This is a genomic window from Amnibacterium setariae (assembly GCF_003581425.1).
Classification (GTDB): Bacteria; Actinomycetota; Actinomycetes; order Actinomycetales; family Microbacteriaceae; genus Amnibacterium; species Amnibacterium setariae.
Genome location: NZ_QXTG01000002.1, coordinates 790,170 through 845,485 on the forward strand (window position 1 = coordinate 790,170; position 55,316 = coordinate 845,485).

Consider the following 55,316-nt stretch of genomic DNA (forward strand, 5'->3'; position numbering starts at 1 on the left):
CTGGGCGAGCGTCACCGTGGGCGAGGACACCGTGGTCGACGTGCGCACCTTCGCCATGACGGGCAAGCGCTGGCAGGACGTGCGCACCTCGATCAATCGGGCCCACCGGAACGGCGTCTCGACGTTCTGGACGACCTGGGAGGGCTGCTCCGCGGCGCAGCGCGCGCAGATCACGTCGATCTCGGAGGACTGGGTCGCCGACCGCGGGCTGCCGGAGCTCGGCTTCACGCTGGGCGGCCTCGACGAGCTGCAGGACCCGGACGTCGCGCTGATGCTCGCGCTCGACGAGCAGGGCCGCGTGCTGGCCGCGACGAGCTGGCTGCCGACGTGGCGCGACGGCGAGCTCGTCGGCTGGACGCTCGACTTCATGCGCCGCAGCGCGGACACGATGAACGGGCTGATGGAGTTCGTCATCGCGACGGTGCTGCAGCTCGCCCAGGAGCGCGGCCTCGAGTGGGTCAGCCTCTCCGCCTCCCCCCTGTCGATCCCGGAGGAGCAGGCGGACGACGGCGCCCTCGAGCGGCTGCTCGGCGTGCTCGCGCGCGTGCTCGAGCCGGCGTACGGGTTCTCGTCGCTTGCGGCGTTCAAGAACAAGTTCCAGCCCGCGCTCGCCCCGATCGTGCTCGCCTACCCGGACTCCCTCGCGCTGCCGGCGACGGGCGTCGCGCTGACCCGGGCCTACCTGCCGCACCTCACGCCGCGCGCCGCGCTGCGCCTCGTCTCCGCCTTCCGCTGACGTGCACCGGGGATGACCGCCGCCGCTGACGACCGGGCGGGTCGCACGGTCCCGGTCTGACACTGAGCCGGTGCGGTTCCGAGGGATGACGCGGCGCGGGGCGCTGCTGGCCGGTGCGACGTCGATCGCGGCGATCGGCGGCGCGGGCGTCGTGAGCCGCGAGCTGTTCGTGCTCGGCGACTCATGGGCCGCGGGCCTGTACGCGGACCCTGCCGCGGCACTCGGGCAGATCGCCTCCGCGCGGCTCGGCTGGGACGCCGCGGTGGACGCGGTGTCGGGCACGGGCTACGTCAACGGGGCGGCGACGAAGGCGGCCTACCCCGACCGGGCCCGCGCGCTGCCGCTCGACGTGCGGGCGACGATCGCGGTCGTGCAGGGCGGCAGCAACGACAAGGCCTCCACCGCCCGGGACGTCGCCGACGGCGCGCACGAGACGCTCGCCGTGCTCCGGGAGCGGCTGCCCGCGGCGCGGCTCGTCCTGCTCGGGCCGGGGCCGGACCCGCTGCCCGTCACGGCGGACCAGCGCGCCGTCGACCGGGTGCTGCACCGCGTCGCCGGCCAGGAGGGCGTGCCGTACGTCTCGATCCTGCGGCAGCGGTGGATCGCGCCCGAGCGCGCCGACCTCCTCCTCGACCCGGGCACCCACCACCCGACCGTCGTCGGCCAGGCCTATCTCGGCCACCGGCTCGCGGCCGCGCTCCGCCGGCTGTACCCGCGGCTGACCGCCTGACGCGGGGTCAGCGCAGCCGGCGCGCGCGGGCGAGCGCCGCGCCGAAGACCGCGTGCGCGACCGCCATCGTGATCGCCCGGCCCCGGAGGTCGCGGTGCGCGGGCGGCAGCACGCCCGCCGCGGGTACCCAGCCCTCGTAGCTCAGGACCCAGACGAGCAGGCCGAACGGGACGCCGCGGGTCAGCGCCCGGCTCGCCCGGCGGCGCACGAGCACGGCGAAGACCGCGCCCGCGCCGGCGCCGTAGGCCGCGTGCGCGACGAGGGCGACCCGGTCGGCCGCGGCGTCGTCGAGCGAGGGCAGCGCCCGATCGACGAGCATCCGCGGCGGCTGCCCCTGCATGATCCCCGCCCGCTCGGCCGCGACCAGCACGCCGGTCATCGCCGCGGTGCCGGCGAGTCCGGCCGCAGCCCCGACCAGTGCGCGCGCGAGCATGCCGCCATCCTGCGCCGAGCGGTTGCGAGCGCCCCGCGCGGACGGTCCCGGTCCGCGCGCCCCGATCGTCCCTACCGCCGCACGGTCGAGTCGAGCACGCGCAGCAGCGGCGCGACGGCCGGCAGCACCTCGGCCACCCGCCCGTCCCCGGGGCGGACCTCGAGCGCGCCGCCGTCGGTGACGGCCCACAGCACGGGCGAGCCGGCGGCGTCGTCGACGCGGTAGACCCGCGCGCCCGCCACGTCGTCGAGGCGACGGGCGCCGGCGTCCGCGAGCGCGGCCTCGACCGCCGCTTCCGCGCCCCGGAAGGCGTGGACCTCGACCTCGAAGGGGGTCTCGGAGTCGGTGTCCGCCTCGCCGATGCAGTTCGCCGCGGTGATCCGCCGGATCGCCGCGCCCTGGCCGGGCGTGACCATGTCGCCGTTGCCGTCCGAGATCGTGAGGCCCGGGCGCCCGAGCGCGTCGGCGAGGTCGGCGCTGCGGGCCAGCGCGGCGCACGGGACCGGCGCCCACCAGCCGGCGGCGTCGAGCGGCGTGCTCGCCTCCGCGGCGGGGAGGGCGCGCAGGACCGTGATCAGGCGCGTCCTCGCGGCGCGGCTCTGCGTCTCGGTGCCGCCGGTCCGGCCGGTGACCGTGCCCGTGATCCAGCGGCCGCCGCTGCGGGTGTCGACGGTGCAGGTGTGCTGGAGGTCCGCGCCGTCGTTCTCGCCGTAGCAGCGGTCGTCGGCCTTCGAGGGCTCCGGCCGCTGCGCGACCGGCAGGACGGTCAGCACGACGCCGACGGCGTCGACGCCGGAGCGGTCGCCGCTCCAGGCGCAGTGCAGACCGCCGACCGCCGGCACCGCGAGCGCCTCGGCGGAGTCGAGCGGCGACGGCGCGGGCCGGAGGGAGAGCGGCGCCCCGACGATCCCGGTCGCCTGCCGGGAGGTCAGGATCGCGGCGCAGTCGCCGCCGAACGGGAGGACGGCGGGCGCGCTGCTGCGGGTCTGCGAGGCGACGCCGAGACCGATCGCGATCGCGACGATCGTGACGGCGGCGACCCCGAAGGCGAGCACCGGCTGCCACACCGGGCGTCGACGGGGCCGGGTCCGCGGGTCGGCGGCGGGCGACGCCGCGTCGCCGCGGACCTCGCCGAGGAGGGCCGTGCGGAGCGCCTCGCTGAAGCGGGGCCCGAGCCGGTCGTCCATCAGCGACCTCCTTCGTTCTCGATGTGCGCGCGCACACGGCGGCGGATGCGGGTGAGGCGGGTCCGCGCCGCCTCGTGCCGGATGCCGATCGCCTCCGCCGCCCGCGCGGTCGTCCAGCCCTCGACCGCGGTCAGGACCAGCAGGGCGGCGTCGTCGCCGGACAGCCCGGCGATGGCGCGGTGCAGCCGGGCCGACTCCGCGTCGCGGTCGATCCGGTCGCCGGCGGTCGCGGCGGGGTCGACGCCGACGTCGTCGCGCGGGAACCCGGCGAGCATCGCCCGGTAGCGCCGCGTGCCCCGCCGCGCGTTCCGGCAGAGGTTCGTCGCCGTGACGAGCAGCCAGGGCAGCACGGAGCCGTCGACCACCCGGACCGCGTCGCGTCGGCGCCAGAGCTCGAAGAACGCGGCCGCCGTGACGTCCTCCGCCTCCGACCGGTGCTCCACGAGGCGCAGCGCGTGCCGGAAGACCCGGTCGCGGTGCCGGTCGAACAGCGCGCCGAAGGCCCGTTCGTCGTGGGAGCACGCGGCGGACCACAGCGCGGTCTCGTCATCGGTCACAGGCAGCACGATCGGACATGTCCGGTCGGCCGGATGTGTGACAGGGCCGCGGCGACCCGGACGCGTCGCCGCCCTCCCTTCCCGGGGCCGCCAGCGCGACACGCCGTGCGGATCGACATACTGGCTGCATGATCCCCGGTTTCGGTACCGCCCTCGTCGTCGTCGCGGTCGTCGTGGTGGTGCTGCTGATCCTCCTGATCACCCTGCTGCGCGGCATCAAGGTCGCGAAGCCGGACGAGGCGATCATCGTGACCTCGCGGCAGCGCGGCGCCCGGACGGGCTCGGAGGAGGACGAGAACGCCGGCCAGCGGGTCGTCTTCGGCTCGCGGGTGTTCGTGAAGCCGATCGTCGAGGCCTACTTCAAGCTGAGCCTCCGCAGCCGGCAGCTCAACGTGCAGGCCACCGCGCAGACGCGGGACGCCATCACGATCCGGGTGAACGCGGTCGCGGTGGTCAAGGTCGGCGGCTCCGAGCAGATGGTCCGGGCCGCCGCGCAGCGCTTCCTGAATCAGCAGGACCAGATCGAGTCCTCCACCGAGGAGGTGCTGTCCGGCTCCGTCCGCTCCATCGTCGGCCAGCTGACGGTCACGGAGATCATCACGAACCGGCAGGCGCTGCAGGGCCAGGTGCTCGAGGCGGTGCGGGAGTCCCTCGACGTCCAGGGCCTGCAGATCGACACCCTGCAGATCAAGGAGATCGACGACGACAACGGCTACATCCGCGACCTCGGCCGCGCCGAGGCCGCGCGCGTGAAGCAGGTCGCGGAGATCGCCGAGTCGGTGGCGCGGCAGGCCTCCGAGGAGGCGCGCATCGGCGCGGACCAGGCCGTCGCGGAGCAGCAGCGGAAGCTCGACCTCCGCCGCGCGGAGATCCGCAAGGAGACCGACCGGGCCGGTGCGGAGGCCGCGGCGGCCGCGCCGCTCGCCGAGGCGATCGCGCAGCAGGAGGTCGTCGCCCAGCAGGAGCTGACCGCCGGCAAGCGCGTCGGCCTGCGCAAGCAGGAGCTCGAGGCGGAGGTCCGCGCGGTCGCGGACGCCGACGCGTACGCGGTGTCGACCCGCGCGCAGGCGGAGGCGAAGGCCGAGCGGGACCGCCGCATCGCGGCCGCCGAGGCCGTCCGCGCGGAGGGCGAGGCGGAGGCCGAGCGCATCCGGGCGACCGGTGCGGCGCAGGCGGAGTCGAGCCGCGCGCAGGCCGAGGCGCTGCAGGAGCGCGCCGCGGCGCTGCTGCAGCAGCAGCTGATCGAGCAGCTGCCCGCGATCGTGCGCGCGGCGGCCGAGCCGCTGTCCGGCATCGGGGCCATGACGATCATCGCCTCCGACGGCGACCCGACGGGGCCGCTCGGCCAGAGCGTCGCCGGTCAGCTCGCGACGTCCACGAAGCTCATCAAGGACCTCGTCGGCATCGACATCGCCGAGATCGTGAACGGCCGGGCCGCGGGCGCCGCAGCCGGCGAGGCCGCGGGCGCCCAGCTCGCGAAGCGCCGCTCCCCCGCCGCCGAGACCGACGGCGTCGGCCTCTAGCGGCGGACGACGCCGGCCGGGCCGCGGGGCGCCGAGCGGGGCGGCGGACCGCCGCGCCCATACCATTGCCGCGGAATGGCTTCGTGGACGGCGTTCGTCGCGCGACGAGGGGCGCGGCAGCACCGGTCCCTCGTCCTGCTCGTGCTGCTCGTCCAGATCGCGGCGGTCGCGCTCGCGGCCGCCTTCCCCGCCCTGCTCGCCGAGGCGGAGCAGAGCGGGGTGCGGCGCAGCCTGACGACGACCGACGGCACCGCCGTCACGATCATCGCCGACCGCCCGACCGGCTCGGTCCAGCGGACCGTCCGCGGTGCGGTGCGGGCCGTCGACCGGCTGCTCGGCGACGCGGCGCGCTCGAGCGCCCCCGCGGTGTCGAGCTCATCCGTGCTCGGCGAGGGCGCCGGACCGCGTGCGCGGGTTCACCCGTACCTGGGCGAGGTCCCCGCGGGGTCGATCAGGATCACCTCCGGCGCCTGGCCCGCCGCCCCCTCCGACGACGACGCCGTCCCCGTCGCCGTCCCGCGGGCGGGAGCCGCGGCCCTCGGCGCCTCGATCGGCTCCACGATCCCGCTCGAGCTGCAGGGCGTGACCGTCCGGGCGCGGGTCGCGGCGCTCTACGACGCCGTCGACCGCGACGGCACGACGTGGTCCGCCGACCTGCTGAGCGGCGCCGGCGAGGACCCGGCGCACGTCGATCCGAGGAAGCCCTACGGGGCCCTGATCGACGTGGTCGGCCCGCTCGTCGCCGCGCCCGGCGCCCTCGACCGGACCGGGGTGCGACCGAGCCGCGTGACCTCCTCGTTCACGCCCGACTTCGCCCGCACCACGGTGCCCGGGCTCGAGTCGCTCGCCGAGCGGATGCGCTCGATCGACCAGATCGTCGCCGTCGACGCCGGCAGCGCGGCCGAGAGCGCCACCGCGCAGACGCGGGTGGACGACGCGGTCGCCGGCGTGCTCGCCCAGCTGCGCATCACCCGCACCGTCGCCGCGGTCGCCGGGCTGCTCCTCGTCGTGCTGGCCGTGGCGGTGCTGGCGCAGGCCGCGCTGCTGCTGGACGCCGCGCGCACCGACGAGCGCGCGCTGCTCGCGGCGCGCGGCGCGACCCGTGCGCAGCTCGTCGGGCTCGCCGCCTGGGAGGCCGTGGCCGGAGCGGTCGTCGCGCTCGTGCTCGGCGTCCCGCTCGGCGCGCTGCTCGCGTGCGCGGTGCGCGGGGCGCCGGCCCTGCCGGTCGCCGGCTCGTGGACCGCCGGGGCCGCGATCGCGCTCGTGGCCGTCACCGTGCGGCTGCTGCCGCGGCTGCGCCCCGCGGAGCGCGCACCGGGGCGGCGTCCTCGCGCCTCCGGTCTCCTGCGGACGGGCGCGGACCTCGTGCTCGTCGTGCTCGCCGCCGTGCTCGGCTGGCAGCTGGTCGTGCGGCGGGTCGATCCGACGGCCGGGGTCGACCCGGTCGTCGTCGCCGCCCCCGCTGCGCTCGTGCTCGCCGGCGCCCTCGTCGCCCTCCGGCTGATCCCGCTCGCCGGCCGCCTCGGCGAGCTCCTCGCGGCTCGGGCGCGCGGGGCGGCGACCGGCCTGGCGGGCTGGGAGGTGAGCAGGCGGTCCGCCCGCGCCGCCGCCGCGGTGCTGCTCGTCGTGCTGGCGGTCTCGAGCGCCGCGTTCGGCGCGATCAGCGAGGCGACCTGGGTCCGCTCGCAGACCGACCAGGCCGCGCTCGCCGTCGGCGCCCCGGTCCGGGTGCCCGCCGACCCGGCGGCCGCCGCCGCGCAGGGCGCGCTGCTCGCCGCCGACGGGTCCGGGCCGCCGCAGCCGTCGCTCCGCCGCCCCGCGGACGTCGCGGCCGCCGGCCAGACCGGGGCCGACGCCACCGAGCCGCTCACGGACGCGACCGTGCTGGGCCTCACCCCCGCAGCGCGCGCGATGCTCGACCGGGGACGCCTCCGCGAGGCCGGCGGCGCGGCGATCGCGCGGCTGCGCGACCGCGGCGCCGCGACGACGGGCGTCGCGCTGCCGGCGCGTGCGGGCACGCTGCGCGCCGTCGTCCGCGCGGGCGACGCCGCCTCGCCGATCCCGGGAGCGGTCGTCGAGGTCCGAGCCGTGCTCGACGGCCCGGACGACCTCCTCACGACCGCGCCGCTCGGCACCGTGCCCGTGGACGGCCGGGACCACGCGCTCCGCGGGCGCACGCCGGCGGCCGGGCTCCGCCTCGTCGGGCTGCAGCTCCACCTGCTCGTCGCGGACCCGACCCGGTACCGCGGCAACGACCCCGGTCTCCTCCGCCTCCGCGTGCTGCGGGTCGACGCCGGCGGCGCGGTGCTGCGCATCCCCTCCGGCTGGACCGCGATCACGGCGACGGGCGACGCGGACCGGGGCTACGACCTCCCCCTCGACGCCGATCTGCTGCAGAACCCGGTGACCGCGGCCGTCGTCGGCTGGAAGCCGGTGCAGGGCGTCCGCAGCGTGTGGACGCGGAGCCTCGCCGCCCCGACGCAGGCGACCCCGGGCGGGCGCTACGCGCTGGTGCTCGCCGGCGTGCTCGTGCCCTGCGAGGTCGTCGGCGTCGTCCCCCGCGCGGCCGGCAGCGGCGCCGCCCCCGCGAGCGCCCCGGACGCGTCCGTCGCGGTCGTCGACCAGCGGACCCTGACGCAGTTCCTGGTCCAGTCCGGCGACGCGGAGCCGCTGACCGACCAGTGGTGGGTGGACGTCCCGCCCGCGCAGGCGTCCGCCTACCTCGCGGCGCACCGCCGGTCCGGCGGCGCCGGCGCGGACGGAGCCGTTCCGCTGGCGGAGCGGCTCACGGAGGGGCCGCTCCGGGTGGCGACGACGCAGGCGCTGCACCTGCTGCTGCTCGGCGCCGCCGCGCTCGGCCTGGTGGGCCTCGGCGTGGACGTCGTCGCCTCGCTCGCCGCCCGGCGGCGCGAGATGGCGCAGCTGCGCGCGATCGGGCTGCGACGGAGCGCGCTCGAGCGCCTCCTCGCCCTGGAGACGACGACCCGCGTCGCGTTCGGCGCGCTGCTCGGGACCGCGCTCGGCGTCCTGCTCGGTTCGCTCGCCGCTCCCGCACTGGTGGTCGGACCCGACGGGGGCCGCCCGGTGCCGTCCCCGGTCGTCGTCGTGCCGGTCCTCGCGCTCGCGGGCTCGGCCGCGGGCGCGGTCGTCGCCGCGGCGCTCATCGCGCTCGCCGTCGTCCGGACGTACCGCGGCCTCGACCCGGCCCGCATCCTGCGGGAGGGCGACGGATGACGGCGCCCCGGTTCGCGCTGCTCCTGCAGCGGCGGCTGTCGCGACGCGACACCCCGCTGCTGCTCGTCCTCGCGCTGCTCACGGCGCTCGCCCTGGTCGCCGCGCTCGCCGGACCGCGCCTCCTCGCCGACGAGCTCGATCGCGCCGTCCGCCACGCCGTCGCGGCCGAGGGCGAGGACGCCGACCTGGTCGTCCGCACCGCGGTCGGCGTGACCACCCCGGGCGGTCCGGCCCTCGTGTCGCCGGAGCGGGTCGACCAGCGGGAGGAGGCGCTGCGGCGCCTGCTGCCGCCGGCGCTGCGGCGGGTGACCGCCGCGCCCGTCACGGCGGTGGTCGGCCCCGACCTGCGCCTCACCCCCGGCGACACCGTCCCGGCGCTGCGGAACGGACCCGTCGGCGTGCGGATCGCCCTGCTCCCCCGCGCCGACGCGATCCGTCTCCGCTCCGGTGCGCTCCCCGACGACCGCGCGGGGTCGCGGACCGTCGACGTCGTGCTCTCGCAGGCGGCCGCCGACGCGACCTCCCTCCGGACCGGCAGCGTCGTGGACGTGCCGCCCTCGAGCGACGGCGCCGCCCTGCGGCTGCGGGTGACCGGGATCGTCGACCGGGCCGCCGGAACCGGGCCGTCGCCGTGGACCGACTTCGGCCCGCTCTGGACGCCGCGGAAGAACCGCAACGGCACCGCCGCACCGCTGCAGATCACGGTGCTCACCGACGCGGACGGGATCGGCCGGGCGACGGAGGCGCTGGGGCCGTTCCCCGCCCTCCTGCGCTCCCGGCTCCTGCCGGACCGGTTGACCGCCGCGGTCGCGCAGCAGGCGGCCCGCTCCGTCACGGGCCTGCAGGCCCGCCCGGACGTGCTGCAGGTCGACGGCGGCGAGCAGCTCGCCGTCCGGTCGTCCCTGCCCGACGTCGTCGCGCAGGCCGGGCGCGAGGCCGGGTCGGCGCGGGCGCAGTTCCTGCTGCTCTCCGCCGGGGTGCTGGGGACCGCGGCCGTCGCGCTCGTGCTGCTCGGCGGCCTCGTCGCCGCCCGCCGCCGCGGCGCCGTCGAGCTGCAGCGCGCCCGGGGCGCCACCGCTGCGGCGATCGCCGTGCCCGCCCTCGCGGAGTCCGCGGCGGTCGTCCTCGCGGCGGCCGTCGCCGCCGCGCTCGTGGCCGGGCCGGCGGCCCCGCCCGGCGCGGTCGCGATCGCCCTGGTCGCCCTGCTCGCGACGCCCCTCCAGCTGGCGCTCGCCGCCCGACGGGGCGCGGTGCGTCGCGTGCCCGCGAACCGCTCCGACCGGGCGCGGCTGGTGCGCCTGCGCCGGAGCCGGCGGCTGGCGGCGGAGGCGGGCCTCGTCGCGCTGGCCGTCGTGGCGCTGGCGGTGCTCGACGCCGGCGGCGGGCTGAGCGGTGCCCGGGCGAACCCGCTCCTGCTCGTCGCGCCGCTGGTCGTCGCGGCCGCCGCGACCGTGCTCGTGCTCCGCCTCGTCCCCGTCGCGACCCGCGGCCCGGCGCGGCTCACGCGGCGGTCCCGCGGCCTCGCCGGGGTCCTCGTCGCGGCCCGCGCAGGCCGCGCCGGCGCGCTGCTCCCGGTGCTCGCGCTCAGCATCGCCACGGGTCTCGCGCTGAACGACGGCCTGCTCGCCGCGTCGGTCGCCTCCGGCCAGGAGGCGGCCGCCTGGGACCGGGTCGGGGCCGACGCCCGCGTCCGCGGCGCCGTGGACGTCGCGCCGGTGCGGGCGAGCGCGGGCGTGCGGGCCGCCTCCGCCGTCGCCGAGCTGCGCGGGACGAGCGTCGACCTCGCCACGACGAGCACGATCGTGACGCTGCTCGCGGTCGACGCCGACTACCCCGCGGTCGCCGCGGCACCGCCCGGCGCCCCGGCGGGACCGGCCCGGACGCTGCGGCGCCTGACCGAGCGCGGCGGCGCCCTCCCGGTCGTCGTCGACGAGACGGTCGCGCGGAGCATGGTGGGCCGCACCCTGCGGCTGCAGCTGGACTCCGGCGAGGTGGAGGCGCGCGCCGTCGGCACCGTGCCGGACGGACCGAGCGGGTGGTCGCGCGGGCCGTACGTCTTCGTGGACCTCGACGCCCTCCGCGCCCGCGCCCCGGCGATCCGGACCACCGCAGCGCTCGTGGACGGACCGGGCGCGGCCGCGGCGCTGCAGCGCGCCGGGGCGCCCGCACGGGACGTCCTCACCCGCACGGCATGGCTGCAGGCCCGGCGCGACGCGCCGCTGGTGGCCGGCACCCGGACGGCGACCGTCCTGGCCGCCGCGCTGCTCGCGCTGCTCGCCGCCTTCGCCTCGGCGGCCGCGGTGCTGGCGGGCGCACCCGACCGGCGGCGGACGCTCGGCCTGCTCCGGACCCTCGGGACGCGGCGGACGGCCGGCTGGTGGCTGCTGCTCGCCGACCTGCTGCCGCTGGTGGTCGGCGGCATCGCCGGCGGCGCGGTGGTCGGGATCGTCTGCGCCGCCGTCGTCGACCCGGCGCTGGCGCTCGCCGCGCTGACCGGTGGACGGGCGGACCCGCCGATCGTGCTCTCGGGCCCGGTCCTCGCGACCGTGCTCGCCGGCCTCGTCGCCGTCCTGGCGGTCGCGGTCGGGACGGAGGCCGTGTCCTGGCGGCGCGACCGGTTCACCGAGGTGCTCAGAGTGGGAGGACGCGGATGACCGCGCCGGAGTACGGCGCCGAGGCGCTGATCGTGTGCGACAGCCTGGTGCGGATCTACCAGACCGACGACGTCGAGGTGCAGGCGCTGCAGGGCCTCGACCTGCTCGTCGACGAGGGCGAGCTGGTCGCGATCGTCGGTGCGTCCGGGTCCGGCAAGTCGACGCTGCTCGGCGTCCTGTCCGGGCTCGACGCGCCGACCGCCGGGCGGGCCCGCGTGGCCGACTGGGACCTGCTCGCGATGACGCCGAAGCAGCGGCTGCGCTACCGCCGCAGCACGGTCGGGTTCGTGTGGCAGCAGACCGCGCGCAACCTGCTGCCCTTCCTCACCGCGGTCGAGAACGTCGAGCTGCCGATGGCCTTCGTCGGCGCGCGTCGGAGCGACCGGAGGCGGCGGGCGCTGGAGCTGCTCGACTCCCTCGGGCTCGCTGACCGCGCCGATCGGCGGCCCGCCGAGCTGTCCGGCGGCGAGCAGCAGCGGGTGGCGATCGCGACCGCGCTGGCGAACGGCCCGAAGGTGCTGTTCGCCGACGAGCCGACCGGCGAGCTCGACCGGGCGACCGGCGACGAGGTGTTCGCCGCGCTCCGCGAGGCGAACACGGCCCTCGGCACGACGGTCGTGATCGTCACGCACGACGCCGGCGTCTCCTCGCAGGTCCGCCGGACGGTGTCGATCCGTGACGGCCGCACGTCGACCGAGGTCCTGCGCCGCGACGCCGGCGGGCCCGCGCAGGAGTTCGCGCTGATCGACCGCGTCGGCCGCATGCAGGTGCCCGCGGCCTACCGGCGGGCGCTCGGCCTGCACGAGCGCGTCCGGCTGGAGCTCGAGGCGGACCACCTCGGCGTCTGGCCGGACGACCACGGCGCCGACGACGACCACGAGGAGGAGCGGCGATGAGCGTGATCGAGGCGGCCGGTGTGAGCCGCACCTTCCGCTCGCCGTCCGGCGAGGTGCACGCGCTGCGGGACGTCGGATTCGAGATCCGGGCCGGGGAGTTCGTCGCCCTGATCGGGCGGTCCGGCTCGGGCAAGACCACCCTCCTGAACTGCCTCGGCGGGCTCGACCGGCCGACCGCCGGGCGGATCGTCATCGCGGGCCGGGACCTCGCGGGGCTGGACGACGACGGGCGGACCGACCTCCGCCGCGACACCGTCGCCTTCGTGTTCCAGACGTTCGGGCTCGTGCCCGTGCTCTCCGCGGAGGAGAACGTCGAGCTGCCCCTCCGGCTGCGCCGCACGCCCGCGCCGCAGCGCCGCGCACGGGTCGCGGAGATGCTCGAGCTGGTCGGGCTCGCCGGCCACGGCCGGCAGCGGCCGGGCGAGCTCTCCGGCGGCCAGCAGCAGCGCGTCGCGATCGCCCGCGCGCTCGCCGGCGCGCCCGCGGTGCTGATCGCGGACGAGCCGACCGGGCAGCTCGACGCGGAGACCGGCGCGCAGATCCTCGGCCTCCTCCGCGACCTGTCGCGGTCGACCGGGATGACGATGCTCGTCTCCACGCACGACCCGAGCGTCCGCGACCGGGCGGACCGGGTGCTCGTGCTGCAGGACGGACGCCTGCTGCCCGAGGGGTGAGCCCGCGGCCCGAGGACCGCGGGCTCGCGCTCAGAAGACGGGCATCCCGCCGGCGACCGCGATCGTCGAGCCGGTCTGGTAGCTCGACTCGGGGCTCACGAGGTGCACGTAGGCCGCGGCCAGCTCGGCGGGCTGACCGGGGCGCCCCATCGGCGAGTCCTCGCCGAACGACGAGACCGTCTCGGCGTCGTCCGACCCGGGCTGCAGCGGCGTCCACACGGGGCCCGGCGCGACCGAGTTCACCCGGATGCCCTTCGGGGCCAGCTGCTGGGCGACGGCCTGGGTGAAGAGCTTGATGGCGCCCTTGGAGACCGCGTAGTCGATCTTGTCGGGCGACGGCGACGACGCCTGCGTCGACCCCGTCGTGACGATGGTCGATCCCGGCTCCAGGTGCGGCACCGCGGCCTTCGTCAGCCAGAAGAGCGAGTAGATGTTCGTCTTGAACGTCGAGTCGATCGCCGCGGTCTCGAGGGTCAGGATGTCGTCGTTGCTGTCCATCCGGCCGGCGACCATGACGAGGGTGTCGAGGCCGCCGAGCTCGTCGACCGCCTTCTGCACGAGGTCCTTGCAGTACTGCTCGTCGCTGATGTCGCCGGGGAAGAGCACCGCGCGGCGCCCCTCGCCCTCGAGTAGGTCGCGCACCGCCTCCGCGTCCTCCTGCTCGTCGGGGAGGTAGGAGAGCACCAGGTCGGCGCCCTCGCGGGACAGGCCGATCGCGGCGGCGCGGCCGATGCCGGAGTCGGCGCCGGTGACGATGCCGCGGTAGCCCTTCAGCCGCTCCGTGCCGACGTAGCTCTGCTCGCCGTGGTCCGGGCGGGGGTCCATCTTCCAGGCGGCGCCCGGCAGGGACTGCTCCTGCTTCGGGAACGGCGGCGCCGGGTAGAGCGACCTCGGGTCGTGCTTGTCGTACTGGCTCATGCGCCGATCCTGCTCCCCGCCGTCTGAGCGCCCGCGGCCGGGCGCCCGTCCGCAACCGGTCGCTTCCGGCAGGCCTCGCGGGTTCCCGCAGCCGTTCCGGCCCGATACGGGCTGCCGGAACCGACCGGGTGCTGCCGGAACCGACGGACCGACCGACCCGAGCGCTCGGTGCGATCCGTACGCCGCGGATCGGCTCGGACCCCGCCCGTAGGGTGAGGCGATGGTGAGCGTGAGTCACGAGACCCCCGACGAGACCCGGACCCGGCTGCGGGGCGTGCTCGGCCTCGCCGAGATGGTCGTGCTCCCGGGCACCTGGTCGTTCTTCGAGTCGCCGAGGGATCGGCCGCCGGTCCTCGACGAGGACCTCCTCGCCGTCGTCCGCGACGAGACCAGCTGGAGCGTGCTCCGGCCCGCCGACGAGGACGGCGAGGACGGGCGCGAGCGCTTCGGCGTCTTCTCGTTCCACTTCCCCGACGGGGTCGACAACAGCGGCTTCGTCGGCTGGCTCGCGAGTGCGCTCAAGGAGGAGCTCGGCACCGGGGTCTTCGTCGTCTGCGGCAGCAACGGCGACCGGGGCGGCGTGTACGACTACTGGGGCTGCCCGCGCGAGCTGCTCGACGACGCGGTGAGCGCCGTGCACCGGCTCGCGATCGCCTGACGACGGAGGCGCGTCCTCCCCGGGTCCCCGGTCAGCGGCCCACGAGCGTCCGGGGCCGGCCGGCCGGGTCGCTGACGGCGACCAGGTGCCGCTGCGTCGAGGTCGCGACGACCAGCTTCCCGAACGCCGTCACCGGCTCCTGGAACCGCGAGTAGCGGCGCGTCGAGACGGTCAGCCTCCCGGAGGTCGTCCGCTGCTCCAGGCGACCGGGTCGGCACCCGTGCGTGCTCGTGACGTCGACCCAGGCGATCGCGGAGGTGCGGACGGCCGGGCGGATCGCGCACGCGTCCTTCGAGACGGTCGACCCGGAGCCGCCGAGCGGGATCACCCGGGCGACGGCGTCCTCGTCCATGCCGGTGATGCAGTGCACCAGGGTGCGCGAGCTGCTGCCGCAGCCGATCGGGGCGCCGATCGTCGGCGCCGTGCCCTTCGCCGGGTACACCCGCTCGAAGACGCCGGGCTCGGACCACCGCATGAGCTGCAGCGTCCCCGCGGCCGCGGTGTCGCCGCCGTCGGTCGGGTCGGAGATCAGCAGCCCGGACGGGGAGGCGCCCGCGGTGAAGGTCTCGCCGTCGGGTCGCGGGACGCCGAGGTCGACCGTCCGGCCGTCGGTCGTGACGCGCCGCAGCGCGTACGCCTGGCGCCCGTCGGTGCCGCCCTCGACCGCCGTCTCGATGATCCAGCCGTTCGGCGCCGGCGCGATGATCGAGGAGCCCTCGGGCAGGCTCCATCGGCCCGAGGTGCCCCGCTCGGGTCGGATCCACAGCACGTCCGTGACGCCGTCCTGCGGCACGACGACCTCCTTGCGGAACAGCGGCTCGTCCCCGACGAGGCAGGCGTCGTACCCCTTCGGCACCGTGGTCCGGTGCTTCCGGGCGTCGAGGACGTACCGGCTGCCGGAGGAGCCGTCGAAGGCCTTCGCGGTCCGCTTCGCCGCGTCGAGCAGGTGCGAGCCCGACCCCTGGAGCGCGAAATACCTCGTGACCGTCTTCGGTGCGGCGCTCGGCGCCGCGACCGCCAACGCGCCCGCGCCCGCCGCGAGCGCGAGCGCAGCAGTCGTCGCCAGCAGCGCGATCCGAAGCCGTCGCACGACGATCCCCTCCCCCACCGACCCGCCGCACCGCGGATCGTGAGGGGGCGACGCCAGGTCGCTGCACCGCGCGGCACAAGGACGTGCCCCGGCCGCCCAGGGCACGCGGGCCGCGGTCCGACGAGGACGATCCGCCGCTGCGAGGCGCAGATGGACGAGGTCCGGGAGGAACGAGAACGGCCCGGTCGACCAGGGGTTCCCTGGCCGACCGGGCCCTCGGCTCCCCGACTTGGACTCGAACCAAGAACCTGCCGGTTAACAGCCGGCTGCTCTGCCAATTGAGCTATCGAGGATCAGCGGTGGCGACCACCGCGGCCCGTCGAGTGTAGCCCAACCGGCGGCCGCCGTTCGGACGTCGGCGCGCGGGCGGGGTGTCAGTTCAGGGCGCGCGTCCCCGGCGGCAGGACCCCGCCGCCCACGACGTCGGCCGCCGCGTCCTGCAGCGCGGTCAGCGCGACGCGCTGCGTGAAGGGGCCGGTCGAGACGCGGGCGACGCCGAGCGACTCGAGCTCGCGGGCGGGCAGCGCGACGCCCGGCGGGCTGATGACGGTCAGCCTCCGCTCGCCCAGCGCGGCGGCCACGCGGCGGATCTCGTCGCGGTCGACCAGGCCGGGCACGAAGACCACCGGGGCGCCGGCCTCGAGGAACGCCCGGCCCCGGCGGATCGCCTCGTCGAGCACCGCCGCGCGGTCGGCACCCTGCTCGGCGCGGAGCACGGCGTCGGTCCGCGCGTTCAGGACGAAGTCGATCCCCGCGCTGCGGCCGGCGTCGAGCACCGCGCGCACGGCGGCGACCGCGTCGTCGAGCGGGCGCATCGCGTCCTCCAGGTTGCCGCCGACGGCGCCGACCGCGATGGCCTTCGCCGCGGTCGCGCCGGGGTCCCCGTAGCCGGCCTCGAAGTCCATCGACACGGGCAGGTCCACGGCTTCGACGATCCTGCGGACCATGTCGAGGTGCAGCTCGAGCGGGATGTTCTCGCCGTCCGGGTAGCCGAAGGTCGCGGCGATCGAGTGGCTCGCGGTCGCGAGCGCCCGCACGCCGGGGACGGCGCTCACGACCCGCGCCGAGACGACGTCCCAGACGTTCGGCAGCACGAGGATCTCGGGGGCGGTGTGGAGGTCGAGCAGCGCGTCGGCGCGCTCCGCGAGGTCGGTCATGCGCAGCACGGTAGGGCGCGACCCGGTGGCGCCGCCTGGGATCGCGGACCTCAGCCGGTGCGCAGCCGCCCGGACTCGACATGGAGGACGACGTCCGCTCGCGCGGCGAGCGCCCGGTCGTGCGTGGCGACGACGAGCGCCGTGCCGCGCGCCGGCAGCGCGAACAGGAGGTCGGCGACGTGCTCGCGGTTCTCGGCGTCGAGCGCGGCGGTCGGCTCGTCCGCGAGCAGCAGGTCGGGCTCGGTGACGAGCGCGCGGGCCACGGCGACCCGCTGCTGCTGCCCGCCGGACAGCGCCTCGACGAGGTGGTCGGCGACGGCGTCGAGGCCGACCCCGGCGAGCGCCGCCGTCGCGCGTCGGCGCACCTCGGCGCGGGCGAGCCGCGGCCGCTCGGGCGCCTGCAGCGGGACCGCCGCGTTCTCCTCCGCGGTCAGCAGGCTGACGAGGCCGTGCCCCTGCAGCACGAGCCCGATCCGCTCCTCCGGCAGCTCGCGCACGACGCGGCCGCGGTCCGGGCGCGCGAGGCCGCCGAGCAGCTCGAGCAGCGTCGACTTGCCGGATCCGGAGGGCCCGACGAGCGCGACCGACCGGCCGGCCCCGATCGCGAGGTCGACGTCCTGCAGCACGTCGCGCCCCGCGCGGCGGACCGAGACGCCCTGGAGCTCGACCAGCGGCCCCGTCACGGTCGCACCACCCGTCCGCCCTCGAGCGTGACCACGCCGCCGATCCGGTCGGCGACGACCTGGTCGTGCGTGATCGCGATCAGCGTCGCACCGGACTCCGACGCCACCCGGTCGAGCAGGTCGAGCACGTCGTCGCGGGACCGGGCGTCGAGCGCGCTCGTCGGCTCGTCGACGAGCAGCACGGCCGGGTCGAGCGCGAGCCCGGCCGCGATCGCGACCCGCTGCCGCTCGCCGCCGGACAGCCGGTCGACGCGGTCGTGCGCGAGAGCGGCGAGGCCGAGGGCCGACAGCAGCTCGAGCGGATCGCGCAGCGCACCCCGACGACGGGCGCGACGGCCGGCCGGGCGCTGCGCGAAGCGGATGTTGTCGACGGGGGTGCCGTAGGGCAGCAGGTTGCGGCGCGGGTCCTGGACCACCACGGCGAGCGCCCGACGCCGGAGCGCCGCGACCTCCCGCTCCCGCATCGCGGTGAGGTCGGCCTCCCCCACGAGCACCCGACCGTGGGTCGGGCGCTGGAGGCCGGCGAGCACGGTCAGCACGGTGGACTTGCCGGAGCCGGACGGCCCGACGACCGTGCAGCGCGCGCCGGCGGCGACGTCGAACGAGACGTTTTCGAGCGCGCGGACCCGCTCGCCGTCGGCGTCGTAGTCGTGGGTGAGGTGGCGGACCTGCACCGGCAGCCCCGCGCTCACTCCTCCGCCTCCCGCAGCCGGGAGCTGGACGCCGCGCGGACGACGCGGGACGCGGAGACGAGGACCGTCGCCCCGACGAGCAGGACCAGCACCGCGGCGCAGAGCACGATCGGCGCGGGCGACGGCAGCAGCGCGAGCGGGACGGGCGACGCCTCGTTCGACTGCGGCACCGCCGGCAGGGCGAGCACCAGCGCGAGGATGCCGGCGGGCACCCCGACCACCACGGCGGACCCGAGCAGGAGCAGCTGCTCGACGAGCGCGGCGCCGTACAGCTGGCGGCGGCGGATGCCGACCGTGCCGAGCGCGGCCGCCTCGTAGGAGCGCCGCCGGACGGCGGCGCCGATGGAGACCGCGGTGCCGCCCATCGCGAGCAGCGCCCCGGCGACCGCGCACACCGCGAGCAGCAGGAGGGCGAGCGCCGGGCCCTCGCGCGACAGCTCGGCCCGGCGGTCGGCGAGCGTCGTGCCGCCGTCGAGCACGAGGCCGGCCCGCTGCAGCCGCTGCAGCGCGTCCGGCGGCGCGTGCGGACCGAGCCAGACGGACCAGACCGCGTCGAACCCGAAGCCCGGCAGCGCCGCGGAGAACGAGCGGAGGTCGACCAGGACGCCGTCGTCGAGGACCACGGGCAGCACCCCGGTGTCGGACTGGACTCGGAGCCGTGTCGTCGCGCCGTCGACGGACGCCACGGTCAGCGCGTCGCCGACGCCCGTCCGACGCGCGCCGTCCCCGGCCACCACGGCGGGCACCGGGTCGACCACGTCGCCCTGCGTGATGCCGCCGGTGCCGCCGTCGTCGGAGCGGAACCGGTCCTCGAGCCCGTCGGACGTCACCCGGAGCCGGTCCGACGCGGTGCCCTGCGGCACGGCGGCGTGCCAGCCGCGCCGGTCGCGGAACCCGGCGTCGACGGCGCGCCCGTCGACCTCGATCCCGTGCAGCACCGCGGTCCCCGCGACCACGCCCTCCGCGTAGACGCTGCGGCTCAGGCCGATCCCGGTCAGCGAGCAGCCGTCCGCGCACGGGATCGTCGCCCGGTAGTCGTGCGTGCCCGTGCGGAGGCTCGAGGAGGGCACCTCCACGGGTCGACCGCCCGGGGCGCGGACCTCCAGGACGACGTGCGGCAGCGGACCGCCGGTGGTCCCGGAGACCGTCGCCCGGAGCACGAGGGTCCGGCCGCGCACCACGAGGGGGTCCACCGTGCCGGTGCGGGTGAGCGCGGCGAGCCGCGCCGGCGGCACGACCCCGGCGGCGGGCGCCTCCGCCGCCGCCAGCCGGCGGGCGTCCACCGCGATCACCGTGCCCAGCACGTCCTGCCCGCCCGACGGCAGCCAGGTCGCGGCGGCGGCCGCCCAGCGCCCCGCCGGATCCGCGGCGGCGACCTTCCCGAGCACGTCCTCCCCCGGCGCGACCTGCAGCCGCTCGACGCGGGTCGCGCCGACCTCGGCCGCGGCGCGCGCCTGCCGGTTGTCCGCCGCGACCGCCTGCCCGCCGACGCCGAAGACGGCGAGCCCCGTCGCGACGGTGAGCAGGGCGACGAGCCGGAGCCCGGCCGGCCGGCGGACGACCTGGCGGACGGCGAGGAAGAGCGGGATCCGACGGGAGGCCACCGTGGCCGGGACGGCCGGGCGGAGCACGAGCGGCAGGAGGCGCGCGCCGGTGAAGCCCGCGGCGGCGACGAGCAGCCCGGGCCCGAGCAGCGTGAGCGGCCCCGCCGCGGGCCCGACCAGGCGGAGGACGACGAACGCGGCGACGGCGAGGACGGCGACGGCGGCGTCCGCGAGCAGGCCGGCCCGGGAGCCGCGCGGCGCGCTGCGCGTCCGGCGCCACTGCTCGAGCACGGGTCGGCGCAGCGCGGTCCACGCGCTCTGCACGACGGCGGCGACGCCGCCCGCGACGGCCGCGGCGAGCGCCAGCCACGCCTGCCAGGGGAACACGACCGGGGTGCCGGGGAGCAGCGCGGCCCGGGTCAGCGCCGTCGCGGCGGCGAACGCGACGGCCGCGCCGGCGGGCACGGCGAGCAGCAGCAGCGCGATCGGCTCCCCGAGCCCGAAGCGCACGAGCGCGCCCCGACCGAACCCGCGCAGCTTCGCGAGGGCGATGTCCGCGCTGCGCGCCTCCACCGCGTCGACGAGGACGCGGTGGAGCACGAGCCAGCCGAGCACGCAGAGCTGCAGGACGACGAGCGCGGTCGCGACGTCGATCCGCGCATGTACCGCGTCCGCGCGGCGCAGCACCCCGGCGAGCTCCGTGGAGGCGTTGAGCCCGACGTCGCGTGCCGCGGGTCGCAGGGCGGCGACCTGGGCGCGCAGCGCCGGGAGGTCGGCGAGGCGGACCGAGGCCGCGTCGAGCGGCAGGTCGACGGCCTGCTCGACGAGCGCGTCCTTCGGCAGCGACTCGAACACGGCCCGCGTGGTGAAGACGGCGTCGGTGAACGGCGTGCCGTACGAGTCGATGCCGCTCTGGAAGAAGATCTGGCCGGACCAGGCCGGCGACGCGGTGGAGATCGGCCGGTACACGCCGACGATGCGCACGACCGCCGCGGTGCCGTCGGTCGCCGTCATGGTCAGGCGGGCGCCCGGCTTCCACCCGACGTCGCGGTAGGAGGCGGCGCGCTCGCTGACCATCGCCTCGTCGGCCCCGGTCGGGCAGCGCCCGGCGACGAGCCGGACCTGCGCGCAGACGCCGTCCCGCCAGACCAGCCGGCTGTGCATCACCTGCGGGCCCGCGTCCCCGTTGGCGATCACGAGCAGGGAGCGGACCGCACGCGGCCGGTGCGCGAGCGGGAGCAGCCGGGCGGCCGCGTCGAACCGCTCGTCCGCCTCCGGCATCGTGACGCGGGTCGCCCCGCCCGTCTCCTGGCCCGTCGAGCCCATGAGCCGCACGCTCGTCGCGGCGCCGGCGTCTCGCAGCACGTCCTGCAGGCCGCTCTCCGCGGCGGCGAGGGCGAACACCGGTCCCAGCGCGGCGCCGGCGCAGACCACGACCGCGCAGACCCAGACGGTGACCGAGAGGGCGGCTCGCCAGCGCAGTCCGCGCAGGACGAGTCCGAGCACCGGCCGACCGCCCCTCCGGGCGAGCGCCCGGTCCGAGCCTATTGGTTCGCGGCGGTCCGGCTCAGCGCCCCGCGGGCACGCTGATCGCGCCCGTGCGGAGGAAGTAGTCGTCCCGGAGACCGCGCACGTAGGGGTGGATCGGGTCGGCGAGCACGGACTCCGCGGTGCCGGCCGCGATCATCACGCCGCGGTGCAGCACCACGACGCGATGCGTCGTGCGGTGCATGACGGCGGCGTCGTGGCTGACGATGACGGCGGAGAACACGCGCTCCGCGTGCAGCTCGAGCAGGGTGTCGAGCACCGGGCCGCGCGTCGCGACGTCGACGCTCGAGGTCGGCTCGTCCGCGATCCAGAGGTTCGGCCGCAGGACCAGCGAGCGGGCGATGGCGACCCGCTGCCGCTGCCCGGCGGAGAGCTCCCACGGGTAGCGGGACAGGATGCCGAGCGGCAGCTGCACCGCGTCGACGAGCTCCGCGGCGCGGGCGCCCGCCTCCCGCCGGTCGAAGCGGCGGTCGTGCTCGAACAGCGGCTGCGTGACGTTCTCCGCCACGGTGAGGCCGGGGGTCAGGGTGCGGCCGGCGTGCTGCGGGAGGTAGCCGACCTGCGTGCCGAGGACGCGGGACGCGGCGCGGCCCGGCCGCTCCGCCCTGAGCCCGAGCACCGAGACCGAGCCGCCGACGACGCGGGGCCCGCGCTCCCCCGCCTTCCGCGCGGCGCGTCCGGCGAGGACGCGCGCGAGGGTCGACTTGCCCGCGCCGGTCTCGCCGACGACGCCGACGAGCTCGCCGGGCCGGACGACGAGGTCGAGGCCGCGGACGGCGTCGAAGCGGACCGGGCCGGGATAGCCGACGGTGAGGTCCCGCGTGACGATCGCGGCGTCGCTGTCGAGCATGGTGGGACCCCCTCCGGTGGCTCGACGATAGGTCCGCGACGCGCCGGCGGACCGGCGACACCCCCGAACTGGGCGGACCCGGCGCGCCCGGATCCCCGCGGACTGGGGGCGCTCAGACCGCGCGGAGGGTGCGGCGGTCGGCCTCGACGACGACCAGCTGCTGCCGGAGCTCGCGGAAGCGGTCCGCGTCGGCGCCCTCCGTCCGCTGCAGCTGCCGCACGAGGTCCGCCTTCCGGCGCAGCAGGTGCCGGTCGACGAGCGCCGCCACGGTCGACTTCGCGGTGCGCGCGAGCTGCTCCTCCCCGCCCGTGCGCACCGGCAGCGGGAGGAACGCGAGCTCCTGCACGATCGGTGCGATCGGCTCCGGCACCTCCGCCGTCAGCCGCTCGAGCCAGCCGGCGCCGCCGAGCGCGCCGAGCTGCGACGCGATCGCGTCGCGCACGACGGCGAGCGTGCCGTTGTGGAACCCGGCCTCCGTCGAGCGCCGGATCAGGTCGCCGCCGACCAGGTGCGGCACCTGCACGATCATCATCAGCGCCTCGCGCTCGAGCCGCGTCGCCGGGTCGTCGGGCAGGGAGCGGAGGGAGGCGGGCGGCCGCTGCGGCTGCGCGGGTGCCTCGTCCTGCCGACCGGCGCGGCCGCGGTCCGACCCGCGCCGGTCGGCGTCGCGCGCAGCGCCCCGGCCGCGCTTGACCGCGCGGTCGACGTCGGCGAGGTCCATGCCGAGCCAGCGGGCGAGCTCGCGCACGTAGCCGGGTCGCACCGCCTGGTCGCGGATGTCGGCGACGATCGGCGCCGCCTCCCGCAGCGCCGCCGCCCGCCCCTCGACCGAGTCGAGGTCGTAGGAGTCGAGCACCCGGCGGATCATGTACTCGAACATCGGCCGCTTCGCCTCGAGCATCGCCCGGACGGCGCCGTCGCCGCGCTGCACGCGGAGGTCGTTCGGGTCGAGGCCGTCGGCACCCACGGCCACGAAGGTGCGCGCGGAGAAGCGCTGCTCCTCCGCGAAGGCGCGGACCGCCGCCTTCTGCCCGGCCGCGTCGGGGTCGAACGTGAAGACGACCTCGCCGTGCGCGCCCGTCTCGTCGCCGAGCACGCGGCGCAGCACCTTGATGTGGTCGACGCCGAACGCGGTGCCGCAGGTCGCGATCGCCGTGGGGACGCCCGCGAGGTGGCAGGCCATGACGTCGGTGTACCCCTCGACGATCACCGCGCGCCCGGTCTTCGAGATCTCCCGCTTCGCGAGGTCGAGCCCGTAGAGCACCTGCGACTTGTGGTAGATCGGCGTCTCGGGGGTGTTCAGGTACTTCGGGCCCTGGTCGTCCTCGAGCAGGCGCCGGGCGCCGAACCCGACGACCGCGCCGGTGAGGTCGCGGATCGGCCACACGAGCCGGCCCCGGAACCGGTCGTAGACGCCGCGGTCGCCGCTCGACACGAGCCCGGCGGCGGACAGCTCGGCGTCCTGGAAGCCCTTGCCCCGGAGGTGCTTCGTGAGCGCGTCCCACGACTTCGGCGCCCAGCCGACGCCGAAGTGCGCGGCTGCGGCCTGGTCGAACCCGCGCTCCGTGAGGAACTGCTGCCCGGGGGCGGCGGCCTGGGAGCCGAGCTCGCCGACGAAGAACTCGGCCGCGAGGCGGTTCGCCTCGAGCAGCCGCACCCGGTTCGCGGAGTCCTGCTGCGGCTGGCCGTCCTCGTAGGTGAGCGTGAAGTTCAGCCGGTTCGCGAGCGACTCGACGGCGTCCGTGAACGAGAGGTGGTCGAGCTCCATCAGGAAGCTGATCACGTCGCCGTCGACGCCGCAGCCGAAGCAGTGGTACCGGCCGACGGCGGGCCGGACGGTGAAGCTGGGGCTGCGCTCGTCGTGGAAGGGGCAGAGGCCCTTCAGCGAGCCGACGCCGGCGGGCTTGAGCGCCACCTGCTCGCCGACGACCGCCGCGATGTCGGTGCGGCTGCGGACCTCGTCGACATCGCTGCGACGGATCCGGCCTGGCACAGGTCGGATTCTAGGTTCGCCCGGCGACCGCCCCGGCCCGCCCTCCACACCCCGGGCGTCGTCACCCGCCGGTCGAGGTGCGAGCGGAGCGAGCCTCGACACCATCCGGGGCGCTCGTGATCTCGACGCGGGCCGGCGCTCGCACCTGATCGACGGGGTCGGCAGCCCAGCCGCCCGCGTCAGTCGGTGGAGTCGACGCCCTCGCGGAGCTGCGCGATCGCGTCGGCGCGGTCGAGGCCGCGCTCCGCCAGCAGCTCGAGCGCGCGGTGCAGGAGCAGCGCGCTCGGGCCGATCAGGTCGGAGACGTCCACGCTCACGCTGATCTCGTCGTCGGCCTCGTCCTCGGACTCGGCGATCTCGACGTCGACCCGGACGGCGTCGAGCTCGAGCAGCCGCTCGACGGCGAGGTTCGCGGTCTCGAAGTTCTGCTCGTCGCTCGCGTCGGCGTCCCAGGCGCTCGCGACGTCGAGCAGGACGTGACCGGCGGCGCGGCCCGCCTCGGGGATCGGCATGCGGCGATCGTAGGCCCGCGCGCCGTCGGCCGGCTCGGCGGGCGCTCAGCCCGCGGCGCGGCGAGCGACGGCGAGGATGCGGCGCGCGGGCAGCCGCCGCAGGCCGGGCGGCAGCAGCCGGACGAGCGGCGCGAGCCGGCGTGCGAGCGGCAGCAGGTCCGGCGTGCCCGGCGGAACGAGCGGCAGGAGCTCGGCCCGCAGCGCGGGCAGGGTGCCGAGCGTGGCGAGCAGGTAGGCGGGCATGATCCGGCGCAGCCACCACGGCGTGCCGCGCGCGGCGACCAGCGCGCGGACGACGGGCAGCGTCGCGCCGTCTAACCGCAGCACGGCCGCGTCCGCCGCGACGGCCCGGTCGAAGGCGTCCCGACCGACCGGCCACTCCCCCTCCGGCAGGCCGAGCGCGGTCGCGAGCCGCCCCATCCGCGCGAGCAGCTCGTCGGCGAGCGCGGGCGGCAGCGGGCCCCAGGTCGCGTCCGCGATCCGGAGCGCCGTGTCGGCGATGGTCGCCGCGACCCACCGCTGCAGCGCGGGGTCGCGGGCGTCGTAGCCGACCGCCGCGCCCGGACCGCTGACGACGGGGCGGTGGGCTCGGCCGACGGCGCGGGCGGACCGCCGGACCAGGTCCTCGTCCCCGGCGGCGACGACGTACACGTAGCGGAGCGTGCTCCACAGCCGACCGAGCGGGTCCGCCTCGAACGCGCTGTGCGCCGCGACGCCGTGCCCGACGGCCGGGTGCGCGAGCTGCAGGAGCAGCGCGCGGAGGCCGCCCGCGAGCAGCACGCCCTCGAGCTGCAGCTGCGGCGCGGGCGGGATGCGGCGGGCCCGCCGCGTCACCGCACGAGCCGCCCGTGCCAGGCGAGGGCGGACTGGTCGGTGAGGCTCGCGACCTGGTCGACGACCACGCGCTTGCGGGCGCGGTCGTCCTCCGCGGTCCGCCAGTCCGCGCCGAAGGCCGTGTCGAGGTGCTGCGGGGCGGCGTGCAGGGCGTCGGCGAGCTCCTGCAGCAGCTCGCGCTGCTGCACGTAGACCGGGCGGCGGTCGTCGTTGGCCATCACGAACGCGGCGACGATGCCCTTGAGGGCCGCGATCTCGGCCTGGATGCCGCGCGGCACGACGACGTCGGCGCGGAACCGGACGAGGTCGCCGCTCGGGTGCGCCCGCCGGGTCGCGGTGGTCGCGGCGCCGGCGAAGCGGCCGATCAGCTGGCTGGTCAGGTTCTTCAGCGCCGCGTGCGCGCGCCGGGACCCGTCCCACTCGACGATCCAGGCGTCGGTCGCCCGGAGGCGGTGCAGCGCCTCGACGAGCTCGTCCTGGTCGAACGCGCCGCCGATCCACGCGTGCATCGCGCCGACGACGTCGCGCTGCGCCGCGTTCGAGCGGAGCGCGGCGAGGTCGACGGAGCCGCCGACGACGGCGTCCTCGAAGTCGTGCACGGAGTACGCGATGTCGTCGGACAGGTCCATCACCTGCGCCTCGATGCACGGCCGGCGGTCCGGGGCGCCGTCGCGCAGCCAGGTGAACGCCGCCGCGTCCTCCGGGTAGTAGCCGAACTTGGCGCGGCCGCTGGGGTCGCCCACGGGCGCGTCGAGGCCCCAGGGGTACTTGACGGAGGCGTCGAGGCTCGCGCGGGTGAGGTTCAGCCCGTAGGGCCGGTCGTCCGGCCCGAACACCTTCGGCTCGAGCCGGGTGAGGAGGCGGAGCGACTGCGCGTTGCCCTCGAAGCCGCCGATGTCGGTGCTCCACTCGTTGAGCGCGCGCTCGCCGTTGTGCCCGAACGGCGGATGCCCGAGGTCGTGCGCGAGGCAGGCCGTGTCGACGACGTCGGGAGCCAGCCCGAGGCTGCCCGCGAGCTCCCGGCCGACCTGCGCGACCTCGAGCGAGTGCGTCAGGCGGGTCCGGGCGAAGTCGAGGCCGAGGGTCGGCGACAGCACCTGCGTCTTCGCGGCCAGGCGCCGGAGCGCGCCGGAGTGGAGCAGGCGGGCGCGGTCGCGGGCGAAGTCGCTGCGGCGGGAGGAGTGCTCCTCCGGCAGCCACCGGTCGCGGTCGGCCTCGCCGTAGCCGAGGTCGGCGTCCTTCGCGTCACCCACCGGAGGAGTCCAGCTCCGCGCCGGCGACGACGGCCCGGTCGGCCGCGTCGAGGGTGCGGGACTCGAGCCACCGGTCGGGCAGCGCGGGCGACTTCGGCGTGCCGGCGCGGCCGCGCTGGCCCTCCGCGGGCTCGCCCGGGTACGGCTGGTCGCGCTCGAGCCGCCCGAGCAGCTCGTCGAGGTGCGCCAGCGACTCGACCTGCGCCAGCTGCGCGCGCAGCTGGCCGCCGACGCCGTAGCCCTTGAAGTACCAGGCGACGTGCTTGCGGATGTCGCGGCAGCCGCGGTGCTCGCCGCCGTCCGCGTCGTCGCCGAAGAACTCGACGAGCAGCTCCGCGTGCCGCTTGAAGGCGTCGGCGACCTGGCCGAGGCTCGGCGGCTCGGGCGCGACGCCGCGGCCGAACGCGGCGGCGAGGTCGCCGAAGAGCCACGGCTTGCCGAGGCAGCCGCGCCCGACGACGACGCCGTCGCAGCCGGTCTCGGCCATCATCCGCAGCGCGTCGTCGGCGCTCCAGATGTCGCCGTTGCCGAGGACCGGCACGTCGGTGACCGTCTCCTTGAGCTTCGTGATCGCGGACCAGTCCGCGTGGCCCGAGTAGAACTCGGAGGCCGTGCGCGCGTGCAGGGCGATGGACGAGACGCCCGCGCCCTCCGCGATCCGGCCGGCCTCGAGGTACGTCAGGTGGTCGGCGTCGATGCCCTTGCGCATCTTCACCGTGAGCGGCAGCGGGCCCGCCGCGCGGACGGCGCGCTCGACGATGTCGCGGAACAGGTCGAGCTTCCACGGCAGCGCGGAGCCGCCGCCCTTGCGCGTCACCTTCGGCACCGGGCAGCCGAAGTTGAGGTCGACGTGGTCGGCCCGGTCCTCCTCGCGGAGCATCGTCACCGCGGCCTCCACGGTGGCCGGGTCGACGCCGTACAGCTGCACGGAGCGCGTCGTCTCGGACTCGTGGAAGCGGATGAGCCGCATGGACTCCTTGGTCCGCTCCACGAGCGCGCGGCTCGTGATCATCTCGCTGACGTAGAGCCCGGCGCCGTACTCGGCGCAGAGGCGCCGGTAGGCCGTGTTCGTGATCCCGGCCATCGGCGCGAGCACGACCGGCACGTCGAGGCCGAGCGGGCCGATGCGGAGCGCGGGCGAAGGCGCGAGTGCCGTGGTCACGCCCCCATTCTCGCCGACCCGGCCGACAGCGGCGGCCGCGTGCGCCTCGGCGCTCAGGAGTCGGCGGGCGCGGGCTCCGCGACGTCGACGGCCGGCAGGCAGTCGTCGCCCTCGCAGGCGGGCCCGGCGCCGGGCAGCATCGTGAAGGGGGTGATGGCGCTCATCGGGCCGCCGCCTGCTCGGCCGCGACCTGCGCGAGCGCCCCGGCGAAGACCTCCGGCGCCTGCGCGCCCGAGACGCCGTACCGCCCGTCGATCACGAAGAAGGGCACGCCGCGGATCCCGTACGCGACGGCCTGCGCGAGGTCCGCCTGCACGTCGCCGGCGAAGCGGTGGTCCTCGAGGGCGGCGCGCGCCTCGGCGCCGTCGAGCCCGACCGACTCGGCGAGCGCGACGAGGTCGTCGACGTGCCCGACGTGGCGGCCGTCGACGAAGTAGGCCTTGAACAGCGCCTCCGCGGTCTCGAGCTGCCGGCCCCGCGACTTCGCGAGGTGGAGCAGCTCGTGCGCGAGCAGCGTCTTCGTGTGGCGGATGTCGTCGTAGTGGTAGTCGAGCCCGACCTCGGCGGCGATCGCCGACACCTGGTCGGTCATCGCCTTCGCCTGCTCGACGGGGATGCCCTTGTGCCCGGACAGGAACTCGATCGCGCTGCCCTCGAAGTCGACGGGCGTGTCGGGCGAGAGCTCGAAGGAGTGGTACTCGACCTCGACGGGCACCCCGGACGCGGCGGCTCCGGCCTCGAACTTGCGCTTGCCGATGTAGCACCACGGGCACGCGACGTCCGACCAGACGTCGATCTTCACTGCGTCGGTCATACGGGCTGCGTCGGTCACACGGGGGCGAACCCGACCTCCCCGCGCCGCATTCCCGCCGGGTGCCGGAGCGGCCGGCGCGATCACACCGCGGGGGCCGGGGGCTCCGGGCGGATCGCCGCCTCCACCGCGCCGCTCCCCCGCGGCAGGCGGCGGACGGCGGGGACCGCGACCACCGCGAAGGCGACGAGCAGCCCCGCGGCGCCGAGCACGAGGATCGCCGCGCCCGGTCCCGCGAGGGCCGACAGGGCCCCGGCCGCCACGGAGCCGAGCGGGATCGCCCCGGTGCTCGTCAGGTAGTCGTAGCTCGCGACCCGGGAGAGCTCCGCGTCGGGGACGTGCTCCTGCAGGCTCGTCTCCCACAGGGAGAAGTAGACGGTCACGCAGACCCCGGCGAGCACCTCCAGGGCGGCGACCGGGAGCGTGCCGAGCCCGCTGCCGATGATCAGGCCCTGGCAGGACGCGCCGATGAGCGCGAGCGCCGACGCCCGCAGGGCGAACCGGGGTCGCCAGCGCAGCAGCAGGAGGTCGCCCGCGAGGGACCCGACGCCGAACGCGGCGGTGATGACCGCCCAGCCGGTGGCGCCGCCGAACCGCTCGCCGGAGAGCACCGGACCGAGCACGAAGATCGCGGGCAGCACGAGCACCGTGTAGGCGCTCCCGGCGGCGAGGAACGCGACCACCCACGGCCGCGACCGCACGCTCGCCGCTCCCGCCGCGAGGTCGGCGAAGAAGTGCTGCCGCTCGGCCGCCGGGGCGTCCTGCGCCGCCCGGGGCAGGCGGAGCAGCAGGAGGGTGACGGCCGAGACCGCGAAGGTGAGGGCGTCGAACAGGAACGACCCGCCCGGCCCGACCAGCGCGATGAGCACGCCGCCGATCGCGGGCCCCGCGATCGAGCCGATCGAGAACGTGAGCCCGCGCAGCGCGTTGGCGGGCTGCAGGCCGGCGGGGCTCACGGTCGCCGGTACGAGGCCGGTGATGGCGGGCTGGAAGAACGCGTCGGCCGCGCCGAAGACGACCGCCAGCACGACCAGCACGGGGACGCCGGCGTGACCGGTCAGCAGCAGCGCACCCGCGACCAGCTGCACGACGAACCGCACCGCGTCCGACGCGACCATGATCCGGCGCCGGTCGAGCCGGTCGGCGAGCACGCCGGCGGGCAGCGCGAGGACCACGAACGGCACGAACTGCGCGACCGAGACCAGGACGACGCCCGCGGGCCCCCCTCCGACGCTCAGCACCGCGAACGGCAGGACGAGCATCGTGACCCGGTCGCCGAGCACGGAGAGGAGCTGCCCGGTGAACAGCAGGCGGAACGCCGGCTCCTCCCGGAGCACGGCGGGCACGACGGACCTCACGGCGCGGGAGCCTATTGGGACGGACGCGGGACCGCCGCGACCCCGGCCGCTGCTGCGCGGCTCCTCCGCACTAGCGTGACGGCGTGGGCAGCGAACGAGTCACCGAGGCGGCGCGGACCCTGGGGATCGAGGTCGAGCTCGTCGAGCGGCCCGCGGCGGACTCCCTCGAGGGGGCCGCGGCGCTGCTCGGGCTCGAGCCGTCGTCGATCGTCAAGTCGCTCGTCGTCGGCCGCAGCGACGGCACCTTCCTCTTCGCGCTCGTCCCCGGAGACCGGCAGATCGCGTGGGCGAAGCTGCGCGCGGCCGTCGGCGTGAACAAGCTGCGGCTCCCGAGCGCCGAGGAGGCCCTGGCGGCGACCGGGTACGAGCGCGGCACGATCACCCCGCTCGGCAGCTCGACCGCCTGGCCCGTGTTCGCGGACGAGCGCATCACCGGCCGGATCGCGATGGGCGCCGGCGCGCACGGGTTCAGCGCCTTCGTCGACGCGGCGGCCCTCCTCCCCGCGCTGCACGCGACCGTGGCCGACATCACGGGCTGACGCGCGCCCGCGACCGCTGTCGCACCCCGCTCGTAGCGTGCTCCTGCCCGTGCCGGGTGAGGAAGACATGGACGCGTTCGCGCTCGTCGCGATCGAGGGGTTCTGCGAGCCGGGCCGGGAGTGCCTCGTCGGCGAGCTGCTCGTACCGAGGGCCTGGTGCGGCCGCAACGGGTGCAGCTGCGGCGAGGAGCTCCGCGGCGCGACGAGCCGCGGCGTCGCGTCGCTCGGCCGCGTGCGGCGCCTCGCCGGGGTGAGCCCGGGGCTGCTGCTGTCGACGGTCGCCGACGCGACGTCCGACGGCGACGTGCTCGACCGCCGCGCTGCGGCGAAGGCGTTCCTCGACGAGGTGCGCTCGATCGAGGAGGGGCGCCTCGTCCGGCGCGAGGAGGGCGTGCTGCTGCCCTTCCCGAAGGCGGCGCGGATCGTGGGCCGGCACCGGGTCGAGTACCGGCTGACCGACGAGCCGTGACGCGGCCTCAGCGGTGGAGGATCCGCAGCCCGGCCTCGCCGCGGCTGAAGCGGACGAAGCGGCGGGCGCCCGCGCCGGTCCTGGTGACCAGCAGGTGCACCAGCCACGGCGCGCGCTCGAACACCCGGAGCAGCCGGGCGCCCGCCCGCTGCTCCGGCTCCAGCTCGCGGGCGACGTACCGCTCGTACCCGTCGAGGTCGCCGTCGGCCGCCGCGACGCCGGCCGCGGTGCCGGAGCGCAGCGCGAAGGAGATCCCCTCCCGCGTCCAGGGCTCCAGGAGACCGGCGGCGTCACCGGCGACGAGGACGCGCCCGCGGCGGACGGGCGAGCCGGGCTCCCGCCAGCGGGTCAGGTGGCCCGAGTCGTGGAGTCGCTCGCGGTCCGCGAGGCCGAGTCCGTCGAGGAGCCGCGCGAGGTACGCCCGGGTCGCGGCGCCCTCGCCCTTGCGCTGGATCACGCCGACGGTCAACCGGTCGCCCTTCGGGAACACCCAGCCGTACGCGCCCGGGTCGCGGCCCCAGTCGAGGTGGACGCGCTCGGCCCAGTCCGCCTTCGTGCCGGCGAGCTCGACCTCGAGGCCGAGGTCGCTGCGCGCGATCCGCACGCCCACGTGGCGCCCGACCACGCCGGAGGACCCGTCGGCCCCGACGACCGCGCCGGCCACGAGCTCGACGCCGCCGGCGACCACGAGCACGCCGTCCGCCGTGTCCTCGAGCCGGGTGACGCGCACGTGGTCGCGGAACTCCGCGCCCGCGGCGACCGCGGCGTCCACGAGGGCCTGGTCCAGCACCTCGCGGCGCGCGAGGGCGAGGAACGGTCGGGTCGCCCGCACGCGGCGAGCGCGGCCGCCGCGCAGCGCGAAGGACGCGGTCGTCACGCGGGTCTCGACCGCGCCGAGCGCCGACGGCGGCAGGGCGTCGAGCGAGGTGCCGATGAGACCGCCCCCGCAGGTCTTGTACCGCGGGAAGCGGGCGGCGTCGACGAGCAGCGCGCGCCCGCCGCGCTCGGCCGCCGCCCGGGCGGCGCTCGATCCCGCGGGGCCGGCGCCGACCACGACGACGTCCCAGCGCTCGGCGCCGGTCACGGCACGGGCGCGGAGAACCGCGTGCTCACGCCCGGGGAGACCAGCACCGAGTCGGGCGCGCGGTCGGCGAGCCCGGGGAACCCCGCGTCCGCGAGCAGCTCGTCGCGCAGCTCGAGCAGCTCGCCGCGGAACAGCGGCCAGGGCTCGTGCTCGTTGCGCCAGTACCGCGTCCCGCCGGAACGCGCGACGTGCATCGCCCAGCGGGCGGTGAGGAAGTCGGCGACCGGGTCGCCCTCCACCCGCTCCGCCGAGCGGCGGACCGCGATGCGAGTGCGGGGCCGCGTCGCGCCCTCGATGCGCTCCGACGCGTACCGCAGCACGGGCCCGAGCCGCTCGCCCCGCATCCGCGCCCACCGGTACGGCAGGCCGAGCCCGATCCGGGCGGCCAGCACGGGCAGCAGGTGCTGCGCGTCGAGGCTGCGGAACACCACGCTCCGTCGGCCCCGCTCGTCGACGGCGTAGAGGCGGACGTTCGTCTCGAGGAACGTGCCGAGCCACGGCACCGGCGGCAGCGGCGGGAACGCCGACCGCTCCAGCCGGAACGGGATCAGCCCGACCCACGAGGCGCCGTCCGGCGTCGTGTCGGGCCGCGTGCCCTGCGGGAGCCACGGCGCGACCTCGGCGGGGTCGACCCGCCAGTGCAGGAACACGGCGTCCGCCCAGTGCTGCCGGATGACGGCGCGCCCCGGGAGCGGCGGCGAGACGTGCGCCACCGCCTCCGGGGTCATGGCAGTGCTCGTCGCAGCCGGGTCAGGCGCCGACGAGGGCCGACGCGAGGAAGCCGTGCAGCCTGTCGAGGCTCACCCGGTCCTGCTGCATCGTGTCCCGGCCGCGCACCGTGACCGACTGGTCGTCGAGGGAGTCGAAGTCGACCGTGATGCAGAACGGCGTGCCGATCTCGTCCTGCCGGCGGTAGCGGCGGCCGATCGCGCCGGCGTCGTCGAACTCGACGTTCCAGTCCTGCCGGAGGTCCGCCGCGACCTGCTTCGCGAGCGGCGACAGCCGCTCGTTGCGGCTGAGCGGCAGCACGGCGGCCTTGACCGGCGCGAGGCGCGGGTCGAGCCGGAGCACGGTGCGCTTGTCGACGCCGCCCTTCGTGTTCGGCGCCTCGTCCTCCGAGTACGCGTCGACGAGGAACGCCATCAGCGACCGCGTGACGCCCGCCGCGGGCTCGATGACGTACGGCGTCCACCGCTCCCCCGCGCCCTGGTCGAAGAAGCTGAGGTCCGTGCCGGACGCCTTCGAGTGGGTGCTGAGGTCGTAGTCGGTGCGGTTCGCGATGCCCTCGAGCTCGCCCCACTCGCCACCGGTGAAGCCGAACCGGTACTCGATGTCGACGGTCCGCTTCGAGTAGTGGGAGAGCTTCTCCTTCGCGTGCTCGTAGAGGCGGAGGTTCTCCGGCTTGATCCCGAGGTCGGTGTACCAGCGGTGCCGCTCGCCGATCCAGTACTCGTGCCACTCCTCGTCGGTGCCGGGCTGGACGAAGAACTCCATCTCCATCTGCTCGAACTCGCGGGTGCGGAAGATGAAGTTCCCGGGCGTGATCTCGTTGCGGAAGCTCTTGCCGATCTGGCCGATGCCGAACGGCGGCTTCATGCGGGCGGACTGCAGCACGTTCGCGAAGTTCACGAAGATGCCCTGCGCGGTCTCGGGCCGCAGGTAGTGCAGCCCGGCCTCGTCGTCGACGGGGCCGAGGAACGTCTTCATGAGGCCGGAGAAGGCGCGCGGCTCCGTCCAGGCGCCGGGCTGGCCGGTCTCGGGGTCGCGGATGTCCGCGAGGCCGTTCTCCGGCGGGTGGCCGTGCTTCGCCTCGTACGCCTCGATGAGGTGGTCGGCGCGGTAGCGCTTGTGCGTGTGGAGGCTCTCGACGAGCGGGTCCGAGAACACCTCGACGTGGCCGGACGCCTCCCACACCCGCCGCGGCAGGATCACGGATGAGTCGATGCCGACGACGTCCTCGCGGCCGCGGACCATCGTGCGCCACCACTGGCGCTTGATGTTCTCCTTCAGCTCCGCACCGAGGGGGCCGTAGTCCCAGGCGGAGCGGGAGCCGCCGTAGATCTCACCCGCCTGGAAGACGAAGCCCCGCCGCTTGGCGAGGGCGATGACGCTGTCGAGCGAGGTGGCTGCCACGGTTCTCCCGTCCGGGGCCTCGCCGGCTGCGGGGCCCTCATGTCGAACCGGAAGCCTATCGAGCCGCGGAGGCCGCCACCCCCGGACCGGGGCGGCGCAGTGCTACGCCCCGTGACCGCTGCCGTGGTGCGCCCGCTCCGGCCCACCTACCGTGACGGGACCGCCGGGCGGTCCGGCGATTCAGGAGTGGACGATGTCGCACCGCACGCACCCGCAGCAGGCCGTCGAGGCGTGCGAGCAGGGCGCGATGTGCATCGACGACCGCCCGGGTCACGCCGTCACGCTGCTCCACCTCCGGCTCGCCCACCTCCACCCGGAGGGCTGGTCGGACGCGGTCGTCGAGCGGTCCCGGCACGACGGCGCGATCGAGCTCCGCCGCTGGTCCGACGGCTCCGCGCTGCGGCTCTGGCACCACGTCGACCGCCGGGACCTCCTCGTCCCCGGGTCGCTGGTGTCGGTGCACGAGCGCTACGGCGTGCTCGCGGCCGGCGAGCACCGGCTGAACGTCGCCGCGCGCTGACGCCTCAGGCGGCGTCCGCCGTCATCGACGCGAGCAGCGCGCTGCACGCGGCGTCGCACGCCTCGCAGGCGTCGGCGCACATCGCGCACGTGGCGCTGCTCTCGGCGTGCATCCGGCACTCGGCCATGCACGCCGCGCACATCGCGATGCAGGCCTCGAGCATCGCGACCATCGCCGTGCGGTCCATGCCGGCAGGCCGCATCATCATGCGCATCGTCGTCGTGCAGACGTCGGCGCAGGTCGCGCAGCGCGAGGCGCAGGTGTCCATGCCCGCCATGCCGCCCATCGCGTCCGAGCACATCGTGCAGGCCTGCATGCACATCGAGCAGGCGTCGATCGCCTCCTGCAGCAGGCGCATGTCCATGCCCGTGTCGGTCGGCACGACCATGTCGTGCATCATCCGCGTCGTCGTCTCCATCACGAGCCCGTCCCCGTCCCCGCGCCGACGTGCCGCCCGGGCGGGCGGCTGGGTCCCGCCGGCCGCGATGCGCGTCACGGTAGGGACGACGCCTCGGAATCCGCTGCGGGCGGGCGTCGGAGGAGGATGGGCGGGTGCGGGCTCGTCGGATCCTCGTCGCGGGCCCCTCGGGGTCCGGCAAGACGACGCTGGCCCGGCGGATCGCGGTCGCGGCGGGCGTGACCCACACCGAGCTCGACGCGCTGCACTGGCACGCGGGGTGGACGCCGAACCCCGGCTTCGACGACGAGGTCGCGGCGCTCGTGGCTGGGGACGCCTGGGTCACGGAGTTCCAGTACGCGCGCGTGCGGCCGCTGCTCGCGTCGCGCGCGGACCTGCTCGTGTGGCTGCGCCCGCCGGCCGCCGTCGTGCTGCAGCGGGTCGTGCGGCGCACGGTGCTGCGGCGGCTGCGGCGGGAGGCGCTCTGGAACGGGAACGTCGAGGCGTCGCTGCTGACCTTCTTCACCGATCCGGACCACATCGTCCGCTGGTCGATCAAGACCCTCCGCGACGCGGAGGGCTGGGTGCGCGGCGCGAAGGCGGTCAACCCGGCGCTGCCCGTGGTGCAGGTGCGCTCGCGCCGGGACGCCGAGCGCCTGCTCGCCCTCCTGCGGCGCGACGCGCGGTAGCCCTGGCGCCGCGCGGTCGGCGTGCGGACCGCGCGACGCCGCGGCGACCGCGCGAGCCCGCGCGAGCCCGTGCGACCCGCGGTCAGGCGGAGGGCGCGTCGACCGCGCCCCCGAAGCGGCGGTCGCGGGCGTTGTACTGCGCGATCGCGTCCCACAGGTGGGTCCGGCGGTAGTCCGGCCAGAGCGTGTCCTGGAACACCATCTCGGCGTAGGCGGACTGCCAGAGCAGGAAGTTCGAGGTCCGCTGCTCCCCCGACGACCGCACGAACAGGTCGACGTCGGGCATGTCGGGCAGGTACAGGTGCCGGGCGATCGTCTTCTCGGTGATCGCGCTCGGCTTGAGCCGCCCCGCGGCGACCTCCTGCGCCACCTGCCGCACCGCGTCCTGGATCTCGACGCGGCCGCCGTAGTTGATGCACATCGTCAGCGTGAGCGTGCGGTTGTCGCGGGTCAGGTCCTCGGCGGCGCGGAGGTCGCCGATCACGGTGCGCCAGAGCCGCGGCGTGCGGCCGGCCCAGCGGATCCGCACGCCCCACTCGTTCAGCTGCTCGCGGCGGCGGCGCAGCACCTCGCGGTTGAAGCCGAGGATGAACCGCACCTCGTCGGGCGAGCGCGTCCAGTTCTCGGTGGAGAAGGCGTACGCGGAGAGGTGCTTCACGCCCGCCTGCAGCGCACCCGCCACGACGTCGAGCAGGGCGGCCTCGCCCGCGCGGTGGCCCTCGATGCGCGGGAGCCCGCGCCGGTTGGCCCACCGGCCGTTGCCGTCCATGACGACCGCGACGTGCTCCGGCACCTTCGCGAACGGCTCCGGGTACTCGTGCGTCCAGTCGACGGGTCGGATCGGGTCGAGCTGCACCCGCGCCATCAGGCGCCGACCCCGAGGCCCGCCGCGCTCGCACCCCGGGCGGCAGGGGCGGTGACGGCCCGGTCGAGGTGGTTCAGGGACTTCAGCCCGCGCTCCAGGTGCCACTGCACGTACGCCGCGATGACGCCGGACGCCTGCCCCCGCGTGGACGTGCCGGCCGCGTCCGCCAGGGCCCAGTTCCCGGTCAGGAGGGCGCCGAGCAGCTCGATCGTGTCCTCGGTGAGCCGCGGGGCGCCGGGCGGGGCGACCTCGTCCGCGACGACGCCGCCGAGCTGCGCGACGAACGCGGTGTGCGGCCCGGGGGCGCCCGTGACGGCGCAGTCGCCGAAGGTCGGCGCCCACCCCGCGATGGACAGCGCCCGGAGGAGGTAGGAGTCGAGGATGAGCGACGCCCCGTGCTCCGCTCGGGACAGCGCCCGCAGCGCCCCCACGAGCAGCAGGTACTGCTGCAGCGACGGCTCGTCGGTGAGCCGGTCCGCGGTCTCCACGATCACGTTCGCGGCCGTGAAGCTCGCGTAGTCGGCGGCGATCGACGCGCCGTACGTGCCGAGGGACTCCGCCTGCTGGATCACGTCGAGGCTGCGGCCCTCGTAGCACTGCAGGTCGACGACCATGAACGGCTCGACGTGCGATCCGAAGCGGCTCGAGGTGCGCCGCACGCCCTTCGCGACCGCACGGATCTTGCCGCGGTTCCTGCCGAGCATCGTGATGATGCGGTCCGCCTCCCCCAGCTGATGGGTGCGGAGCACGACGGCTTCGTCACGGTAGGTCGGCATCGGTCGATTCTCGCAGCCCCCACCGACGCACGGATGCGGACTCCCAGCCGCGCGCGGTAGCCAGGAGTCCCGACGACGAGGAGGACCCGATGGCAGGGCTGTTCGACCAGGCGAAGAAGTTCCTGAACAGCGAGCAGGGCGAGAAGGTCAGCGACCAGGTGCTCGACGCCGCGGCCGGCGCCGCCGACAAGGCGACGGGCGGCAAGCACACGGACAAGATCCGGAAGGCGCGCGACGCCGCGGACGACCGCGTCGGCACGCAGGACGCCGACCGGCCCCGCACGACCGACCCGACCGCGAGCCGCGACCGCTTCTGAGGCGTCGGCCGGGGCGCAGCCGCGCTGCTGCGCCCCGGCCGGCCGCGGATCAGGCCGCTGCGGCGAGCGGGAAGGCGCGCGCCTCCTCCAGGGACGCGAAGCGGTGGATGCTCGAGATCGAGCCCTCCCGCAGGCCGAAGGTCGAGTACACGGTCAGCGGCGTGCGCGTCGCGTCGCTGTTCCAGGTCGCGTCCTGGGCGACGACGATGCCGCCCGGGACGTCGTAGCAGTCGCGCGGCATCAGCCGCACCCCCGCCGTCTCCACCCATCTGATCATCTCGTCGCGACCGGTGGACTCGCCCTTGGGCCCCGCGACCACGACGTCCTCGGTGCATGCGGCGGCCGCTGTCGCGCCGTCCCCGTTGTTCACCGCGACGTGCCAGATGACGATGACGGAATCGAGGGTCGAAGTCGTGAGCGTCATGCGGCAAGGGTGCCGCACGGGGTCACGGCACGCCAGGAGCGTTCACGGAATGTTTCCTACGAGAAGGCCTCGGTTCGCCGATAACGAACAGATCACGGCGATGTTCCGCGGAATTCCCCGGGAAAGCAATGGCACCCGTCCGCATTCGCGGCCCACGAGGACGTGACGGCCGCCCTCCGGTGCCGCAGCACGGGAGGACGGCCGTCGTCGACGGGCCCGATCAGGCGAGGGCGAGCTGCTCCACCTCGGCCCGCACGGCGCGGTTGACGGAGGAGACGATGGCCTTCAGCGACGCGGTCGCGATGTCCGCGTCGATGCCGACGCCCCACAGGCGCACGCCGTTGACCTCCAGGTCGACGTAGGCGGCCGCCTTCGCGTCGCCGCCGGCGCTGAGCGCGTGCTCGACGTAGTCGTAGAGGGAGATGCGGAAGCCCTGCTCCCCCATCACGCGCAGGAAGGCGTCGATCGGGCCGTTGCCGCGGGCGGTCACGTCCTGCACGTCCTCGGCGATCCGCAGGCGCACGCCGAGGTCCACCTCCCCGTCGAGCTCGCTCGACGTGCGGGTGCGCAGCACCTCGAAGCGGCCCCACTTCTCGGACGGGTCGGGGTGCGGCAGGTACTCGTCCTGGAACGCGGTCCAGATCTCCTCGCTGGTGACCTCGCCGCCCTCCGCGTCGGTCTTCGCCTGCACGACGCCCGAGAACTCGATCTGCAGCTTGCGGGGCAGGTCGAGCGCGTGGTCGTTCTTCAGCAGATAGGCGACGCCGCCCTTGCCGGACTGCGAGTTGACGCGGATGACCGCCTCGTAGCTGCGGCCGAGGTCCTTCGGGTCGACGGGCAGGTACGGGACCGCCCACTCGAGCTCCTCGACGGGCCGGCCGGTGCGCTCGGCCTCCGCGGCCATCGCCTCGAAGCCCTTCTTGATCGCGTCCTGGTGGCTGCCGGAGAACGCCGTGTAGACGAGGTCGCCGGCCCACGGGCTGCGCTCGTGCACCCGCAGCTGGTTGCAGTGCTCCGCGGTCGCGCGGATGCGGTCGAGGTCGGAGAAGTCGATCTGCGGGTCGATGCCCTGCGTGAACAGGTTGATCCCGAGCGCGACCAGGTCGACGTTGCCGGTCCGCTCCCCGTTGCCGAAGAGGCAGCCCTCGATGCGGTCCGCGCCGGCCAGGTAGCCGAGCTCGGCCGCCGCGATCGCGGTGCCGCGGTCGTTGTGCGGGTGCAGGGAGAGGATCACGTGCTCGCGGTGCTCGAGGTGCCGGTTCATCCACTCGATCGAGTCGGCGTAGACGTTCGGCGTCGCCATCTCGACGGTGGCGGGCAGGTTGATGATGACGTTCCGCTCCGCGGTCGGGACGAAGACCTCCATCACCCGGTTGCAGACCTCGGCGGCGAACTCGACCTCGGTGCCCGTGTAGGACTCCGGCGAGTACTCGTAGTAGACGGTCGTCTCCGGCACCGTCTCCTCGTACCGCTTGCAGAGCCGCGCGCCCTCCACGGCGATGTCGATGATCCCCTGGCGGTCCGTGCGGAACACGACGTCGCGCTGCAGCACGCTCGTCGAGTTGTAGAGGTGCACGATCGCCTGCCTGGCGCCCCGGATCGACTCGTAGGTGCGGGCGATCAGGTGCTCGCGAGCCTGCGTCAGCACCTGGATCGTGACGTCGTCCGGGATCGCGCCCTCGTCGATCAGGCTGCGGACGAAGTCGAAGTCGGTCTGGCTCGCGGAGGGGAAGCCGACCTCGATCTCCTTGTAGCCCATCTGCACGAGGAGGTCGAACATGATGCGCTTGCGCTCGGGGCTCATCGGGTCGATGAGCGCCTGGTTGCCGTCGCGCAGGTCGACGGCGCACCAGCGCGGCGCGGTCGTGATCCGCTTCGTCGGCCAGGTGCGGTCGGGCAGGTCGACCCGGAACTGGTCGAGGTAGGGGCGGTACCGGTGGATCGGCATCGGGGACGGCTGCTGCCGGTTCTGCATGGTGGGCGATTCCTTCTGCTCGTCTGGGGCGGCCAACGCGAGGACTCCGCGACGAGGAGGGCCTGGAGGGTTAGGCCTCGTCGCGGCAGCGAAGGAGGAGGAGCGCCGTCAGCACGCGGTCACGGTACCACCCGGTCCCCGACGCGCCCCGGGGAGTCTCGCGGATCCGCATTTCGCTCGCGGATCCGCAGTTCCTGCCCGACACGCCGCTTGATGAAGCCCTCGGGGCGGCGTGTCGCGGAGTTCTTGCGGATCCGCGAAGGGGTCAGCCGGCGTGCCAGTGCACGACGAGCTGCACGCGGTCGCGGAGCCCCAGCTTGGCCAGGATGCGGGAGACGTGCGTCTTCACGGTCGCCTCGCTGACGTACTCGTGCGCCGCGATCTCCGCGTTCGAGAGCCCCTTGCCGGCGAGGTCGTAGATCTCCCGCTCGCGCGGGCTCAGCACGGCGAGCTCGTCGTCGCGCCGGACCCGGCCGCTGCCGAACGTGTCGAGGAGGTGGCCGATCGCGGCGGGTGCGATGACCGCGGCGCCGGCGTGCACCGTCCGCACCGCGGCGAGCAGGAACTCCGGCTTCGCGTCCTTCAGCACGAAGCCGGAGGCGCCGGCGCGCAGCGCCCGTGCGGCCGCCTCGTCGAGGTCGAACGTCGTGAGCACGAGCACCTTCGGCCGGACGCCGCGCTCCGCGAGCCGCTCGGTCGCGGTGACGCCGTCGACCCGGGGCATGCGGATGTCCATGAGCACGACGTCCGGGTCGAGCGCCGCCGCCGCGGCGACCCCCTCCTCGCCGTCGGCGGCCTCCCCCACGACCTCCAGGTCGTCCTGGCTGTCGAGCAGCATGCGGAGACCGGAGCGGAAGAGCGCCTGGTCGTCGACCAGGAGGATCCGGACGGGGCCGGCGTCAGGCACGGGCCATGAGCGCGGTCGGCGCGTCGGGAGCCGGCGAGGCGGGCAGGCTCGCGCGGACCCGGAACATGCCGCGGGTGCCGATGCCGACGGTGAAGTCGCCGCCCGCGAGCGCGGCCCGCTCGCGCATGCCGGGGATCCCGTGGCCCGGTCCCTCGACCTGCGGCACGCCGTCCTCGACGAGGGCGTTCGTCACGACCACCGCGACCGCGTGGTCGCCCCAGTCGAAGTCGACCGTCACGGGCTCCCCGGTGTCGCCGTGCCGCAGGGCGTTCGTCAACGACTCCTGCACCACGCGGTACACGGCGAGCTCGGTCGCGTCGCCGAGCGCGCGCTGGTGCCCGTAGTGCGCGACCTCCACCGCGAGCCCCAGCTGCCGGAACCCCTCGATCAGCGCGTCCAGATCGCTCGTCCCCGGTGCCGGCGTCGCCCGCTGCGTGTGCCGCAGCTCGTGCAGCAGCGTGCGCACCTCACCGAGCGCGTCCCGCGCGGTGTCCGCGATCGCCTCGAGCGCGGGTCCCACCGTGGTCGGGTCCTTCTCGGCCGCGTACCGGGCGCCGTCCGCCTGGGCGATCACGACCGCGAGCGAGTGGGCGACGACATCGTGCACGTCCCGGGCGACGCGGTTGCGCTCCTGCTCGATCACGACGTCCCGCTCGACCGCCCGCTCGCGCTCCTCCGACTCCGCGAGACCGGTCCGAAGGCGATCCGCCGAACGCCGCTGCCGGAGGACCCAGCCGAGCAGCAGGGCGCCCCCGCCCAGGAGCAGCACGATGATGAGGCTGGGGAACCCGTTGTTGGCTCCGGACAGGACGGTGTCCACCGCCACCAACAGGCCGCCCGCCCAGTGGAGCCGAGGATCGCCGGAGGACGCCGCACCGAGCACCGCGAACCACGCGGTCGCGCAGGCGAGCACGCCGCCCTCGTTGACGGCGGTGCCGTTGACGGCGCCGGAGAGCACGAGAAGCAGCACGAGCGCCGAGAGCCCCATGGCGAGCCAAGGGCGGGTCCACCAGCACAGGAGCACCAGGACCGCCGGGACGCCGTACACGAAGGCCAGGCCGCCGTTGCGGCCGAGCTCCGGAGTCCAGAGGGCGAAGAACCACACGACGGCAGCACCGGCTGCGACGGCCAGTCGTACGGCGCTGCTCTGCACGAGGCGCTCGAAGACGTCGGTCGGCTGCACGGCGTCAGGCTAGGGCGAGGGCCGCGCGCGACCGAGCCCTCCGCGCGCGAATCATCCCCGGGGATGACCGCGGTCAGCCGCTGGACGACGGTCCGCGACGGCGGCGCACCGGTTGCCTGCGGCCATGCGGATCGCGATCGTCCTCGACTACTCCCTCGACCTCGTCGGCGGTGCGCAGCGCGCCGCGCTGAACGAGGCGGCCGCCCTGGTCGCCGCGGGGCACGGCGTGCTGGTCGTCGCACCGCGTCCCCGCGGCCGGGCCGTGCTGCCGCCGGGCGTCGACGCGCTGTGGACCGAGGGGCGGCGCCTGCCGCTGCTGGACTTCCCCCTCGTCCGCGACGACGACGCGCTGCGCGACCGGCTGCACCGGCACCTGCGCTCGGCCGGGATCGAGGCGGTGCACCTCCACTCGGAGTTCGGGCACGCCCGCGCCGCGCTCGCGGCCGCTCGGCGGCTCGGGCTGCCCGTGACCCACACGGTGCACACCGCCTACTGGCCGGGCCTCCCCGCGCCGGTCCGTCCGGCGGCGCGCGCCCTGCTCGCCTCGGTCGCCGGTCCGGTGCCGCGCCGGTCGCCGAACCCCCTGCTCGACCACACGCTCGCGGTCGCCGTCGCGGCCGACGTCGTCGTCTCGCCGTCCGCGCACCAGGCCGCCGACCTCGCCGGCCTCGGGGTGCCCGCCCCGGTCGTGCTGCCGAACTGCGACGACGGCTCCGGCACCCCGACGCCGCTGCCGGAGGTCGACCACCTCCGGGTCGCGTGGATCGGGCGGTGCGTGCCGGAGAAGCGGCCGCTGACCTTCCTCGCCGGCGTCCGCCTCGCGCAGCGCCGGCTGCCACCGGATCGGCTGCGCGTCGCGATAGCGGGGAACGGGCTGCTGCTGCCGGTCGCGCGCCGGGCCGCGGAGGACGTGCCCGGCACGGTGCTGCTCGGGCGCCTCGACCGCAGCGGGGTGCAGCGCCTCATCGCGGACTCGCACCTGACCGCCCTCACCTCGCAGGGCTTCGACAACCAGCCCATGACGGTGGTGGAGTCGGTGCGCGCGGGCCGCGGGGTGCTCCACACCGACCCGCGGCTCACGGAGGGGCTGGACCGGGCGGGCCTGCTCACCGCCGGTGCCGACGCCGAGGCGATCGCCGACCGGCTGGTCGAGCTGGCCCTCGACCTCGAGCCGGTCCGACGGGCCGCCGAGGGCGCGCGGGCGAGCGCGGACCTGTTCGCTCCCGAGACCCACGTCCGGCGCCTGCTCCCCCTCCTCGCCGGGCAGCACGCGCGCGCCTGATCCGTTCGCGGATCCGCAGTTCTCGGGCGACACGCCGCTGCGCGACCCCTCGGTCCCGGCGTGTCGTCGGGTTCTTGCGGATCCGCGTAAGGACTGCGGATCCGCGAAGGGCGGGAGGGTCAGAAGCCGAGGCGGCCCAGCTGCTTCGGGTCGCGCTGCCACTCCTTGGCCACCTTGACGTGGAGGGAGAGGAAGACCTTCGTGCCGACCAGGGGCTCGATCTGCGCGCGGGCGGCGGTGCCGACCTCCTTGAGGCGGGCGCCCTTGCGGCCGATCATGATGATCCGCTGGCTGTCGCGCTCGACCCAGACGTTGGCGAAGATCCGGGTGAGCCCGTCCTCCTCCTCGACGTCGTCGACCGTGACCGCGAGGGAGTGCGGCAGCTCCTCGCGGGCGCCCTCGAGGGCGGCCTCGCGGATGAGCTCGGCGATCCGCTGCTCGAGCGACTCGTCGGTCACCGCCTCCTCGCCGTAGAGCGCGGGGCCCTCCGGCATCAGCTTCAGCGCCTCCTGCACGAGCACGTCGAGCTGGATGCCGTCCTGCGCGGAGACGGGGATCACGCTGTCCCACTCCCCCAGCGCGCTGACCGCGAGCAGCTGCTCGCCCACGCGGTCCCGGGGCACCGCGTCGATCTTCGTGACGATCGCGATCCGCTTCGCGCGAGGCGCGTCGTCGAGGCGGCCGTGCAGGAACCGGTCGCCCGGCCCGATCGGCTCGCCGGCGGGCACGCAGAAGCCGACCACGTCGACGTCGGCGAGCGTCGCCGCGACGACGTCGTTCAGCCGTTCGCCGAGCAGGGTGCGGGGCCGGTGCATGCCCGGCGTGTCCACGACGACGAGCTGCCCCTCCGGCCGGGTCACGATGCCGCGGATCGCGCGCCGCGTCGTCTGCGGCTTCGGCGACGTGATGGCGACCTTCTCGCCGACGAGCGCGTTCATGAGCGTCGACTTGCCGACGTTCGGCCGCCCGACGAAGGTCAGGAACCCCGACCGGTAGCCCTCGCTCATGCGCCCATCACCTTCGCGTCCTCCTCGGCCTCCGCGTCCGGGTCCCGGAGGCGCTCGACGGTCACGCGGGTGAGCCCGCGGCGCCGTCCCTCGATGCGCTCGGCGGTGAGCCGCACGCCGTCGACCTCGACCCGGTCCCCCAGCATCGGGAGGCGGTCCAGCCGCTTCGTGAGCAGCCCGCCGACCGAGTCGACGTCCTCGTCCTCCACCTCGAACCCGAGGAGGTCGGAGAGCTCGTCGAGCTGCATGCGCGCCGAGACCAGCCAGCGGCCGTCGCCGATCTGCGTGCTGTCCGACGTCTCGCGGTCGGACTCGTCGGTGATGTCGCCGACGAGCTCCTCGATCAGGTCCTCGAGCGTGACGAGGCCGGCGATGCCGCCGTACTCGTCGACCACCATCGCGAGGTGGTTCGACGCCTGCTGCATCTGCCGCAGCGTCTCGTCCGCCTTCTTCGAGTCGGGCACGAACAGCACGGGCCGCGCGAGCTCCGCGGCGGTCGGCAGCTCGTCGCGCTTCTTCGGCCGCTCCGTGAGCACGCGGGCGACGTCGCGGAGGTGGAGGACGCCGACGATGTCGTCCGCGTCCTTCGCCCGCACCGGCACGCGCGACAGCGCGCGGTTCAGCAGCAGGCGCATCGCCGCGTCCGCCTCGGCCGTCGCCTCGATGGTCACCATGTCGGTGCGCGGCACCATCACCTCGCGCACGGCGGTGTCGCCCCACTCGAAGATCGAGTGGATCAGCTCGCGGTCGTCCTGCTCGAGCACGTCGAGCTCGGTCGCCTCGTCGACCATGGAGAGCAGCTGCTCCTCCGACGTGAACGTCGCGGCCCCGCGGGCGCGACCGGGCGTCACCACGTTGCCCAGCCAGACGAGCGCCCCGGCCAGCGGGCCGATCACGAGGCGGGACGCGCGGATCACGGGCGCGGCGGTGCGCAGCAGCCCGCGCGGGTGCGTCCGGCCGACGCTGCGCGGGCTCGCGCCGACGAGCACGAACGAGACCGCGGTCATCACGACCGCGGAGATCAGCAGCACGAGCCACGGGTTCTCGACCACGGCCGCGAACGCCAGCGTCACGAGCACCGCGGCGCTGGTCTCCGCCAGCACCCGGAGGAAGTTCACCGCGTTGATGTGCGCACCGGTGTCGGCGGCGATCCCGAGCAGCGAGCGCCGGAAGCGCGCGCGGATCGCGGCCTCCTGCAGCTCCGCCCGCGACAGCGTGACCATCGCCGCGTCGCAGGCCGCGAGGAGGCCGCCGAACACGACGAGGACCGCGGCGGCGACGAGGAAGAGGGCCGTCATGCCCGTCTCTGCTGCTTCTCCTGCACCGCGAAGCCGACCAGGACGTCCCGCTGGACCCCGAACATCTCCCGCTCGTCCTCCGGCTCCGCGTGGTCGAAGCCGAGGAGGTGCAGCAGCCCGTGCGCGGTCAGCAGCTCGATCTCCTCGAGCACCGAGTGGCCGGCGGTCTTCGCCTGCGCCTCCGCCACCTGCGGGCACACGACGATGTCGCCGAGCAGCCCGGCGGGCGTCGGGGCGTCGTCGGTGCCGGGCCGCAGCTCGTCCATCGGGAAGCTGAGCACGTCGGTCGGCCCGGGCTCGTCCATCCACTGCACGTGGAGCTGCTCCATGGCGGCCTCGTCGACGAAGAGGATCGCGACGTCGGCGTCCGGGTGCACGTGCAGCAGGTCGAGCGCGAAGGTGACGAGCCGCTGGATCGCGGCCTCGTCGACCGGGACGCCGGACTCGTTGTTGAGCTCGACGCTCATCGGTGCCGGCCCTGCTCCCGCTCGCCCGCCCGGCGCTCGGCCCGGTTCTGCGGCGGCCGGTAGTCGGTCGGCGGCCGCGTGCGGCCGGGCTCGTCGCTGCTCGCGCGCTCCGGACGGCGGGCCGCCGCGGCCGCGAGGCGCTCCTCGTCGTAGCGGCTGTAGGCGTCCACGATCCGGCCGACGAGGGAGTGGCGCACGACGTCCTCGCTGCCGAGCCGCGAGAAGTGGATGTCGTCGATCCCCTCGACGATCCGCTGCACGGTCCGGAGGCCGGAGACGTTGCCGGGCAGGTCGACCTGCGTGATGTCGCCGGTGACGACCATCTTCGAGTTGAAGCCGAGCCGGGTGAGGAACATCTTCATCTGCTCGGGCGTCGTGTTCTGCGCCTCGTCGAGCACGACGAACGAGTCGTTCAGGGTGCGGCCGCGCATGTAGGCGAGGGGCGCGACCTCGATCGTCGACGTCGCCATGAGCTTCGGGACCAGCTCCGGGTCCATCATCTCGTTCAGCGCGTCGTAGAGCGGGCGGAGGTACGGGTCGATCTTGTCCGTCAGGGTGCCCGGCAGGTAGCCGAGCCGCTCCCCCGCCTCCACCGCGGGCCGCGTCAGGATGATGCGGCTCACCTGCTTGCGGGTGAGCGCCTGCACGGCCTTCGCCATGGCGAGGTACGTCTTGCCGGTGCCGGCGGGGCCGATGCCGAACGTGATCGTGTTGTGGTCGATCGCCTCGACGTAGGCCTTCTGGCCGAGCGTCTTCGGGCGGATCGCCCGGCCGCGGGCGGTGAGGATCGCCTGCCCGAGCAGCTCGGACGGGTGCGAGTCGCGGTCGGCCTCGAGGATGCGGGCGGAGGAGTTCACGTCCACCGGCCCGAGCTCGTGGCCGTTGCGGACCATCTGCAGCAGCTCCTCGATGAGGCGCTGCGCGGCGGCGACCTGCTGGGGCTCGCCGTCGAGCGTGACCTCGTTGCCGCGCACGAGCACCTCGACCAGCGGGAACTGCTGCTCGATCTGACCGAGCAGGCGGTCCTGCGGGCCGAGGAGACGGACCATCGCGATGCCGTCGACCGACATCGTCCGGGTCTCGGAGGCGGCCGCCGGGTAGCGGCGGGTCACGGACGACGCCGTGCGCCCCGCGGTCGGACGGAGGTCGTCGGAGTCGGTCAAGCTTCCTCTCCATCGGGCATGCCGCCCGTCATCGTGCCCTCGTCGAGCCCCTGCGGAGCGGCCAGGACGTGGGCGTGCACGTGGAAGACGGTCTGCCCCGCGCCGGCGCCCGTGTTGAAGATCAGGCGGAAGTCGCTCGCGCCGGCCCGCTGCGCCGCGACCTTCGCGGCCTCGACCATCGAGGCGAGCAGCTTCGGGTCCCCGGCCGCCAGCGCGGTGACGTCCGCGTAGGCGTCGGTCTTCGGGATCACGAGCAGGTGGACGGGCGCCTGCGGGGCGATGTCGCGGATCACGAACACGTCGTCGGTCTGCAGCACCATCTCGCTCGGGATCTCCCCGCGCAGGATGCGCGTGAACACCGAGGGCTCCGTGCCGACGCGCTCCGTCATGGCCGCCGATCCTACCGGCGGCGCCTGCACGCGAGCGGCCCGATCCGCGTCCGTCCGCGCTCGGCGGAACGGCGCTCCGGCCGACGGAGGGCGGCCGCACCACCGTTCCCTCCTCCGCCGGCCGGGCGCGGGCCCGGGCGGCGGTCAGGCCGCCAGGCGGATCGGCCGCAGGGCGCGGCCGTGCTCGCGGGCGGCGGCCTCCGCCTGCTCGCGCAGGTCGTCGGCGATCGCCGTGAACCGGTCGAGGGCCGGGTTCACGCCCACGAGCGTGAGCTCGCGCTCGACGACGCGGAGGTCCAGGCCCCACAGGTCGCCGAGGATGCGGCGCATCCACGCCGTCGCGTGGTCCCAGCCCTCGCGGGGCGCGCCCGCGGCGTAGTTCCCGCCCCGCACGGTGGCGAGCACGGCGGGCTTGCCCGCGAGCAGCGTGGAGCCCGGGGCCATCCGCGGGTCGGCGATCACGAGGTCGACGTACGTCTTGAAGTGCTGCGAGACGCCGTAGTTGTAGAGGGGCACGGCGAAGAGCAGGGCGTCCGCGTCGTCGAGCTCGTCGACGAGCGCGGTCGCGAGCGCCGTCGCCGCCGACTGCTCGGCCGTGCGCTGGGACTCGGGCAGCGCGGAGCCGGAGACCGCGTCCGCCCAGGCCGTGGCCGGGATCGGCTCGACGCCGATGTGGCGGCTGACGACCTCGGCGCCCGGGTCGCCGGCGCGCCACTCCTCCTCGACGATGTCGGCGATCTCGCGGCTCGCGGAGCCGTCGATCCGGATGCTGGCGTCCAGACGGAACAGGGACACGGGCCCACCTCCCAGTCGTTTCGTAGTCGCTTGTTTTTTCCTAGCGACAGCGGAAACCGTAGCAGCACCGGAGTACGATCGCGGTGTGACCGAGCACGAGGTGCGCGCCTGCGACGCCGCGATGGTCCGCGCCTTCGAGGTGCTCGGGAAGCGCTGGAACGGGATGATCCTGAGCGTGCTCGCCCAGGGCCCCGCCGCCTTCAGCGAGCTGCGCCGGGCGCTCGGCACGATCAGCGACTCGATGCTGTCGGACCGGCTCAGCGAGCTCGCCTCCGCCGGGCTGATCGAGCGCAGCGTCGACCCGGGGCCGCCGGTCGCGGTCTCGTACGGGCTCACCGCGTCGGGCCGCGGCCTCGCGCCCGCCTTCGACCTCCTCGCCGGCTGGGCGCGCCAGAGCCTCGGCGGGGCGGCCCCCGCGGCCGCCGAGCGCTGAACCCTCCCGCCGCGGCACGGTAGTTTCGGCACTCGTGTCGAAGATCCTCTCGGACCTGCCCGTCGGCGAGCGCGTCGGCATCGCCTTCTCCGGAGGGCTCGACACCTCCGTCGCGGTGGCGTGGATGCGCGAGCACGGCGCGATCCCGTTCGCCTACACCGCCGACCTCGGGCAGTACGACGAGCCCGACCTGGCCTCCGTGCCCGGCCGCGCGAAGGAGTACGGCGCCGAGGGCGCCCGCCTCGTGGACTGCCGCGCCGCGCTGGTCGAGGAGGGCCTCGCCGCCCTCGCCTGCGGCGCCTTCCACATCCGCGCCGGCGGCACCCCCTACTTCAACACCACACCGCTCGGCCGCGCGGTCACCGGCACGATGCTCGTGAAGGCGATGGAGGCGGACGGCGTCTCGATCTGGGGCGACGGGTCGACCTTCAAGGGCAACGACATCGAGCGCTTCTACCGCTACGGCCTGCTCGCCAACCCCGACCTGCGGATCTACAAGCCGTGGCTCGACCGGGCGTTCGTCGGCGAGCTCGGCGGTCGCGCGGAGATGTCGGCGTGGCTGACCGAGCGCGGCCTCCCCTACCGCGCGTCGGCGGAGAAGGCCTACTCGACGGACGCGAACATCTGGGGCGCGACGCACGAGGCGAAGAAGCTCGAGGAGCTCGACAGCTCCATCGAGCTCGTCGAGCCGATCATGGGCGTGAAGGCCTGGGACCCGGCGACGACCGTGGAGCCGGAGGACGTGACGATCGGCTTCGAGCAGGGCCGCCCCGTCTCCGTGAACGGCCGCCGCTACGACGACGCCGTCGCGCTCGTGCAGGAGGTCAACGCGATCGGCGGCCGCCACGGCCTCGGCATGACCGACCAGATCGAGAACCGCATCATCGAGGCGAAGAGCCGCGGCATCTACGAGGCGCCCGGCATGGCGCTGCTGTTCGTCGTCTACGAGCGCCTCGTCTCCGCGATCCACAACGAGGACGTCCTCGCCTCCTACATGACCGAGGGCCGCCGCCTCGGCCGGCTGCTCTACGAGGGCCGCTGGCTCGAGCCGCAGTCGCTGATGCTGCGCCAGTCGCTCACCCGCTGGGTGGGCGCGCCGATCACCGGCGAGGTCGCGCTCCGCCTGCGCCGCGGCAACGACTGGACGATCCTGAACACGGTCTCGCCGAACGCGAGCTACCAGCCGGAGCGGCTCTCGATGGAGCGCACCGAGGACGCGGCGTTCGACCCGAACGACCGCATCGGGCAGCTCACGATGCGCAACCTCGACCTCGCCGACTCCCGCGCGAAGCTCGAGTTCTTCGACGGGCTCGGCGTCTTCGGCAGCACCGTGCACGCCCTCGTCGGCGAGCTTGAGCCGGGTCGCGCGAACCGCATCGCCTCCTCCGGGCACGACGACAGCGCCGAGGACCTGCTCGACGCCGCCGCGATGGAGTCCGGCACCGACTGACCCCGACTCCGTTTTGAAGGAGTTCTCGCGGGATGGCGCGAAGAACTCCTTCAAAACGGAAATGGCGGGGGGCGGTCTCGAGGCTGCGCTCGCACCTCGACCAGCGGGGGCAGCGGGGCGAGCGGGCGGAGGCGCTAGCGCCAGAGGTCGAGGCGGGCCGCCAGGGCCGCGAGCGCCGCAGGGCCCGCCGTCGAGGTGCGCAGCACGAGCGGGCCGAGGCGCACCGCCGTCGCGCCCGCCGACTCGAGGCGCTCGCGCTCCTCGGGCGCGATGCCGCCCTCGGGGCCGACGACGAGCACGATCGCGCGGTCGGCCGGGAGGCCCGCCTCGAGCAGCGGCAGCTCCGCTGCCGGTTCGAGCAGCAGCACGCTCGCATCGGCGGCGAGGCGCTCGAGGTCCGCGGTCGTCGCGAGCGGCCGCACCGCCGCGGCCCAGGGGCGCATCGACTGCTTGCCCGCCTCGCGCACGATCGACGCCCAGCGCTCGACGCCCGTGACGGCCTTCGGGCCGGTCCACCGGCTGACGCTGCGGGCCGCCTGCCACGGCACGACCGCGGCGACGCCGAGCTCCGTCGCCGCCTGGATCGCCGCCTCGTCGCGGCCGCCCTTCGCGAGCGCCTGCACGAGCACGATCCGCGGCGACGGCTCGGGCTCCTCGCGGAGCGCGTGCACGTCGAGCAGGACCCGGTCGCGCGCGACCGACACCGCCTCGGCGTCCGCGACCCGGCCGCGGCCGTCGCCGACCACGACCCGCTCACCGGCGCGGAGGCGCGCGACCTGCGCCGCGTGCCGCGCCTCCTCCCCCGTCAGCTCCGCCGACGCGTCGTCGAGGGAGGCGGCGAGGTAGAAGTGCGCCACTAGACGCCGAGGAAGCGGTCGCGCAGCTTCGCGAAGAGGCCCTGCTGGAAGTGCGCGAACTGCGGCGGCTTCTGCTTGCTGCGGCCCGCGAGCTGGCGGACGAGCTCGGTCGCCTTCGCGTCGAGCTTCGTCGGGGTCACGACCTGGACGCCGATGCGCAGGTCGCCCCGCCCGGTGCCGCGGAGGCGGGTGATGCCGCGGCCGGGCACGGTGATGACCTCGGCGCTCTGCACGCCGGCGTGGACCTCGATCTCGACCTCGCCGTCGAGCGCGGCGAGCTTCGCGGTCGTGCCGAGCACGGCGTCGGTCATCTGGACCTCGAGCGTCGCCAGCAGGTCGTCGCCCGACCGGCTGAACACGTCGTGGTGGCGCACCTTGACCTCGAGGTACAGGTCGCCGGCGGGGCCGCCGGCCTGCCCGACCTCGCCCATGCCCGCGAGCTGGAGGCGGAGGCCCGTCTCGACGCCGCCCGGGATGTCGACCGGGATCGTCGTGCGGGCGCGCACGCGGCCCTGGCCGGCGCAGTTCGTGCAGGGGAAGGGGATGACGGTGCCGTAGCCGCGGCACACGGTGCAGGGCGTCGAGGTCATGACGTTGCCGAGCAGCGAGCGGACCGCGCGCTGGATCTGGCCGGAGCCGTGGCAGATGTCGCACGTCGCGAGGGAGGTGCCGGGCTGGGTGCACGCGCCGTGGCAGACGTCGCAGAGCACGGCGGTGTCGATCTCGAGGTCGCGGTGCGTGCCGAAGACGACGTCCTCGAGGTCGACCTCGACGCGGAGCAGCGCGTCCTGGCCGCGCTCCTGCCGCGACTTCGGGCCGCCGCGCATGCCGCCGCCGAAGAACGACTCGAAGATGTCGCCGAAGCCGAAGGCCTGGCCCCCCTGGCCGCCCATGTCGTACTCCTGCCGCTGCCGCGGGTCGGAGAGCACGTCGTAGGCGTGGGTGACGTCCTTGAACTTCTCGGCCGCGTCCGCGCCCGGGTTCACGTCCGGGTGCAGCTGGCGCGCGAGCCGGCGGTACGCCTTCTTGATGTCGTCGGCGGAGGCGTCGCGGGAGACGCCCAGCACCTCGTAATGGTCAGCCACGGAGGCCCTCCTCGTCGCCGCGGCCCTGCGCGGCGGCACGTCGTGGCCGCGGTGCGGCCGTGCGGATCACTCCTCGCCGAGGAGCTTCGACAGGTAGCGGGCCACCGCGCGCACCGCGGCGATGTTGCCCGAGTAGTCCATGCGGGTCGGCCCGAGCACCCCGATGCGCGCGACCTCGCCTGCGGAGGAACGGTAGCCCCCCGCGAGGATGGAGGTCTCCGCGAGGCCGACGAGCGGGTTCTCCCGGCCGATCGAGACGGAGACGCCCCGATCATCGAGCTCCATCTCGCGGAACAGGCGCATGAGCACGACTTGCTCCTCGATGGTCTCGAGCACCGGGAGGATGCTGCCCGGGAAGTCGCGCTCGGTGCGGGCGAGGTTCGCGGTGCCGGCGAGCAGCAGGCGGTCCTGCCGGCGGTCGTCGACCGTCGCCGCGAGCGCCGCGGCGATCCGCTCGACGACGACCCGCCGGGCGGGCGGCAGCTCCTCCGCGAGCGCGTCGAGCTCCGGTGCGACGTCGGCGATGAGCCGCCCGACCAGCCGCGCGTTGACGCGCGTGCGGACCTCGGCGAGCACCGCGTCGTCGACCGCGTGCTGCTCCTGGTCCGCGTGCGGCAGCTCGACCACGCGCTGGTCGACACGGCCCGCGTCGGTGATCAGGACCACGAGCAGCCGGGTCGGCGACAGGAGCACGAGCTCGACGTGCCGCACGTAGGAGCGCGGCACGACCGGGATCTGCACCAGCGCGACCTGGTTCGTCAGCTGCGCCAGCATGCGGACGGTGCGGGCGAGCACGTCGTCGAGGTCCGCGCCCTCCTCGAGGAAGGTGCGGATCGCGAGCCGCTGCGCGGTGGTGAGGGCGCGCACCTCCGCGAGGTGGTCGACGAACATGCGGTAGCCCTTGTCGGTCGGGATCCGACCGGACGAGGTGTGGGGCGCGGCGATGAGGCCGTCCTCCTCGAGCGCCGCCATGTCGTTCCGGATCGTCGCGGCGGAGACGCCGAACGAGTAGCGGTCGACGATCGTCTTCGAACCGACGGGCTCCCGCGACGCGACGTAGTCCTGCACGATCGCGCGCAGCACGTCGAGACCGCGTTCCGAGACCACCGCGCTCACCTCCGACTGGCACTCACTCGTCGTGACTGCCAATTCTACCGCGCGCCGTCGGAGGGTCTGGTGTTGCACACCGGCCTGTCGATACCCTGAACGCCGACCGGCGGCGCACCGAGAGCGCTGCGAGAGCTCAGGAGCGCCCGCGATGACGGAGTCCCAGCCCGCTACCCCCGCCCCGCCGCTGTCGCCGGCCGACGAGAAGCTCTGGGCCACGCTCGCGCACGTGGGCAACATCATCGGCCCGGTGCCGTCCCTGCTGATCCTCCTCATCCTCGGTCCGCGCAGCGCGCGGGTCCGCGACGAGTCGAAGGAGGCGCTCAACTTCTCCGTCACGGCGGTGATCGTCTGGGTCGCGCTCTGGATCGTCGGCGCCGTCGTCGACGCGCTCTACCGGGCGACGCCGACCGGGCTCGACCTCGTGTTCCTCCTGCTCGGCCTGCTGATCGGCTTCGTCCGCTTCGCCGTGTGGGCGGTCGTCGTCGTCTTCTCGATCATCGCCGCGGTGCGGGTCAACAACGGCGGGTCCTACCGCTACCCGCTGTCGCTCCGCCTCATCAAGTAACGGAAGGACCCCACCATGACCAACGACCAGCCCCCGGCCTACGCGCCGGCAGCGCCGCTGAGCCCCAGCGACGAGCGCCTCTGGGCGACGCTGATCCACATCGGCGGCATCGTCATCGGCTTCATCGCGCCGCTGCTCGGCTACCTGCTGCTGAAGGACCGCAGCCCGTTCGTCCGGGACAACTCCCGCAACGCGCTGAACTTCCAGATCACGGTGGCGATCGCGGCGGTCGTCGCCTACATCCTGACGATCGTGACGCTCGGCCTGCTGTTCTTCCTGCCGCTCGCCGTCGCGATCGTGAACGTCGTCTTCTGCATCATCGCGGCCGTGGCCGCGAACCGCGGCGAGGTCTACAGGTACCCGCTCACGATCGCGTTCATCAAGTAGCGGCACCATCGACGGGCGGGCGCTGTCGCGCCCGCCCGTCCCGCATCTCCGCGACCGAGAGGCACCCGTGACCGACCCGTACGCCCCCGGACCCGCGCCGGTCCGACCGCTGTCGCCCGGCGAGGAGCGGACATGGGCGATGCTCACCCACCTCAGCGCCCTCATCGGGATCGTCGTCGGCGTCGGCTCGATCGGCTGGCTCGGGCCGCTGATCATCCTGCTCGTGCTGCGGGACCGCAGCGCCTTCGTCGCGGACCACGCCCGCACGACCCTGAACTTCCAGATCACGATGCTGATCGCGAACGTCGTCGCGGCGGTCCTCTGGCTCGTGGCGATCGGCGTCCTGCTCACGGTGGCGATCGCCGTGCTGGTCGTCGTGCTGTCGATCATCGCCGCCGTCGCCGCGAGCCGCGGCGAGCGCTACGAGTACCCGCTGTCGATCCGCTTCCTGCGCTGAGTCAGGCCTCCGGCGGCAGCAGGCGGCGCACCACGGCGTCCGCGAGCAGCCGGCCCGACCGGGTCAGCACCACGCGGCCCGCGAAGGCCGGCCCCGGCTCGACGAGGCCGTCCGCGATGAGCCCGGCGATCGCGCGCCGGCCGTCGCGGTCGAGCCGGTCGACGGGCATCCCGTCCGCGAGCCGGGTCTCGAGCAGCACCCGCTCGACGCCGCGCGTGGCCTCGTCGAGCGTCTCCCGCCCGGCTGCGGGCGAGACGCCGGCCGCGAGCCGCTGCGCGTACGCCGCGGGGTGCTTGACGTTCCACCAGCGGACGCCGCCGACGTGGCTGTGGGCGCCCGGCCCGACGCCCCACCAGTCGCCGCCGGTCCAGTACGCGAGGTTGTGCCGGGACCGCGCGTCGTCCCGCCGCGCCCAGTTGCTCACCTCGTACCAGCCGTAGCCGGCCTCGGCGAGGCGGTCGTCAGCGAGCTCGTACATGTCGGCCTGCACGTCGTCGTCGGGCTGCGCGACCTCCCCCGACCGGATGCGCCGGGCGAGCGCCGTGCCCTCCTCGACGATGAGGGCGTAGGCGGAGAGGTGGTCGGGCTCGAGCGCGAGGGCGGCGT

56 protein-coding genes and 1 tRNA gene (2 of these 57 cut by a window edge) are annotated in these 55,316 nt (G+C 75.4%); 19 read left to right on the plus strand and 38 right to left on the minus strand.

Translation table 11 applies throughout. From position 1 onward, the window contains the following. Both D1781_RS11710 and D1781_RS11715 read left to right on the plus strand, forming a co-directional pair. Positions 1-736: the 3' portion of a bifunctional lysylphosphatidylglycerol flippase/synthetase MprF gene (locus D1781_RS11710; protein ID WP_147392085.1), read on the plus strand. The gene continues 1,721 nt to the left of window position 1, outside the view; 736 of the gene's 2,457 nt are visible here — the last part of the coding sequence; its start codon lies beyond the left edge, outside the window; its stop codon occupies positions 734-736. 70 nt (positions 737-806) lie between these two features. Beyond that, positions 807-1,466, plus strand: a complete 660-nt coding sequence (locus tag D1781_RS11715) for an SGNH/GDSL hydrolase family protein (RefSeq protein ID WP_147392086.1) — start codon at positions 807-809, stop codon at positions 1,464-1,466. 7 nt (positions 1,467-1,473) lie between these two features. On the opposite strand, the gene D1781_RS11720 is transcribed toward D1781_RS11715, so the two are convergent. The 3 genes from D1781_RS11720 to D1781_RS11730 form a co-directional block, all read right to left on the minus strand. Beyond that, entirely contained in the window at positions 1,474-1,899 is a 426-nt protein-coding gene (locus D1781_RS11720) for a hypothetical protein (protein ID WP_119482453.1), read from the minus strand. Positions 1,900-1,970: 71 nt separating this feature from the next. Further along, positions 1,971-3,086 carry a hypothetical protein gene (locus tag D1781_RS11725; protein ID WP_119482454.1) on the minus strand — a complete coding sequence of 372 codons (1,116 nt, stop codon included), beginning with the start codon at positions 3,084-3,086 and terminating at the stop codon, positions 1,971-1,973. Continuing rightward, positions 3,086-3,643 (minus strand): RNA polymerase sigma factor, encoded by a 558-nt coding sequence (locus tag D1781_RS11730; RefSeq protein ID WP_158590077.1) that lies wholly within the window; start codon positions 3,641-3,643, stop codon positions 3,086-3,088. The genes D1781_RS11725 and D1781_RS11730 overlap by 1 nt, the downstream gene beginning before the upstream one ends. 128 nt (positions 3,644-3,771) lie before the next feature. Between D1781_RS11730 and D1781_RS11735 the strand changes: the two genes are divergently transcribed. The 5 genes from D1781_RS11735 to D1781_RS11755 all read left to right on the plus strand — a co-directional run bounded on the left by D1781_RS11735 (position 3,772) and on the right by D1781_RS11755 (position 12,624). Continuing rightward, entirely contained in the window at positions 3,772-5,166 is a 1,395-nt protein-coding gene (locus D1781_RS11735) for an SPFH domain-containing protein (protein WP_119482456.1), read from the plus strand. Between the two features lie 75 nt (positions 5,167-5,241). Further along, positions 5,242-8,400, plus strand: coding sequence for an ABC transporter permease (locus D1781_RS11740; RefSeq protein ID WP_119482457.1), 3,159 nt, complete (start codon positions 5,242-5,244; stop codon positions 8,398-8,400). After that, positions 8,397-11,054 (plus strand): FtsX-like permease family protein, encoded by a 2,658-nt coding sequence (locus D1781_RS11745; RefSeq protein ID WP_119482458.1) that lies wholly within the window; start codon positions 8,397-8,399, stop codon positions 11,052-11,054. Before D1781_RS11740 ends, D1781_RS11745 begins: the two co-directional genes overlap by 4 nt. Further along, complete coding sequence (locus D1781_RS11750; RefSeq protein ID WP_119482459.1) at positions 11,051-11,950, plus strand: ABC transporter ATP-binding protein; 900 nt, start codon at positions 11,051-11,053, stop codon at positions 11,948-11,950. The genes D1781_RS11745 and D1781_RS11750 overlap by 4 nt, the downstream gene beginning before the upstream one ends. Further along, positions 11,947-12,624, plus strand: coding sequence for an ABC transporter ATP-binding protein (locus D1781_RS11755; protein ID WP_119482460.1), 678 nt, complete (start codon positions 11,947-11,949; stop codon positions 12,622-12,624). Before D1781_RS11750 ends, D1781_RS11755 begins: the two co-directional genes overlap by 4 nt. A 30-nt stretch (positions 12,625-12,654) precedes the next feature. On the opposite strand, the gene D1781_RS11760 is transcribed toward D1781_RS11755, so the two are convergent. Next, a complete protein-coding gene (locus D1781_RS11760) occupies positions 12,655-13,542 on the minus strand; it encodes an SDR family oxidoreductase (protein WP_119482461.1) in 888 nt (295 codons plus the stop codon). A 220-nt stretch (positions 13,543-13,762) separates the two neighbouring features. Here D1781_RS11760 and D1781_RS11765 point away from each other — a divergent pair, with 220 nt between their 5' ends. Then, the gene (locus D1781_RS11765) at positions 13,763-14,200 is read left to right on the plus strand and encodes a DUF6196 family protein (RefSeq protein ID WP_119482462.1); all 438 of its coding nucleotides are present in this window, start codon (positions 13,763-13,765) and stop codon (positions 14,198-14,200) included. Positions 14,201-14,231: 31 nt separating this feature from the next. Here D1781_RS11765 and D1781_RS11770 read toward each other — a convergent pair whose 3' ends face one another. The 14 genes from D1781_RS11770 to D1781_RS11835 all read right to left on the minus strand — a co-directional run bounded on the left by D1781_RS11770 (position 14,232) and on the right by D1781_RS11835 (position 29,687). Beyond that, positions 14,232-15,290, minus strand: a complete 1,059-nt coding sequence (locus tag D1781_RS11770) for a hypothetical protein (RefSeq protein ID WP_147392087.1) — start codon at positions 15,288-15,290, stop codon at positions 14,232-14,234. Between the two features lie 220 nt (positions 15,291-15,510). After that, positions 15,511-15,583: transfer RNA gene (locus D1781_RS11775), tRNA-Asn, on the minus strand. 81 nt (positions 15,584-15,664) lie between these two features. After that, positions 15,665-16,447, minus strand: a complete 783-nt coding sequence (locus D1781_RS11780) for an isocitrate lyase/PEP mutase family protein (protein WP_119483230.1) — start codon at positions 16,445-16,447, stop codon at positions 15,665-15,667. 50 nt (positions 16,448-16,497) lie between these two features. Next, complete coding sequence (locus tag D1781_RS11785) at positions 16,498-17,130, minus strand: ABC transporter ATP-binding protein (protein ID WP_119482464.1); 633 nt, start codon at positions 17,128-17,130, stop codon at positions 16,498-16,500. After that, the gene (locus D1781_RS17590; RefSeq protein ID WP_158590078.1) at positions 17,127-17,822 is read right to left on the minus strand and encodes an ABC transporter ATP-binding protein; all 696 of its coding nucleotides are present in this window, start codon (positions 17,820-17,822) and stop codon (positions 17,127-17,129) included. Before D1781_RS17590 ends, D1781_RS11785 begins: the two co-directional genes overlap by 4 nt. Then, entirely contained in the window at positions 17,819-20,872 is a 3,054-nt protein-coding gene (locus tag D1781_RS11795; RefSeq protein WP_119482466.1) for an ABC transporter permease, read from the minus strand. Before D1781_RS11795 ends, D1781_RS17590 begins: the two co-directional genes overlap by 4 nt. 61 nt (positions 20,873-20,933) lie before the next feature. Beyond that, complete coding sequence (locus D1781_RS11800; RefSeq protein WP_119482467.1) at positions 20,934-21,764, minus strand: ATP-binding cassette domain-containing protein; 831 nt, start codon at positions 21,762-21,764, stop codon at positions 20,934-20,936. 112 nt (positions 21,765-21,876) lie between these two features. Continuing rightward, entirely contained in the window at positions 21,877-23,757 is a 1,881-nt protein-coding gene (dnaG, locus tag D1781_RS11805) for a DNA primase (RefSeq protein WP_233551298.1), read from the minus strand. Positions 23,758-23,936: 179 nt separating this feature from the next. Next, positions 23,937-24,269 (minus strand): hypothetical protein, encoded by a 333-nt coding sequence (locus tag D1781_RS11810; RefSeq protein ID WP_119482469.1) that lies wholly within the window; start codon positions 24,267-24,269, stop codon positions 23,937-23,939. 45 nt (positions 24,270-24,314) lie between these two features. Beyond that, positions 24,315-25,103, minus strand: a complete 789-nt coding sequence (locus D1781_RS11815) for an oxygenase MpaB family protein (RefSeq protein ID WP_158590079.1) — start codon at positions 25,101-25,103, stop codon at positions 24,315-24,317. Beyond that, positions 25,100-26,356 carry a deoxyguanosinetriphosphate triphosphohydrolase gene (locus tag D1781_RS11820; protein ID WP_119482470.1) on the minus strand — a complete coding sequence of 419 codons (1,257 nt, stop codon included), beginning with the start codon at positions 26,354-26,356 and terminating at the stop codon, positions 25,100-25,102. Before D1781_RS11820 ends, D1781_RS11815 begins: the two co-directional genes overlap by 4 nt. Beyond that, positions 26,349-27,518 carry a tRNA dihydrouridine synthase DusB gene (dusB, locus tag D1781_RS11825; protein WP_119482471.1) on the minus strand — a complete coding sequence of 390 codons (1,170 nt, stop codon included), beginning with the start codon at positions 27,516-27,518 and terminating at the stop codon, positions 26,349-26,351. Before dusB ends, D1781_RS11820 begins: the two co-directional genes overlap by 8 nt. Positions 27,519-27,678: 160 nt before the next feature. Then, the gene (locus D1781_RS11830; protein ID WP_119482472.1) at positions 27,679-28,332 is read right to left on the minus strand and encodes a DsbA family oxidoreductase; all 654 of its coding nucleotides are present in this window, start codon (positions 28,330-28,332) and stop codon (positions 27,679-27,681) included. Between the two features lie 80 nt (positions 28,333-28,412). Continuing rightward, positions 28,413-29,687: an MFS transporter gene (locus D1781_RS11835; protein WP_158590080.1), complete on the minus strand. Its 1,275-nt coding sequence runs from the start codon at positions 29,685-29,687 to the stop codon at positions 28,413-28,415. Positions 29,688-29,770: 83 nt separating this feature from the next. On the opposite strand from D1781_RS11835, the gene D1781_RS11840 reads away from it, so the two are divergent. Further along, the gene (locus D1781_RS11840) at positions 29,771-30,226 is read left to right on the plus strand and encodes an aminoacyl-tRNA deacylase (RefSeq protein WP_119482474.1); all 456 of its coding nucleotides are present in this window, start codon (positions 29,771-29,773) and stop codon (positions 30,224-30,226) included. Between the two features lie 49 nt (positions 30,227-30,275). Continuing rightward, positions 30,276-30,695: a hypothetical protein gene (locus D1781_RS11845; protein WP_147392089.1), complete on the plus strand. Its 420-nt coding sequence runs from the start codon at positions 30,276-30,278 to the stop codon at positions 30,693-30,695. A gap of 7 nt (positions 30,696-30,702) precedes the next feature. On the opposite strand, the gene D1781_RS11850 is transcribed toward D1781_RS11845, so the two are convergent. Genes D1781_RS11850 through D1781_RS11860 form a run of 3 tightly spaced genes read right to left on the minus strand, consistent with a single transcriptional unit; the run spans position 30,703 to position 33,912 of the window. Next, complete coding sequence (locus tag D1781_RS11850) at positions 30,703-31,779, minus strand: geranylgeranyl reductase family protein (RefSeq protein ID WP_199706575.1); 1,077 nt, start codon at positions 31,777-31,779, stop codon at positions 30,703-30,705. Then, positions 31,776-32,507, minus strand: coding sequence for a YqjF family protein (locus tag D1781_RS11855; RefSeq protein WP_119482476.1), 732 nt, complete (start codon positions 32,505-32,507; stop codon positions 31,776-31,778). The genes D1781_RS11850 and D1781_RS11855 overlap by 4 nt, the downstream gene beginning before the upstream one ends. A gap of 22 nt (positions 32,508-32,529) precedes the next feature. Further along, entirely contained in the window at positions 32,530-33,912 is a 1,383-nt protein-coding gene (locus D1781_RS11860) for a glycine--tRNA ligase (RefSeq protein WP_119482477.1), read from the minus strand. 193 nt (positions 33,913-34,105) lie between these two features. Here D1781_RS11860 and D1781_RS11865 point away from each other — a divergent pair, with 193 nt between their 5' ends. Next, positions 34,106-34,432 carry a hypothetical protein gene (locus D1781_RS11865; protein ID WP_119482478.1) on the plus strand — a complete coding sequence of 109 codons (327 nt, stop codon included), beginning with the start codon at positions 34,106-34,108 and terminating at the stop codon, positions 34,430-34,432. A 4-nt stretch (positions 34,433-34,436) separates the two neighbouring features. Here the strand turns inward: D1781_RS11865 and D1781_RS11870 are convergent, their stop codons facing one another. Beyond that, a complete protein-coding gene (locus D1781_RS11870; RefSeq protein WP_119482479.1) occupies positions 34,437-34,928 on the minus strand; it encodes a hypothetical protein in 492 nt (163 codons plus the stop codon). 56 nt (positions 34,929-34,984) lie between these two features. On the opposite strand from D1781_RS11870, the gene D1781_RS11875 reads away from it, so the two are divergent. Further along, complete coding sequence (locus D1781_RS11875; protein ID WP_119482480.1) at positions 34,985-35,518, plus strand: P-loop NTPase family protein; 534 nt, start codon at positions 34,985-34,987, stop codon at positions 35,516-35,518. 82 nt (positions 35,519-35,600) lie between these two features. Here the strand turns inward: D1781_RS11875 and D1781_RS11880 are convergent, their stop codons facing one another. Further along, positions 35,601-36,383: an isoprenyl transferase gene (locus D1781_RS11880; protein WP_119482481.1), complete on the minus strand. Its 783-nt coding sequence runs from the start codon at positions 36,381-36,383 to the stop codon at positions 35,601-35,603. Continuing rightward, positions 36,383-37,159, minus strand: a complete 777-nt coding sequence (recO, locus tag D1781_RS11885; protein WP_119482482.1) for a DNA repair protein RecO — start codon at positions 37,157-37,159, stop codon at positions 36,383-36,385. The genes D1781_RS11880 and recO overlap by 1 nt, the downstream gene beginning before the upstream one ends. Before the next feature lie 89 nt (positions 37,160-37,248). On the opposite strand from recO, the gene D1781_RS11890 reads away from it, so the two are divergent. Then, entirely contained in the window at positions 37,249-37,476 is a 228-nt protein-coding gene (locus D1781_RS11890; protein ID WP_119482483.1) for an Rv0909 family putative TA system antitoxin, read from the plus strand. Positions 37,477-37,525: 49 nt separating this feature from the next. Here the strand turns inward: D1781_RS11890 and D1781_RS11895 are convergent, their stop codons facing one another. The 4 genes from D1781_RS11895 to D1781_RS11910 form a co-directional block, all read right to left on the minus strand. Further along, on the minus strand, positions 37,526-37,900 hold the full coding sequence (locus tag D1781_RS11895) for a nuclear transport factor 2 family protein (protein WP_119482484.1): 375 nt from the start codon (positions 37,898-37,900) through the stop codon (positions 37,526-37,528). Between the two features lie 220 nt (positions 37,901-38,120). Then, positions 38,121-39,875: a 2-isopropylmalate synthase gene (gene leuA, locus D1781_RS11900; RefSeq protein WP_119482485.1), complete on the minus strand. Its 1,755-nt coding sequence runs from the start codon at positions 39,873-39,875 to the stop codon at positions 38,121-38,123. A gap of 265 nt (positions 39,876-40,140) precedes the next feature. Continuing rightward, complete coding sequence (locus tag D1781_RS11905; RefSeq protein WP_119483235.1) at positions 40,141-40,713, minus strand: response regulator; 573 nt, start codon at positions 40,711-40,713, stop codon at positions 40,141-40,143. A gap of 61 nt (positions 40,714-40,774) precedes the next feature. Further along, the gene (locus D1781_RS11910; RefSeq protein WP_119482486.1) at positions 40,775-41,965 is read right to left on the minus strand and encodes a sensor histidine kinase; all 1,191 of its coding nucleotides are present in this window, start codon (positions 41,963-41,965) and stop codon (positions 40,775-40,777) included. A gap of 124 nt (positions 41,966-42,089) precedes the next feature. On the opposite strand from D1781_RS11910, the gene D1781_RS11915 reads away from it, so the two are divergent. Continuing rightward, positions 42,090-43,247: a glycosyltransferase family 4 protein gene (locus D1781_RS11915; protein ID WP_119482487.1), complete on the plus strand. Its 1,158-nt coding sequence runs from the start codon at positions 42,090-42,092 to the stop codon at positions 43,245-43,247. Positions 43,248-43,366: 119 nt separating this feature from the next. Here D1781_RS11915 and era read toward each other — a convergent pair whose 3' ends face one another. From era to D1781_RS11945, 6 genes are all read right to left on the minus strand, one after another. Next, the gene (gene era / locus D1781_RS11920; protein WP_119482488.1) at positions 43,367-44,254 is read right to left on the minus strand and encodes a GTPase Era; all 888 of its coding nucleotides are present in this window, start codon (positions 44,252-44,254) and stop codon (positions 43,367-43,369) included. Then, positions 44,251-45,552, minus strand: coding sequence for a hemolysin family protein (locus D1781_RS11925; RefSeq protein WP_119482489.1), 1,302 nt, complete (start codon positions 45,550-45,552; stop codon positions 44,251-44,253). Before D1781_RS11925 ends, era begins: the two co-directional genes overlap by 4 nt. After that, the gene (gene ybeY / locus D1781_RS11930) at positions 45,549-46,019 is read right to left on the minus strand and encodes an rRNA maturation RNase YbeY (RefSeq protein ID WP_119482490.1); all 471 of its coding nucleotides are present in this window, start codon (positions 46,017-46,019) and stop codon (positions 45,549-45,551) included. The genes D1781_RS11925 and ybeY overlap by 4 nt, the downstream gene beginning before the upstream one ends. After that, positions 46,016-47,089 (minus strand): PhoH family protein, encoded by a 1,074-nt coding sequence (locus D1781_RS11935; RefSeq protein ID WP_119483237.1) that lies wholly within the window; start codon positions 47,087-47,089, stop codon positions 46,016-46,018. The genes ybeY and D1781_RS11935 overlap by 4 nt, the downstream gene beginning before the upstream one ends. An 89-nt stretch (positions 47,090-47,178) precedes the next feature. After that, positions 47,179-47,571: an HIT domain-containing protein gene (locus D1781_RS11940; RefSeq protein WP_119482491.1), complete on the minus strand. Its 393-nt coding sequence runs from the start codon at positions 47,569-47,571 to the stop codon at positions 47,179-47,181. Positions 47,572-47,715: 144 nt separating this feature from the next. Further along, positions 47,716-48,366 (minus strand): FMN-dependent NADH-azoreductase, encoded by a 651-nt coding sequence (locus tag D1781_RS11945; protein ID WP_119482492.1) that lies wholly within the window; start codon positions 48,364-48,366, stop codon positions 47,716-47,718. 85 nt (positions 48,367-48,451) lie between these two features. Between D1781_RS11945 and D1781_RS11950 the strand changes: the two genes are divergently transcribed. Both D1781_RS11950 and argG read left to right on the plus strand, forming a co-directional pair. Beyond that, positions 48,452-48,799: a winged helix-turn-helix transcriptional regulator gene (locus D1781_RS11950; RefSeq protein ID WP_233551300.1), complete on the plus strand. Its 348-nt coding sequence runs from the start codon at positions 48,452-48,454 to the stop codon at positions 48,797-48,799. A gap of 34 nt (positions 48,800-48,833) precedes the next feature. Continuing rightward, complete coding sequence (gene argG / locus D1781_RS11955) at positions 48,834-50,249, plus strand: argininosuccinate synthase (protein ID WP_119482494.1); 1,416 nt, start codon at positions 48,834-48,836, stop codon at positions 50,247-50,249. Between the two features lie 134 nt (positions 50,250-50,383). Here argG and D1781_RS11960 read toward each other — a convergent pair whose 3' ends face one another. From D1781_RS11960 to hrcA, 3 genes are all read right to left on the minus strand, one after another. Beyond that, entirely contained in the window at positions 50,384-51,106 is a 723-nt protein-coding gene (locus D1781_RS11960) for a 16S rRNA (uracil(1498)-N(3))-methyltransferase (RefSeq protein WP_119482495.1), read from the minus strand. Then, a complete protein-coding gene (gene dnaJ / locus D1781_RS11965; RefSeq protein WP_119482496.1) occupies positions 51,106-52,191 on the minus strand; it encodes a molecular chaperone DnaJ in 1,086 nt (361 codons plus the stop codon). The genes D1781_RS11960 and dnaJ overlap by 1 nt, the downstream gene beginning before the upstream one ends. 66 nt (positions 52,192-52,257) lie before the next feature. Next, positions 52,258-53,298 (minus strand): heat-inducible transcriptional repressor HrcA, encoded by a 1,041-nt coding sequence (gene hrcA, locus D1781_RS11970; RefSeq protein WP_119483238.1) that lies wholly within the window; start codon positions 53,296-53,298, stop codon positions 52,258-52,260. Positions 53,299-53,449: 151 nt separating this feature from the next. On the opposite strand from hrcA, the gene D1781_RS11975 reads away from it, so the two are divergent. The 3 genes from D1781_RS11975 to D1781_RS11985 all read left to right on the plus strand — a co-directional run bounded on the left by D1781_RS11975 (position 53,450) and on the right by D1781_RS11985 (position 54,710). After that, positions 53,450-53,866 (plus strand): DUF4870 domain-containing protein, encoded by a 417-nt coding sequence (locus tag D1781_RS11975; RefSeq protein WP_233551302.1) that lies wholly within the window; start codon positions 53,450-53,452, stop codon positions 53,864-53,866. 15 nt (positions 53,867-53,881) lie between these two features. Then, positions 53,882-54,253 (plus strand): DUF4870 domain-containing protein, encoded by a 372-nt coding sequence (locus tag D1781_RS11980; RefSeq protein ID WP_119482497.1) that lies wholly within the window; start codon positions 53,882-53,884, stop codon positions 54,251-54,253. 67 nt (positions 54,254-54,320) lie between these two features. Next, positions 54,321-54,710 (plus strand): DUF4870 domain-containing protein, encoded by a 390-nt coding sequence (locus D1781_RS11985; RefSeq protein WP_233551304.1) that lies wholly within the window; start codon positions 54,321-54,323, stop codon positions 54,708-54,710. A gap of 1 nt (position 54,711) precedes the next feature. Here the strand turns inward: D1781_RS11985 and hemW are convergent, their stop codons facing one another. Beyond that, positions 54,712-55,316 carry the end of a radical SAM family heme chaperone HemW gene (gene hemW, locus D1781_RS11990; RefSeq protein ID WP_119482498.1) on the minus strand. Its footprint extends 628 nt past the window's final position, so the window shows 605 of its 1,233 coding nt (coding positions 629-1,233); its start codon lies off the right edge, out of view — the gene reads right to left on this strand; its stop codon occupies positions 54,712-54,714.

What these genes read in the sequence shown, in the direction of transcription:
- D1781_RS11720 (WP_119482453.1), bottom strand. Translation starts at nt 1,899, where the DNA reads ATGCTCGCGCGCGCACTGGTCGGGGCTGCGGCCGGACTCGCCGGCACC.
- D1781_RS11725 (WP_119482454.1), bottom strand. Translation starts at nt 3,086, where the DNA reads ATGGACGACCGGCTCGGGCCCCGCTTCAGCGAGGCGCTCCGCACGGCC.
- D1781_RS11735 (WP_119482456.1), top strand. Translation starts at nt 3,772, where the DNA reads ATGATCCCCGGTTTCGGTACCGCCCTCGTCGTCGTCGCGGTCGTCGTG.
- D1781_RS11740 (WP_119482457.1), top strand. Translation starts at nt 5,242, where the DNA reads ATGGCTTCGTGGACGGCGTTCGTCGCGCGACGAGGGGCGCGGCAGCAC.
- D1781_RS11745 (WP_119482458.1), top strand. Translation starts at nt 8,397, where the DNA reads ATGACGGCGCCCCGGTTCGCGCTGCTCCTGCAGCGGCGGCTGTCGCGA.
- D1781_RS11750 (WP_119482459.1), top strand. Translation starts at nt 11,051, where the DNA reads ATGACCGCGCCGGAGTACGGCGCCGAGGCGCTGATCGTGTGCGACAGC.
- D1781_RS11755 (WP_119482460.1), top strand. Translation starts at nt 11,947, where the DNA reads ATGAGCGTGATCGAGGCGGCCGGTGTGAGCCGCACCTTCCGCTCGCCG.
- D1781_RS11760 (WP_119482461.1), bottom strand. Translation starts at nt 13,542, where the DNA reads ATGAGCCAGTACGACAAGCACGACCCGAGGTCGCTCTACCCGGCGCCG.
- D1781_RS11765 (WP_119482462.1), top strand. Translation starts at nt 13,763, where the DNA reads ATGGTGAGCGTGAGTCACGAGACCCCCGACGAGACCCGGACCCGGCTG.
- D1781_RS11780 (WP_119483230.1), bottom strand. Translation starts at nt 16,447, where the DNA reads ATGACCGACCTCGCGGAGCGCGCCGACGCGCTGCTCGACCTCCACACC.
- D1781_RS11800 (WP_119482467.1), bottom strand. Translation starts at nt 21,764, where the DNA reads ATGCTCGACAGCGACGCCGCGATCGTCACGCGGGACCTCACCGTCGGC.
- D1781_RS11810 (WP_119482469.1), bottom strand. Translation starts at nt 24,269, where the DNA reads ATGCCGATCCCCGAGGCGGGCCGCGCCGCCGGTCACGTCCTGCTCGAC.
- D1781_RS11830 (WP_119482472.1), bottom strand. Translation starts at nt 28,332, where the DNA reads ATGACCGACGCAGTGAAGATCGACGTCTGGTCGGACGTCGCGTGCCCG.
- D1781_RS11855 (WP_119482476.1), bottom strand. Translation starts at nt 32,507, where the DNA reads ATGACCCCGGAGGCGGTGGCGCACGTCTCGCCGCCGCTCCCGGGGCGC.
- D1781_RS11865 (WP_119482478.1), top strand. Translation starts at nt 34,106, where the DNA reads ATGTCGCACCGCACGCACCCGCAGCAGGCCGTCGAGGCGTGCGAGCAG.
- D1781_RS11880 (WP_119482481.1), bottom strand. Translation starts at nt 36,383, where the DNA reads ATGGCGCGGGTGCAGCTCGACCCGATCCGACCCGTCGACTGGACGCAC.
- recO (WP_119482482.1), bottom strand. Translation starts at nt 37,159, where the DNA reads ATGCCGACCTACCGTGACGAAGCCGTCGTGCTCCGCACCCATCAGCTG.
- D1781_RS11890 (WP_119482483.1), top strand. Translation starts at nt 37,249, where the DNA reads ATGGCAGGGCTGTTCGACCAGGCGAAGAAGTTCCTGAACAGCGAGCAG.
- D1781_RS11895 (WP_119482484.1), bottom strand. Translation starts at nt 37,900, where the DNA reads ATGACGCTCACGACTTCGACCCTCGATTCCGTCATCGTCATCTGGCAC.
- leuA (WP_119482485.1), bottom strand. Translation starts at nt 39,875, where the DNA reads ATGCAGAACCGGCAGCAGCCGTCCCCGATGCCGATCCACCGGTACCGC.
- D1781_RS11905 (WP_119483235.1), bottom strand. Translation starts at nt 40,713, where the DNA reads ATGCTGCTCGACAGCCAGGACGACCTGGAGGTCGTGGGGGAGGCCGCC.
- D1781_RS11915 (WP_119482487.1), top strand. Translation starts at nt 42,090, where the DNA reads ATGCGGATCGCGATCGTCCTCGACTACTCCCTCGACCTCGTCGGCGGT.
- era (WP_119482488.1), bottom strand. Translation starts at nt 44,254, where the DNA reads ATGAGCGAGGGCTACCGGTCGGGGTTCCTGACCTTCGTCGGGCGGCCG.
- D1781_RS11925 (WP_119482489.1), bottom strand. Translation starts at nt 45,552, where the DNA reads ATGACGGCCCTCTTCCTCGTCGCCGCCGCGGTCCTCGTCGTGTTCGGC.
- ybeY (WP_119482490.1), bottom strand. Translation starts at nt 46,019, where the DNA reads ATGAGCGTCGAGCTCAACAACGAGTCCGGCGTCCCGGTCGACGAGGCC.
- D1781_RS11935 (WP_119483237.1), bottom strand. Translation starts at nt 47,089, where the DNA reads ATGTCGGTCGACGGCATCGCGATGGTCCGTCTCCTCGGCCCGCAGGAC.
- D1781_RS11940 (WP_119482491.1), bottom strand. Translation starts at nt 47,571, where the DNA reads ATGACGGAGCGCGTCGGCACGGAGCCCTCGGTGTTCACGCGCATCCTG.
- D1781_RS11975 (WP_233551302.1), top strand. Translation starts at nt 53,450, where the DNA reads ATGACGGAGTCCCAGCCCGCTACCCCCGCCCCGCCGCTGTCGCCGGCC.
- D1781_RS11980 (WP_119482497.1), top strand. Translation starts at nt 53,882, where the DNA reads ATGACCAACGACCAGCCCCCGGCCTACGCGCCGGCAGCGCCGCTGAGC.